This is a genomic window from Rhizobium sp. TAL182, assembly GCF_002117725.1.
Classification (GTDB): domain Bacteria; phylum Pseudomonadota; class Alphaproteobacteria; order Rhizobiales; family Rhizobiaceae; genus Rhizobium; species Rhizobium esperanzae.
The window spans coordinates 57,078-114,748 of the sequence record NZ_CP021027.1 but is presented as its reverse complement, the minus strand read 5'-3'; the positions used below and the strand labels follow the sequence as shown (position 1 = coordinate 114,748).

The window sequence follows — 57,671 nt, the reverse complement described above, 5'->3', positions numbered from 1 at the left end:
AAGGTAGAGGCCATGCTTGATGTTTGATGACTGCAAGCACTGATAAAACGGCAAGGGTTTGTGCTGAAGCAGCGCCTCCCACTGTGAACCGGTCCCGCGTATGACGATAGTGCACTTGTCGTCGTCGTATTCGGCCTCTTCCACCTTTAGCAACGTACCGTCCTCGAAATGAAGCGCTACACTGCGGGTAGGGAAATCGCATTTTAATATACCGTTAAGATAACGAGTTTCGCGCTTGAACTCGAAATCCTCCCGCACGAATTCTATGAATTTCTTGAGATCTATCGCCATTTTAGGCTCCTCCCTTGTTGATAAGCGCTGAGAACTCCGCGCATGTTGTACATGCCCCCTCACGGGACAGCACATTCTCAAATGCCCATTTCGGTGAATACTTCCTGGGCATGCCTGAAACTGTCGATGCCTGCTGGCACACCAACGTAGATAGCCACCTGAAGGAAGATCTCCTGGATCTCCTGTTTCGTAACACCGTTGTTGATGGCGCCGCGGATGTGGCCTCTGAGCTCGTGCGGTCGGTTTAAAACCGCTATCATTCCAAGGTTGAGGATCGATCGAGCGCGACGGTCGAGGCCAGGTCGGTTCCAGATATTGTCCCAACAATACTCGGTGACGAGTTCCTGCATCGGCCAGGTGAAGTCGGTCGCCTTTCCGAGGGCCGCATCAACGTAAGCGTCCCCCATCACCTGCCGACGAGTAGCAAGTCCGCGCTTGAACTGCTCCGATGGAGCTGTTCGCTCGCCGGCCTTAGACCCCTTATCTTTCCTGTCCAAAGTGGCCATTGGGTTTCGCTCCCTTCATCATATTTGACAGATTATCAGACAATTTTCAACTGTCAGTTTGGCGTAGTTTTTCGCGGTCAGGCCTGATCTTTCACGAACTGCGCAATTTTCGTATGGTCGACATCGGGGCCTAAAGCATGCCGAGCAGCATCCCAGGCATCAGCGGTACCGGCCAATGTCGGCAGCTGGAGATTGAGCGCCTTCGACAAGTCCGCTGCAATCCTAATGTCTTTCGCCATAAGCCCCAAAGCAAAACCAGAGCCAAAAGTCTCCGAGAGGATGAACTGCTTCATCTTCACTTCTGTTGCGTTGTTCTTGCCAGACGACGAGTTGAGAATATCGACGATCGTTCTAGGATCGAGACCAAACGTTCGGCCAAGAAGAACGCCTTCGATAGCTGCCAGAACCCCGGCTCCCGATACGAAATTGTTGATGGCTTTCATGGCGTGCCCTGAGCCGATCGGGCCTGTCCTAAAAATCTGGCCGCCCATGGCGCACAGGATGGGATCAGCTTGATCGATATCGTCAGAAGCACCGCCTGCCATGATAGTAAGAGAGCCTTCGACGGCTCGCTTCACTCCGCCTGACACGGGAGCATCGACCAGCCGCAAGCCCTTCTGATGCAAGCGCTCTGCGAGCTCACGAGTATCATTGGGCGCCGATGAGCTCATGTCGATGACAAGCGCGTCAGCACTCAGGGATTGCCAGGCCCCATCCTTGAAGAGCGCGTCTTGAACAATCTTGCCGTTGGGAAGCATGGTAACCGCAACATCGGCGCCATTGAATGCTTCCGCTACCGTCTCTGCCGGAACGCCGCCGACGGCCGCGAACCTTTCCCTAGCCTCGGCCGATAGATCAAAGCCAGTGACTTCGAATTGAGCCGACAACAGATGTTGTGCCATCGGCCCGCCCATTGCGCCGAGACCAATAAAGGCGACGCGCAGATTTTTTCGTGGTGACAACGTCCCGCTCCCGAATGTGAGGCAAGCACAATCAGCTACCTCCGTTAGTGAGGAGTAGTTAACGACCTATCAGACAATCTGTCAATCGGAAAATTCATGCTTGGGCCGGCCCTCCCTCGCTACGACGCCAATTTTGCCGTCGCTTCTTCAATCACCTCACTTAAAATGACCGTGCAAGCAGCACCCATCTTATCGTCCGATGGACACCAGAGAGGTTGTTGCGTTGTCAAAAGCACCGTGCCCTGAAGGATTTAATTACACCCGGCCACCTCCAGCATCAGACAATCTGTCAATTTTCGGAAAATCTTATGGCATCAGCCTGAGGTGTTGTTGCGCAGGTACTCGAGTGCGACTTTCGCAGCCATATCAATGTGGTGCTTACAAGCGGCCGCAGCCCTGGGTCCGTTGCGATTTTGGATCGCTTCGGCAATCTCTTTGATTTCTGCAATGCTATGTTTGAGGCGCCCCGGTTGTGTCATCGAAGTCATGCGCAGAAGATTGATCCGGTTGTGCAGCGATGTTAGCATTTGCCTGACGAAGACGTTTTTGCTGCCATCCATCAAGCAGTCATAGAAGGCGTTTTTGGCAGCGATGAGCCTGTGTCCCACGCCGCTTTCCGCCGACGCTTCGAATTCTCTAACGGCATCTTGCAAAGTGGCAATATCTTCCGCCGTTCCATTTTCGGCGAACTGCTGACCAGCAAACCCCTCGAGCAGCGCGCGGACGGTGTAGAGCTGAGCGGCCTCCTCATAGGTTATGATACTGACAACTGGACCCTTGTGGGGGAAGCTTGTGATCAATCCCTCTGCCTCAAGCTGCCGAAGCGCTTCACGGACGGACGTGCGACCCACGCCGATCATTTCGCAAAGCTCGCGCTCGACGAGCCTTTGCCCCGGCTTGAACTTGCCCGTCGCAATAGCCTGTCTGAGCCTTTCTTCGACTTGCACTCGAAGAGAGGCATTTTGCCGAGCGACCTGCAGCTCCACATCTACCATGATCAATGTCCTACGTAGCACTAATGAATTTGAGCTAAATATATGGCTGCTTCGCGGGGAACTTTCAATCAGATTGTCTGATGAGCGGTCATTAGCAACTATTCTAGAGGATTGAGCCCGCTGTGTAGAGGTCGGCTTCCCGATCCATGAGGAACCGATCGGTTGGCGCGCCATAAGTGGAAATTCTAGTCCAAATGGCCTAGTTCAATTGGTGTCCTGATGGCCGACAATGTCCGCCCGCCGATTTCTCAAAACCAGCCACGGTTGCGACCCTGATCGACGAGGTGTCCACGGTCACCGACACCACCGCATCTTCCAGGAGCACCCGTTCGACTAAGGGCCGGGTGCAGCTTGGCAATCGGCAAAAGCCGCATCAGCAGACGATAGTGGTTCCGATCGCGCTTCCAGTCCGGAGGCGGCATCGATCTTGAGCACCTCAAGATCCGCCATCTTTCTTCGCCTGCCAGCCTGGCTCGTACTTGCGCTATCGCTCCCGCGATTCCCATTCTAACCACTTTTCTCTCTGACCATCTCTCTTGAAAAATTGTAACCTTCGTGCTACATATCTAGTGCAATCTGTAGTGCGAAGGTGACAAATTCCGACACCTCACAACGCTCCGGCCGCTGTGTGGCGCGCGCTGCGCAAACTGGGCGCAGACATCCACGACGCACGTCGACGTCGCCGCCTGCCTATGGCGGTAGTAGCCGAACGTGCCTTCACCTCACGCTCAACGCTTCAAAAGATCGAGGCCGGCGACACCAATGTCAGCATCGGCATCTATGCAGGCGTCCTCCAGGCACTCGGCCTGCTAGATGGGCTGAGCCAAGTCGCCGACATCCGTAACGACAGCGTCGGCCAGTCTCTGGCCAATGCAGAGTTGCCCAAGCACGCTCACCCAAGGCGATCACCGGGATCGTCACGCGATGGCTGATTTCGAAGTTCATCTCGACCTTCACGGCCGCACACGTCCCATCTGGCCCGGAGCAATCGCGCCCGTGGTGCCGAAACAATCGTGTTTGAGTATGATCGTGCCTGGCTCGAGGACCCCGGCCGCTTCTCGCTGCAGCCCGCTCTAGCTCTGAGCTGGGGAGAAAAATCACGGCTTTCTGTGGCTCAATAAAGCCAGCTGGTCGTTGTCCCCTGCCTATGACCTCAATCCAGTGCCTACGGATGTCAAGGCGCGCGCGCTGACGACAAACATTGATCTTGATGAAGGCACCTGCTCCCTTGACCTGCTGGAAGAAGCTGCAGGGCTCTACGCCCTAACGCTCGCCGAGGCTCGCGCGATCATTAAGGAAGTCGCGACACCGCAAGGTGGCGCGAGACCGCCAAGGCGGTCGGTGCGCGGTCAGCCGAGATCAACCGTATGGCCAGTGCGTTCGATCACGATGATTTGCAGCGAGCGCCAGCCCTATGACGAGAGCCTTCCTCCACAGTTTCAATCCGCCCTCTGCCGGCCCGATCACTGAACCGGATTACGGCATCGTTGCGTTGTAAAGGACGGATGTCCAATGGCAATTTTCCGATCTGCGGTCCTGGCTGAATTTGCGATGGAATTGTTTCAAGCGCCTCCGTGACCAACGAGCGAAAACCAATAATTATGTGATTCGGTGAGATCGAGACGCTACTCTACGAACAAACTATGTCACTGCCAGCGGATCCTCAATCACATCGACGATCGATGGCTGGCCAAGCACGTCCGCGAAGCGCTGTAGCATGGCAACAGTACTCGATGACATCTCCGCCCTGGAGCCCGGGATATAGCAAGCGGCTGCATAAGCGAGTTGCCGTTGCCTCGGTTCCGTTAGCAACAGCGGCAGCGTCTCCATTGCTTGCTCCGGCTCAAAGGTGACGATAGCCGTCTGCACGCGAGTGATTTCGGCCAAATGATCAGCGCTTAGTGAGCGGAAGGGCTCGTCCTCGGTCAGCACCCGTGACCAGCGCGCCAGGCGGTCGCGTCGGATCCCGCCACGATCGCTCACCAGGAGTACGACCATACGGATGATGGCATCGGCGAGTCCGCCGATCGCGATCCTCCTGAGCGCATTGGCGATGTCCGGCTGCCATCTCATATCGTCAAGTGTCGTCCCTTTGCGGTATGCTTCGTGGGGATTGTCAAAATATCGCTGCCAAGGGTTGTTCCAGATCATGTGAAACGCGAGCTCATAACCCATGTCGCGCCAGTCGCGCATGACCACGATCGCCTGTTCGACAGCCTTGAAATAGAGCGCTTCCGCAGCCAGGAAAGGATTTTCCGCTGCTGCGTTCGCCCGGGAGTTCCGTACCTGCTCTGAAATTGACTTATAGCCAACCATGATCGGATTCTGAGAAGACAGCAGCGATCGCTCCAGCCGCTTTGGATGGAACATTCGGCTGGCGTCTGCTGAGATGTCTGTGACCGCGGCCTGCACAAAGGGGCGGGCAACTGTGTGATAGATCTGCGCTTGCAGTTCAGAGACGCGGGCGACGGCAGCGAAGGGACCTCCATCGTCATGGCCATCGTTAAACTCACGGATATTCTCGAAGGTGCGCTCGATCAGTTCAACACTATAGCTCTTGTGTCCAGCATCTTCTTGAATGTCCGTGATGCGCATCTCGTAAAGGCCAGGCAACAACGCCTCAATTGCCTCGAGCGTGCTTGCAACCTCATTGTATTCTTTGTTGATTACTCTCGAGGAAACGAATGTACCGAGGTGACCGACGTCGTTGTGTACCATATAAATAATGTGCTGGCCGAGAAGGCGGATTTCCTCCTCGTTGTCATAGATTTCGGGGATCCAATTCAGCGCCTGCTGCGGCGGCGTGACATTGTCGCCATGACTGGCAAATATGATAATAGGCGCCCTGATCTTCTTAAGGTCGAAATGCCGCCGGTCCGGCTCCCCATACGCCTTGTTGTGCGCCAGTCGATTACCAACAAAGAGGTGCTCAACTATCCAGCGGATCTCGTCTCCCCGCATCAGGCAGAAGCCGCCCCACCACTTCTCAGCCTTAAGGAAGGCTTCGCTCGCCGCATCCACATCTCGGAACAGTTCGACATACTTCATGAATAACTGGCGCTCGGGATTGAGCGTTTCGAAATTCTGTACGAGATGGGCGCCGTCGAAGATGCCTCCGCCCAGATCTGACAAAAACATGGTTATCCAAGCTCCCCCGAAGAGGCCCGCCATGTAGCGGAGGGTATTTTCACCGATATTTCCCGAGGTAGGTGTCACCGGCGATCCGTTGAGGATGATCGGGCCAGCTAAGTCGAGATTTGTCGCAACCATCAGAAGGGTAGCCCAGCCAGCTTGGCAGTTGCCGACTACGACTGGAAGGCGGGCAAGCGGATGCAGGCGCATGACCTCACGAACAAAGGCCGCTTCCGCATACGTGACATTAGAGAGATACTGCCCCCCCTCTGGCTCTCGGCGGAAGGACACCAAATAAACCGGGTGACCTTCCCGGAACGCTACGCCGACCTGGCTGTCTTCTTTGTGGCCACCGACGCCGGGACTATGTCCGGCGCGCGGGCAAATGATTATGAAGGGGCGCTTCGTGTCATCGACGTTAACACCTTGGGGCGGGATCATTCGAAGTAACACGTAATTGGATTTCAAGGGCAGATCGTTTCCATCCATAACTGTCTCGTAGTCGCAGAAGAAAACCGGCGGACAGCCTGCCGCTTCATGTTCGAGGAAGATGTCGCCGCGCTGTCGGAGAAGATCCATGCACAATATGGCGCGCTCACTAGCGTCGCGCAGGTATTCCGCCCAAGCGTAGCCCAAATTCCCATTGCCGTGCACCTCGCGTAGACTCTCGGCAAGACGTTCGGCCTCAGTAAAGAGCTTTCCCTGGCGGGTAGAGTGGCTGTCGCACATGACTTGCACGCGGCGCAATAAGGCAACCTGCAGAATTTTAGCGGTTTCAGCGCCCGCTTCCGCCAAGCGTTGGAACATCGGGAATAGACTTTGGGTCACTTGGCTCTCCAGTTCCGTGGATGGCGCTTCAATCCACCGGAGCGGGTTTAGAGATGTAAGAATATCCGCCATCGTTTCAACTCCTCTATGGTTATGATCCCGTACGCATACATACGTGCCAGATCGATCGTGCTTCCGTCTGGCGAGGTGCTCGGTAGGCAATGCCGACGCCTAGGAAAGCAGTTTGACGACTTCCGACCCCAACGAGTTACCGCCGCATTCATCCCCTGCAATGTCTATGCCAAGCACTGGGTCAGCCAGCTACGCCGGGAGAGGGGCAGCAAGCTCGTCGCCAGGGAATGCCACACAAAGTCTTCATTCAGCCTGGATCAGCAGTTTCTCCCAGCTCGTTGGAGACTATCGGAGGACAGGAGGTGATGGATTCGCCTGCGGTGTGGGATCCCACCAACTAGGATGTTTCAGCGGCCGTCCGCGTGGCTTTGGTTGGGGCTAAGGCTGGTGGTGGCATGGTTTATAGACGATGCCTTCTGTCTGACGCTCACCGATGACGGCAGTCTTCATCCGGTCGCAAAGCACTCCCGCGGAGCGCCGCCGAGAGCCTCGAAGGCCGCGATGTGGAAACGCAGGCCGGTCATCTCATGCATGACGAAGCGTGCCCAGATGGGACGGCTATGACCCGGCACTATCGTGAACTGCCAGATGATCCTCGGCGCCAGTTAAAGTGCCGACCGCGTGACACCGCCATTTTCGCTGGCGTTAGTGTTGGTCAGGTTTACAGCAGATCACCGATAACAGTGGACAGGTTAAACGGAACGATTCCGATCTCACCACGCGGCATCCTGTCGAGCAAGTCGACCGTGCGGGCAAAGGTTTCGACTTGCTGAAAGGCGTAATCAGGGTCGAGCCGGTCCAAGCCTCCGCCCGGCAAGACCTGGCAAAGATAGTCCGGTATCGGACAGCTTGATATCGTCGGAATTCCTGATGCGTATAATGGCTGTCCTTCGCCCAACATCACCTGCGCCGCCGCTGGGGCGACTATCAGCGCGCGTACCTTTTTGCGCCCGCGTGCGGCAGCGATGTACACGCCACTCATCGACTTATTACTGGTATAGATCAAATCGAGTTCCGGCTTCCCGGTGGGCGCGGGGTGCCCTTTTGCAAAGTCATCTCGCCACTCGGTACATCCAAGATGCTCAATCGTAGCTCCTGCAACGGCTTTAGCATGGCCGGGTTTGCCGTCCCACAATTCTGGATGCATTTCGAGCCAGGTCGCCGTCGCCTGATTCCCGTGGCGGCCGAACTGGGCAAGCTGGAAATGACCCGTGACGAGTACGAAGACGAGGCTTCGGTTGCGGGCAGATTTCGGTAGCGAGGAGAAATAATGCGCCAGAGCGAGTACCCCAGCACCGCCGTTCTCTTCGCACGCATTAGGTCCATCGGTGTGGGTGTTGATGATGATTGTCTCAAGCAGGTTGCAGCCCGGCAAAACCGCATAAATCGTATCGGTCGCAACGTCTTCCAACGTGCCATCCAAGGTCAGGCGACCGCTCAAACCGTGCTTGATCGCGGCTTTGATCCGCTCTCCTTCAGATTGCGCCACCCATATTGCAGGTAAGCCCCAATACGGTGTGGTGAATGGCAGCACCTGCCCCTTCAACTGCACTTCCGAGACGCCTTCGAAAATGCAAACGACGGCTAAAACCCCTGCTTCACGCGCCTTGTCGATCGGTACGCCAAGCAAACCGGTGATAAGCGGCGTGGTTACGGCTTTGGGAAAGTCTATGCCTTCCGGCAGGCTGCCGCGTCGATTGGTCACCAGTTCGAGGAATGCCGCCAGATCCCGACGCTTTACCGTCACCACCGCAATTTTGCCGCGGGCTTTCTCAAACGCCTGAACCCGACCGTTGAAAAGAACCATCTTACCCGAGATACCGCCGGGAGGTGTAAGCCCGGAATACGGGAACGGCGCCGCTACCTCAATTACTTCACCATTTGACAGTTTGAACGCGGTGGTTCGTGGCATCCACCGGCGCATCGTGAGTTGATCGCGCTTCACCTCAAGGCCCATCCCTCTCAACTCACCAGCAAGATAATCGATTGCCCGTGCTTGCGCCGGGCTGCCGGTCAATCGGGGGCCGAAACTGTTGAGCCTTTTGATCCAACTCCAAAGTTTCCGCTGATCAGGGAGTGCGGGGATGGACGGCTTTCGCTGCTCACTGAATCCGGTGCTGGGAAAAGCCGGGAATACGATCCCGGCGAGAAGAGCAGTGAGCCCAACAGTCGAAAAATCTCTTCGTTTCAAGACTAACCTCCGCGCCTCTCTATCACGAATGGAAGCGATACCTATGGCCGCACGCCGCCCGTGTCCTTGCAAATCCAGTGCCATTAAAAGCACACGTCTAATCTTCAGTTTTGAATTGAACGCGCAGTCTGAATCGGTTTTGGACCGCGTGCGAAGTCAATGCAGCTTTCGGACAGACTCCGCGCAAGCATCTGAAGTGGTTGAAGAGTCACTTTACTGATCTAGGAACGCGTCGTTGGTTCAATGCCTTTAAGAGCGACTTTATCTTGAGCCTAGTCTCGGGTCGGCCAAAAACCTTTGCCTGCTTGCAGACGACCATCAGTCGCCGAATGCAGCGGCAAGACTGTAAACTGTTGACCACGATAGGCGCTGCGCGTTGGACCTTTGTCACAACAACCTATCAAAACCCTCTATTTTATCCGGCGGACTTTCATTGCCGCCAAGGTTCTGGAGCTAGCGGCAAATCAGCCCCGACTGCCAATCTATTCGATGCTTGCGTCGCTGATAGTGATGCTGGCGCCCGAACCGCCGCCTGTTTGAGGCTCCAGCCGGATAATGACGGTCTGTGGCTGACGGCAAGACGGGTCATCGGGCAAGGGAAACCCAAATCGTTGAGGCTTTGCCCCGTCCAATACCGAAAACGCCTTGTTCGGAAAAATACCAAACCTACCAATTTCGCGAACGTTACTGCCGCAGTCAAGCGAAACGACCGTCGTCACTGGTCCTGAAGTCGACGGTTCATAACCAGTGACAGTAAGGACGACCCGCGCACTGGTATCAGCCGATGAGTGGACTGCTCTGCTCGATATGGTTATCGTCGCGGGCTTACTGGTCGTTGCCCGCATGTCGCTCTCGTTAGCTTGAACCGGGCTGACGATGCGCAGCATCGATAATGCCGCCGCACGAATAGCGATAAGCACCCAACGATGATAGCGCATCGATGTCTCCACAACCCAGCCAGTCCGGATGTTAGGCGGACACTATGGCTATTTCTAGCTTTGCGGGCTCTACGGCGCCGGGTTTGCCCGCTCCCGATCCGACAGGAATGAGCTGCAGGTCGATGGCCTCGCCATCCGTCTGCCCCCTTCCGCCGTAAACCCGCTGGATCGCGTCCGTCAGATCGAGGACGAAGGATGGTTTGCGATGATGGTCGCCGTCATGACCGAGAACGGCGAAAGAACCGACGTAATGGGGATCGGTGACGGGCGTATCGGCCTTAAGGTCGTTCTTGCCGAGAAACACCCGAACGCTGGTCGTGCTGGCACTGGTGATCTCGACATCGCGCAGGAATGCCAGCACACGAGGAGCGGAGGCCGCCTGCTCCTGTGCCGCGCCGAAATCCATTGTATCCATGCCGGATGGCAGAGGCGGTTGGCGGACGATCTCCTGCAATGCGCCCGCCGGGATCTTGATCGGCAGCGAAAGCGGCACGTTTTCCGTTGCCGCCTTGCTGTTGTCCGTGGAGGTGGTCGTCACGCCGGCGACTGCAGCATCGGTCGCCGTCGCCGCGATCACGGACGTGAGTTTATCGTTCAGGGCCAGCGTTTTGGCGCTCGCCGCCGCGACCTTGAAGTAGGTCCGGAAACCATAATTGTATCCGAGTTCCTCTGGAACATAAAGGTCAGAGACCTTCGGGGACCAGAAGTTGCCGTCGACATCGTAAAAATTGTCGGTGAACGGCATGTCGGCCCAGAGCCGATCCGTGCTGTTGGCGTTGCGCAAATTCCACGTCGCCCAGATGCGGTCGATGTTGCAATGATGCATGAAGAAGATCGGATCGCGGGGCGACGACATTTCCGGCATCCAGCCACCGATATTGTTGTGCACCTGATTGTGCGGTGTGTATTCCAGCGTCCCCTGCGTGCCGCTGCTGGTGGTGACCCAGGAAGGATCGAGTGAGTTCTGTCCCTGGGGGCGGGTGGTGCCGAAGACCTCGTATGGCTTCGCCGTTAGGATGGTGTTGAGAACCTGTGGCCCAACTATATTGTCCGGCATCGGCTGCGTGATTGGCCAGGTGCGCGACGAAACATAAAGTGGATTGTCCTTGCCGTCGGGCGTCTTTTGCATTGTGAACACTTCGGGCAGGTACGGATTGTCGGTCCAGTCCCAGAACGGCATAGCGAAATCGTTGTTCTTGGTCACGTGCCGAACGATGCGCTCGTACATAGCCGTATAGGCCCTGTGCCACGGCAGGAAATACCAGTTGCCATGCGGGCAGTATTTGACGACGTCACCGCTGCCGTGAATTTTCGAGAGGTTGACCCAGTTGAATTTGTCGCTGGCGGGAAGGGCGTTGAGAAGGCGCACTGCGTCGCGATAGGTCTCGATGATCGGGTCGTTCCAGGCCAAGCCCTGCAGTGAGCGCCGCCAAGGGATTGACGGTATCTGCGCGAAGGCTTTTGTCCCCGGTAGGCCGCTGGCGAGCAGGCCTGCTGCAATGACGCCACCCTGAACGATGACATGTCTGCGTGTGATGCTCATCTTACTCTCCCTTGGATTTGAATTGTCCTTCGCCAAGATTAATGCCGCTTTTAGGACGGTTCCGCGCCGTCTGGGCGCGGGAGCAGTGGGCAATTCGCACCACCATAGAGCTTGCGTTGGCTCTTTCTGAGTTTCGGTGAATCGGCGGCACGAGAAATGAAGCAAGCGACGTGCCACTCGAAAATGCAGCGTAAAATGCGAGCTAAAAACGCTACTACCGATCGTCTTCCTGCATTCCAGTTGGAATCCAGATTCCGGAAAACTTAGTATCGCATTCCATGATCGTTCGAGCGACGGCTTGCCGACCAGCCACGGCAAGCACGTTCGGTTGCGAAAACCTCAAATGATCAAGCTGAAACAGTTGTTCAGACCGGTGAGAGGGCCCAAGATGCTGAAAACGCCCTGTGCGACGATAGAGAAGCACGCATCTCGAACAGGCTTTCGCTATCGGACCCCCAGCAATGACGGAGCCGTAGCCCGCTCGCTCTCAAATTCAAAACTGCGAAGCAGGCACCACTCCGTGGCTTGACGGGTGCGTAGAGCAGAGCGGGACAAACCGATTGTCGTGATCTCGACAAATGCGACAAAGGGCGGCGGCTGTCCGACATTTGCGAGAATAGCGGCGGGATCTCCGCGCGGGAACAACGGGCTCACCAAGTGATCCCACTTTCAGTCCCATTGTGCCCACTCATTCGGGCTTACTGTCGGACCCTATCGAGACCTCGCCGCAGCTGCGAAGCCCCACTCATATCCGTTTGAATTTGGCATCAAGGCTTGACGCTTGCCGTCCACACGGGGCAATTCGGGCAGTGTATTAGCCTGCTGTCCCGCTCGTTTCCTGACCCGACATCACAGCGGGGCAGGCCGATTTGGGGATCATCGCTCATTTGGGCCATGGTCTCAAGCGTCATATACCTGGCGCGTTGAACGGCCCATTCGTCATTCTGTTCGAGCAGCAATGCACCGACGAGACGGACGATGGCTTCGTCGTTCGGAAAGATGCCGACGACCTCGGTGCGTCGCTTGATTTCGCCGTTGAGACGCTCAATTGGATTCGTCGAGTGCAGCTTTGCCCGGTACTCTTTCGGGAAGGTCATGTAGGCGAGCACGTCCTCTTCAGCGTCGTCCATGATGGTGGCAAGCTTCGGCACTTTCGGCCTGATTTGATCGGCGACACTGCGCCATTGTGCGGCTTGCTGCCTCCGGGGTCTCCTGGGCAAAGGCCGTCGCGATGAAGGCGGATACGACCCGCCTGCCGCTCTTTCCAGCATGCGCGAGCACGTTCCTCATGAAGTGAACCCGGCACCTTTGCCAAGTGGCATTGAGAACCTTGGAAACGGCAGCCTTGATGCCCTCATGTGCATCAGAGACAACAAGGTTCACACCACGTAATCCTCGACGTGTCAGCCTGCGCAGGAATTCCGTCCAGATCGGTTCGGCCTCCGAGGTGCCAACTTCCATACCCAGGACCTCGCGCCGACCGTCGTTATTGACGCCGACCGCGATAATGACGGCGACTGAGACGATGCGGCCGCCACGCCGGACCTTGAGATAGGTCGCGTCCACCACAGGTCGTCGACAGAACGAGTCGAGATTCCCTGGATATACGCTTCCTGGATAACGGCCGTCAGAGCTTTCTCTGCCATGCGGCGCGGTTCAAGGAAGCTCGGAAAGTAGCTGCCCTTGCGCAGCTTCGGAATGCGAAGCTCGACGGTGCCAGCCCGCGTCTCCCAATCGCGGTCACGGTAGCCATTGCGTTGAGTGAGCCGCATCGGGTTCTTCACACCGAAGTCAGCACCCGTGGCCGAGCCGACCTCCAACTCCATCAGCCGCTCGGCAGCAAGACCGATCATCTCACGCAACAAATCTGCATCGGCACTCTTCTCAACAAGCGAACGCACGTTCATCATGTCATTGGTCATCGGTGATCTTTCCGTCAGGTTGGTCTTGAACAACCCGACCCTAGCGGAAAACACTGATGGCCGCCCGCAAAGCCGATCACCCGCTACAGCGCAACGAGAAGCGCGCGGGCGCTCGGCTTTACTCCCTACCGTCAGCTACACCAGGTGCTGGGACACGATCCGCGTTGCCGGTTGCTCACACCGCGCCACTTGGCGTATCAAAACCGCCGAGGCTCTAATCGCCGCTGGATGAAAGTTCAGTGGCAGGTCACGCAGGCTCAAGACCCTCAAGGGCCTCACACTACGAGTTCGTCTGCAAGACATAGACTTCGCAGCCTGAACGTTTCACCCTCGATCCGCTCCATGAAAATGCCGGGACTGAACAACGACGGCTGAGTGCAGGCATCAAGACTTAAGTCTGTCGTAAAGCAGACAAAGCGAATACAAACGTGGTGCGAACTGTCGGCTATTGGCTGACACGAAGATGCAGAACCCTCGACGTGCTGGAGGTGCCCCAGGCACCTGCTATCATCGCAGGTTGGGGCCAAGGCTGGCCTGCTCTGATCCCCGGTAGTGGGCGGGGTACACCCTGCCGATTTCAATGAAGCTACGCCTTTTTTCCCGGCTGATCTCGTCCACCGTTCAAAGGCCCAACCGCCACGTCAGCAGCGTTTAGGCGAATATACGCTCCAGCATCTCTCTTAACTGCAGCGCTTCGCCGCCATCTGAGGTTTCGCGACCGCACGCGCTTGCCATGGCAGGTCCCGCAATCCGTCGCCCAAAGCCGTTATGGATGCAATACGAAATTTCCCGGCAATCTGGACATCTGCCGCGTGAGACCTGGAATGCAATATTCGAGTTCTGGTGCCTATTCAGCTCGCATTCGTGCTGCATGTCCGAGTGGCACGTCCCTTGCTTCACTTCATGCTACTGATTCACCGCAGAGAGCGAGGATGAACTGACGTAAACTCTATTTCTATCGCCCCAGTCGCTTTGTCGGAGATGGGTCACGAGCCGCATCGACGGGGCAGGAAGGCCTCAGATCGGGATTTAGCCCCAACGAAGCTGAAACCAGGGAGGCGCTCGCGCCGTGCTGGCCTTCGCGCCAAGGGCCGGCGAATTCTCCTGCGATATCGTGGCGCGGATGCACTCTGAGCCTCGAGAGGTAAGTGCTACCCTGCTCGTCAACGAGACGCCAATGAGCGTGCGGCGTCACGGAAACATATGGCACGGATTTTTTCCACGGTAAACGTCCGTACTTTCGAAAGCTGGCAATGGTGAATCCTTCAACATACTCTGCGCAACTCGCCGACGGCACTATCTCGGTTCACGTGGATCGAAGCCTTGTACCCCCCATCGAGATGTTCGGCTTCGGGCAGCGAATCAACCCGAACCGCTCGTTTCTGTTTGTTTCCAAGGTTCTTGGTCGATTCCTGCCGATCCGCCCTTCGGTCATGGGAAATGCATTCGACCTCCTTGCACGTCAGATTCCTGCCGATATTCCTGGTCCGGTTTTGTTCATCGGAATAGCCGAAGCGGGCATTGGCCTTGGTGCGGGTGTCCATCGGCGGTTCCGCGAACTCACTGGTCGCGGCGATGCAATATATATCTGCTCCACTCGCCATGATCTTAAACTGCCGCTGCTGTGCGAATTTGAGGAAGAGCATAGCCATGCCCCGCGGCACCTCCTGCACGAACCATGCGAGGCAAGGCTCCGCGACTTGGTTCATGGTGCGACCGGCTTGGTACTCGTTGACGATGAGGCTTCGACAGGTAAGACATTTGCCAACATCTTCGCTGCCCTTCCCGCAAAAATTCGTTTGAAGCTGAAGCACACAGTCCTACTTACGCTTACCGACTGGTCAGAAGGCGCTGCCCGCGCGGAGATCACGGGAACAGTCAGTGAGGCTACTATCGTTTCCGGACGGTACAGTTGGACTCCGCGTGGGGATTTCACGGCAGCTACTCCGCAGGTCCCTTCCTGTGACCGTCCTAAGCGGCCCGAGGTCTGTCCCGACGTCGCTCGAGACTGGGCGCGTCTCGGCGTCGTCGATCACTTGCAGGGTCTCAATGCAAACGCTGCCGATGACGGGATTACCCTCGTACTCGGAACGGGCGAACACGTGTGGCAGCCCTTCCTGCTTGCGGAGCGCTTGGAAAAGGAGGGCGCTGAGGTTTTCTATTCATCGGTGACGCGTTCTCCCCTGTCGAAAGGCCACGCGATCGGTTCAGTACTTTCGTTCTCCGACAACTACGGCGGAACAGTTCCACATTACCTCTACAACGTCGATCCAGCGCTGTACTCGAAAATTATACTCTGCTCGGAGACAGGCCCGGAAAATGTCTGTGCCAGCCTGATGTCCGCACTGGGCGATCCCATTGTCCTTTCAGACGTAGAAGGTGAATGAAGCCGCCTTAGGCCATGCGGTCTGCCGCTTCGAAATCGGCTCACTCGATCGGACATTTCCGCCAGTCCACGGCGACACAACACTGCTGTCGCGTTATCTAAGGACATCACTCCCATGGGGGATACCTATGACAGCATCGCCTCCCCTGCCACACTAGGCTCCTACGCCGAATACGACGTGACGCTCCTTCTCAAGAGAGTGGATATTCAGCCTACTGACACGGCCACGAGGGAAGAGGCCATCCAATCCGGGCGGCGGCATTACTCGGAAATGATTTCCGCCGAGATGGCCCCGACCCGCGAATACATGGAGCTGTTTGCTAAGGCCATGGCCACTGGTGGCCCGCGCATGGGCGCCGAGACGGCACGCCTCGCCCTCGCGATCGTGCAGTCGGTCGAGGGTCCTATTACCCTTGTCAGTTTGGTCCGCGCCGGCGTGCCCTTCGGCATCCTTCTCAAGAGGGCCATCGCCTTACTCGGCCGGGACGTCGGACACTACGGGTTGTCGATCATTCGCGACAAGGGCGTTGACGACGAGGCTATGCGCCACATTCTTGCCAGGCGTCCTGTCGAGAGCATCGTCTTCGTAGATAGCTGGACGGGCAAAGGAGCAATTGCGAACCAACTCGAAAAGAGCTTCAAGGACTACTCAGACCGGCCTGCGCGGCTAGTTGTATTGGCCGACCCCTGCGGCTGCGCATGGCTCGCCGCATCGGGCGACGACTGGCTTATTCCCTCCGGAATGCTAGGATGCACCGTATCCGGGCTTATCAGCCGCTCGATCCTCAACGCTGCCCTCGTCGGTCCCGGTGACTTCCACGCCTGCGTCCAGTGGGATAATCTCGCGGAACACGATATTTCCCGATCATTCGTGGATGGTATGTGGAATGATGTCTCCACTGTGATTGCAACCGAAATCCCGAGCGTCTGGAGTATCGAGACCCGCCGGGCGCATCGCGATGCCGCCGCCGCTGCCGTCGCCTGGGTGATGGGGGAGGACGCCGTAACGAACATCAACCGAGTAAAGCCGGGCATTGCGGAGGCGACCAGGGCCATCCTGCGACGTGTGCCGGAAAAGGTGTACGTCTCGTCGCCAACCGATCCAGAACTCGCGGCCCTCATGTACCTGATCGACAACAAAGGCGTCCCGTATGTCGTCTCCCCTAGAAAGATCGCCCCCTACCGCGCCGTCACGCTGATCCGGCACGTCTCCTAATCTCCACGTATGTCTACTTACGAGCTCGGCGCGCAGGTCAAGGAAACTGAGATGTGACAAATTCCGTATCGTAAAATTCATTGCCAATGGAGAATCCGCGAAAGCTCACATCTGGCAATCGATCAAATATTTAACCAGTCGCATTTTGGAGTACGCATATGAAGCCCATTGCTCTGGTGGACCTCGACGACACCTTGTTTCAAACCAAGAAAAAGATACCGGAGATTGCGGAAGCCGATCTGGTATTGGCGTCCAAATCCATTAATGGAAGCAACTCCTATATGACGAAGATTCAAGCTGCCTTTGTCGAGTGGCTGCTCGTCTCCACGGAGGCCATCCCGGTTACGGCGCGCGGCTCTGAGGCTCTTTCGCGCGTTACGATCGCGTTTGAAAGCTACTCAATCGTATCGAACGGTGCCGTCATCCTCAAAAAGGACGGCAAGCCTGACGCCGAATGGCATGAGGTCGTCGCAAGGGAGCTCCGGCCGCTTGCCGGCTTTTTCGATAAGCTCCTCGATGAGGGCAGGACCAAGGCGAGGGAACTTGGCGTCCACATCCGGTGCTGGTCGGTGATGGAAGCTGATCTCGCGACATATGTTGTCTTCAAAGAGATTGACGGAGACGGCTCACGCCTTGAAGAGATTGTGCCGATCATTCGAGAAAAACGGGGTTGGGTTCGACACCACAACGGCAATAACCTTGCGCTAGTTCCGCCTGCGATCTCAAAACGGGTGGCCTCACAATTTCTGCTCAAAAAGCTTCGGACGGAGCATCCAGGTCGCCCAGTGATCGGCTACGGTGACAGTGTGAGCGACTTCTCCTACCTGTCCCTCTGCGACTGGTGGGGCGCTCCGGGTAACTCTCAAATGACAGACCTTGTCGTTTCCGCTGTTGCGCGTGAGAGATAGGTGACACGCGTACTGCGAACGTGGTGATATGTGAGGAGGGTGCAGGAATGATCCTGCACCTCCAGTCTTTTAGTAGAAACTTCCTATAGGTAAAACGCCGCGCCATATCGCGGTAAGAACCATGGCAAGCGCGGCGAGGATCGCGAGATTCCCGTCGGCTTTTACCACGAGTACGTAGAGCTTGTATTTCAGCATGATATGACCTTTCGATGAGCTCATTAGGAACTGCCGTCTCGACGGTTCGTGCCTTACTTGCGCAGAGCGAAATTTCGCGCCCATGATCCTCTCGGCGTCGATCCGCCGGAAATGGTCGACGATGGGTTGATCGTCATAGACCATGGCCGCGCTCTTGACGCAGCCGAACATCATGGCCTTCAAAGACGCGACCGGGCCCTCGCCCGCAGCCGGCGCTGGAGATAGGAAAACTTGGTTGCTTGCCAAACGCGTCCTGTCGATCTTATAAAAACGCAACGTTAGCCGAAGCGGGATCCATTTGGGATCCACGGCAACCAGCCGCCGGTCTCCCGCTCGAAACAGCAGCACATCGGCGCGCATGTCCGGCGTGAACCGTTTGCCGAACCAGCCAAGATCTTCGAGCACACCATCGAACGATGCCCCGTCGATTGGCGACTGTCTATCCATTCAAGCGGCCAGTGCGGCTGCTCGGCGTCACGCTTTCAACGCTGACGACCTCCGATCGGCAATGCACGACCCCAGTCCCAACTTGATCTCGGGCTCTGACGGCCCATCGCCCCGAAATAGAAAAGCCTGCCGCGGGAGGAGGTGCGGCAGGCTTTCCTAAAAGAACCGAACGGCGACCTGGGAGGAGGAGTGCCGCTGTTCCCACAGACGTCCCTTTGGGAGGAGGAGTGGGCCGTCTAAACTTCGAAGCGTTGCGGGAGGAAGCATCGCTTCGATGAAAATAGCAATACTCGGGCCAGCGCCATGAAGCCAGCGTCTATGTTGCACTGCAGCTATGCACCCGCCGCAACAATCGGCAGGACATCGAGCATTCCTACCCCTGATTTTGTCGGCGGCTCTGCCGCTGTTACAGAGTGGAACCGCTACAACGTCAATTTCGATATCGAAAGCCCCAAAGAAGGCCGTGACAGTTCGCGGCGGCCCTGCCGTCATGGAAAGTAGCGCCGCTGGAGACGGTGGCCGGCAGCTAAGCTGGATCGGTGCGGTTCGCGACAGTCATTAGGGGACACCCGGTGACAGACAGTATGAAGTGGCAGTCGCTCCCAGAAGCGCAAGATGTTCTGCGGGTATGTTTTCACCGTTAAGACCCGGCTGTACAATCCCGATCCGGTACTCGATGAACTTGCGTCGGGCAGCCTTTCGAAGCGTGGCCAAGTCATTCAGGCTGCCTCGAATGAAACGGGCCCGGCCCTTAAGATGTGATGTTTCTCTCACGGTCAGGTGGTTGATGAGGTTCTTCAAGCTCCATGTCCCCTTCACCCCCTTCTGTGCTTGACCGCAAACGAGGTAAAGATCGTCCGCCCGGCGCCCCATTACTGCCTGCGAGTATTTCAGATGCCAGAGAAGTACGGTGACGGTATCGTCCGTCTCCCCGATCGCCACGACGTCCGCGCTCTCCCAGGTGTCATCGTCATCTCTTCCGGGAGAGTGGGCAGACAATCCTCGCAATGGGCGTTCCGCTGATCGCACCTCCTTTGGTTTTCTGACCACTTTACCGCCCGAAGCGTGACCTCTCGCTTTTGCGGCAAGTGTCCGAGCGTAAAGCGAAGCTATTGAATCTTGTAAAGAATTCGGTTGCGCAGCGGGCGGATTCCCGCTATCTTTTTCGATAGGGCAGTACGCGCTGCCCTGGGGTGTGGAAACCCCTACACGTGGTTGATGCCGGCCGTAACGGCATCACACTCCTTGACCTTCGGTCGAGGAGCCTGTGGCGTATGTCCAGGTTCCTCGGAACTAAAGGCCACAGGACCGTCTAGCACGGTGTTCCAACTCCCCGATCAGTGGGTTTAGCGAGTTTTCAGCGGGGGCGCACCGCGTGAAACTCTCCATCGGGGTGTCCACCATGAAGCGCTATGCAGCAGCACAGGTCCGGACTTCGAGGCCTGCGCAAGCCGAACAGTCGAATTTAGCGCGCGAGTTGGTGCATCCAGTTGATCGGCATGTCGGACAGCAAATCCGTATCCGCCGAATGCAGTCGAATGTATCCCTAGGGGATCTCGGCGCCGGCATCGGGGTCAGCTTGCAGCAGGTACAAAAATATGAAAGCGGTAAGAACCGCGTCAGCGCTTCGATGCTCTACGAGCTTGCCAATTGCCTCAAGATCCCTGTTTCGAGGTTTTTCGAAGGCCTTCCAGATCCCGAAACCACTCATGGCCAGCAAATCATAACAGAGATCGATGAGAAGATTGCCTATATTTCCACGGCGGAGGGACGGCGTCTGATAGACGACGTTTTGCTCCTTTCTCCGCGTGTGCGCAGCCGGGTCGTTGCCCTCGTCAGCTCGATTGTCGATGAAGAGATGGAAGAACAGAAGCCGGTTGGTTCATCTGCTGGTTCTTAGCTCCCTACCGGTCGATTTTCTCCGCTGCTTCAAGCGAAAATTCGACGCGCAATACCGCCTTCTGTGCTCGCGAAAAATCGGCGGCGACGTGTTCTGCCCGCTCTTGCGCGGCGCGCCGGGCGGCTTTGTGTTGCGCAAGCGATAGGCCGGCATCGGCTTCATGGCTGCGCAATACGGATTGTCGCATCAGCGCGTCCTGAAGCTCGGCGGCGGCGATGACACCACTCTTGCGTAATACGTCGACGACAGGATTGCCGGCGGCCCGGCTTGCCGCGATGTCGAGCGCTTCGGAGGCTTTCGTTTCCCGCTCCCGCGCGCTTTCGGCATCCGCCCGCGCCTCGGAGAGGCTGCGGGAAATATTGTCCGCCCGCAGGCTGCGGATCTGCAGCAACTGCCTGAGAGATTTCAACGCCTTCATATCAGCCGCTCAGGCACCGTTGTTCGTCGTCAGGATTTCCAGCTGGCCGCCCTTGATGACCTTGATGCTGTCGGCTTGCTGCCGGCTCAGCACGTCTTCGACGGCCTTGGTGAAGACGGCGGGCCCGCGCACCAGCACCAAGCCGCTGGCGGGATCTTCACGCAGCGCATCGTCCGGCAGCAGCGGGAACAGCGCGCGAATGGCGTTTTGCTCGGTCTTCCAGCTGCGGCCGCCGCGATCGAGGACAACGGTGGAGACCTCCTGCTTCGGCGCGATGATGATGCGGCTGCCGTCATAGGCGACGAAGAGATTGCTGGCATCGCCAAGCTTGACAAAGGCCTTGGCTCCGCTTTCCCGGACGGACCAATGCTCGACCTTGCCGCTCAGCGTCCCGACTGTCGTGACCGGGATGCCGGACATGAAGGACAGCGTCTGGACGACATCGCCAAGCGGCAGGGAGACGACATCCAGGCGCACCTCCCGCTCGCTGGCGCCGGCCGGTGGAGGAAAGGAGGCCAGCAGTCCGATAGCGGCCATGTAAACAAAACGCGCAAACATCTGAGTTTACCTCACGATCCGGATATCGCCCGACAACTAATGAACGAATGAAGGCAGGGGCTGCGAAATCCAATCTATTAATAATTATCTGATCTACTGTTGCAGATCATCGGTCCGCTGGGAACAGGACGGATATCCATTTCGCGCATTTGTTGTACATATCGCGAATTAATAACTTTTTAACATAAGCTATTGAATTCGATCTTGAATTCTGCAAGGCTCTGGCCGCCAAAACCATGCAAGGAGTTCAAGACATGGCTAGTACTTCGACACTTGATGCGGGCATCGGCTCGGCGATTTCCGCCTTCAAGTCGGCCCAGAACGAAGCGACCGAGCAGAGCCTGAAGGTTGCAACCGAAATCACCAAGATCAACGGCGTCGCAAACGCCATCAAGAAGATCGGCCCAGGCTGATTGAAACAATGGCGAGACGGGTTCGCCCGTCTCGCTTCCCCGCTTTCGAAGACAATAAAAGCCGCTCGACGGACGGTTCGGGAACAAGATGGTTATGGATCTAGATTCCTCTTCGCCGACATTCAGAGGTAACGCCGGCAACGCTGCGTCAGGCAGCGGCGGACCGGTCTTGCGCATCACGCGCGCCGGGCGCAGCTCCAATCTGCCGCTGACGACAGAGCGGCAGGTGGTCGGCGGCAGCGCCGATTGTGACCTGATCGTCCTAGGCGCCAAACCGGAACCCGCCTTTGCCATCAGTCTGCAGCGCTCCCGCGGCTCCGACACGGTGTCGTTGACCGCGTTGCGGGATGACGTCGTGATCGACGGTCGTTCCATCCCGCGCGATCGGACAATGACCCTTACGAAGAGACAGACCATCTCCTTCGACGGCACGATCTGTGAGCTCGAAGGTCTCGGCGCCGGGCGCGTGCGGTTCGCGCCGCGCCGGATTGCGGCTGCCGGCCTTCTCGGGCTGGCGGCGTTGCTTTTGCTGGCCGGCCTTTACAACAGCGATGCGCCGGCTCACGAAGCCCCGCTCGTCAGGGTTTCCGCCGCACCCGAACCGGCGCCGGCGGCGGCGGCGATCGCGGCCGAAATCCGCCAGGCCATTCGTATGGCGCAGCTTCCCCAAGATCTGAGCATCGTCGCCACCGCCGACGAAATTCGCATCGGCGAAGGATCGCGGCCTCTCGGCCTGCCCGACAAGACCAAGCTGCGCAGCATCATCGCCTCGATGAGCCGGCGCGGTTCCGTTTCCATCGTCGATCTCACCGCCCTCTCTTCCGGTCTCGACGGCTTCGTTGCCGCCGCCGGCTATACGCCCGTCAGGTTCATCATCGGCTCCGACGGCCGCCGCTACGAGGAAGGCGATGTCGTTTCGAGCGGCTGGCGCATCAAGGAGATCGGCAAAGACCAGATGATCGTTTCCCGTGACAGTGAGGACGATACGGTCAATTTCGCCTCTGCCGGCAATGCCGAGCCGAAGCTCGCCGAAATTTCCAGCAGCGAACAAGAATAGGCGATGGCGTCGGAAGCCGGATCATGAAGGTAAGGTCATCCGCCTTCGCCATGCTTGCGCAGCGCACCGATATGCTGCTTGCGGTTTTTTTCGCCTCCGTCGTGACGATGCTGGTGCTGCCGCTTCCGACAATCGTTCTGGACGTGCTGATCGCTTTCAATCTCTCCTTCGCTTTCGTGGTGCTGATCACCACGACCTATCTGAAGAGCGTGCTTGAAATCTCGACCTTTCCCGCGGTCATTCTGATCGGCACGCTGTTCCGCCTGGCCTTGACGATTTCCTCGACCCGGCTCGTGCTGGCGGACGCCGATGCCGGCGAGATCATCATGGCCTTCGGCGATTTCGTCGTTGCGGGAAATGTCGTCGTCGGGCTGATCATTTTCCTGATCGTGGCGCTGGTGCAGTTCATCGTGGTGACGAAGGGCGCCGAGCGCATCGCCGAGGTCGGCGCCCGTTTCACGCTCGACGCCATGCCGGGCAAGCAGCTCGCCATCGACAGCGACCTGCGCAACGGCCATATCAGCACGGAAGCCGCGCAGAAGCGCCGGTCGCGTCTCGAACAGGAGAGCCAGTTCTTCGGCGCGATGGACGGCGCCATGCGCTTCGTCAAGGGCGATGCGGTCGCAGGATTGGTGATCGTCGCCGTCAATCTCATCGGCGGCCTGGCGATCGGTATCTTCCAGAAGGGCCTGAGCTTCGCCGAGGCCGCCCATCTCTATACGCTGCTGTCGATCGGCGACGGTCTGGTGTCGCAGATTCCGTCCATTCTGATGGCAGTCTCGGCCGGTATCGTCGTGACCCGCGTGTCCGATGACGGCAACGGCAGTCTCGGCAGCGATATCGGCCGCGAACTCTTCCGGGAGCCCCGTGCATTGGCGATTGCGGCGGCGCTGACGATCTGCGCGGGCTTCGTGCCGGGATTTCCCACAGGCGTGCTCGGCGCGATCGGCCTGTGTCTGGCGGGCCTTGCCTTCATGGTGCATCGCCGGCGCGCCGGCCCAGCCGCGGCCGCATCGGCGAATGCCGTGGAAAGCGCCAATTCCTATCCGCTCGACAGGACGAAATATGGCGATCCCGTCATCGCCACCGTCGCGGTGGAAACGCTGGCGCGGCTTGAGGCGATGCGACTCGGCGAAATGCTGGACGGGCGGATCCGCATGGCGGCGCGCGCCGTCGGCGTCTCCGTGACGGTGCCGACGTTCAACGCCGATCCCCGCATGGCCGAGGATCTGATCCACCTTCAGGTCGAAAACGTGCCCGCCGGTCTCGTCAGCTGCGGTCCCGAACGGACGGCCGAACAGATTGCCGACGGCATCGTGCGCATCGTCCGCCGCCATATCGGCGCCCTGTTCAGCGTCGACGACGCGGCACAATGGCTGGGCAGCCTCGAACCGCGTCTCGGCAAACTGGCGATCGACGTCGCCACCCAGGTGCCGCTGATGCTGACGGTCGCGGTCGTCAGACGCCTGCTGGATTCCGGCGTGACGCTTTCCCAGCCGCGCGGACTGCTGGAAGTGATGCTGCACGCCGGCACCGATCACGCGCCGGATGCCCTGGCCGAAATGGCGCGCGCCGCGCTGGTCAAGCAGATCGCCTTCGGGCTTCTCGACCGGCGCGGATTGCTGCCGGCGCTGGTGCTTCCCACCGAATGGGACCACTTCATCCGCTCCTATGACGCCGCTGGAGCGACCGAGAAGATCGAGATAGCCGAAAGGCTGCGCCTGCTGGCCGAGAAAGCCAGGCAGGCTCTCGAGGACGCCAACGAGCGGGGATACGATCCCATCATCATCGTGCCGGGCGAGTGGCGCCTGCTCACCCAGACGCTGATGATCCACCACAACTGCCGCATTCCGGTGCTGGCGGCGGAGGAGATCGACAGGGATATAACGATCGAAACCATCGGAGAGATCGGGCAAATCCGGAACGCTGCCGGCTCCAAACAAAGGCCGGGCTGATAGAGCAAGTGAAGTAGACGAGACCAACTGGGGATGAATGCAATGTGTGGCGTAGATGGACAAAGGCCCATAGACTTCGACAGAACCTCCCGTTTCGACCTTGAGTCCGATTGCCTTGGCGGCAGCAATAGGGCCGACACGGATTTCACCACCATCCGAACCCGCAAGGTCTCGCCCTTCGAAGATTTCTCCGGCAACCCGCCGACACTGACCTCCTATGTGCCGAATTCGCGGGAAACGTCGGAAAACGGCATGGATTCCGACCCCAAGGATCTGCTGCGCAAGCACATCAACTGGCAATCCGACTCCAAGAAGGTGGATCCATCCGACGAGAAACAGGCCACGACTTTGCAGACCACGACGGAAAAACCCGACCTCTCGAAAGAGGGCAGCGTCATCGTCGTCAACGAGCCGATCGTCGTGGATGGCGGCGTGTTCGACGGCAAGGGCGCGACCTATACGGCCTCGTCCAAGCTCGGCGATGGCGGCCAGTCCGAAACCCAATCGCCGCTGTTCATTCTCAAGAACGGCGCGACGCTCAAGAATGTCGATCTCGGCGAGAATGGCGCCGACGGAATCCACGTCTATGACGGCGCGACGCTCGAAAACGTCAATTGGCAGAATGTCGGCGAGGATGCGCTGACGGTAAAAAGCGCCGGCGACATCACTATTATCGGTGGCTCCGCCAAGGGCGCGACCGACAAGATCTTCCAGATCAATGCCGACACGAGGTTCTATCTGAAGGATTTCGTCGCTGACGGCTTTACCACGCTCGTGCGCACCAACGGCGGCAAGCAGATCGACGCCGACGTCACCATCGATGGCGGGGCGTTCTCCCACGGCAGCAACGTCTTCCGCACCGACAGCTCACTTGCCAGCGTGACGTTCCTCTCCGATATCACGCTGGACGATGTGAAGAACTGGACGCGTGTAGGTGACAACCAATCGGGCGTCTGAGACGCCCGACCACCGGAACCGCAAAGCGAAGATCAAGCGGGCGGCTTAGGCTCCCGCTTTTCATTGCCGGCCTGATCCTTGCCTGCGCAGCGGGCTGCTGCGCATTTCCGCGCCGATTTGCCGGCGCGCCGATTTCAGCTTCGGGTCGCCCTGGGTATCCTTGTATTCGCGCCGCGCCTCGGTCTTGGTCATGCGGTGTTCGTGCCTGAACAACGCGCGCGAAATGCGGATATCGAAAAACGCCGCCGCCACCATGATGCCGGCGGCAATGACGAGGATCGAGCCGAGGAGATGGGCTGTCGTGGAGAGCGTGCATGCTTCTCCGCAAAGAGGCGACCAGAAGATGCTGTTGAGGAAATAGAGGATCGCACCGCCGCCGGCGGTTGCGAGCAGGACAAACTTGACGAGCCCCTTGACGAACTCGGCGATGCTCGCGAGCGAAAAAAGCCTCTTGATGCCCTCGAACGGATTGAGCCGGGTGAAATCGAAGCTCATATGTTTGAACGATACGGGAAACCCCTGCCCGTCGAGGATCGACACCAGGATGGTCGCGGCAAGACCCATGGCAAGCGGCAGCCAGATGAGATCGAGCAGCGCCACGCCGGTTTCGCTCAAGCCGACAGTGACGGCGTCGGAGACGTCGGCTCGCGCGGCGGACTGAAGGCCGGCATCGAAACTGCGGGTGAAATCCTCGAGGATATCAGGCAAGCCCCAGGTGACGTAGACGGCGATGGCAAGGACGGAGATCGCAACCGGGATTTCCTTCGAGCGGGGAACCTGGCCCTCGCGGCGGAGCCGATCGAGCTTCACCCGGCTCGGCGGCAGGGTTTTTTCCTCGGTATCGTCATTTTTGGCCATGGGTCACCTCCAGCATGGCTTTCACCTCGTTGAATCCGTCGATCCAGAGATCGTGGAAATAGCTGGAGATAAAGGCCGTGTAGATGACGAGAATGACCACGACCGCGAAGTTCTTGATGGCCGGCAGGCTATCGTTCAGCGGGAATTGTTTCGACGAGCGGCCAACGAAGGCCAGCGACAATTCGAGCGCGCAGGTGACGATCATGAACGGGGCGGCAAGCAATCCGGCCGCTTTGAACAGCCGGCCGAATACACCGAGGATCATGTCGAGCGGATCGTCGGGCATGGCGGGCATGAGCTTGAAGAGCGGCCAGAACTCGAACGACTTGTAGAAAATCGCGACCAGATCGATGATGCCGCCGGCGCTGACGAAAATCACCAGGGCGATCGACATCATCAGCGAGCCGAGCGGCGCGGTTTCCAGCGCGTTGATCTGGTCGAAGAGATTGGCGGCATTGGCCCCGCGATAGACATCGGTCATATCACCCGCCGCCTGGGCCGCCCAGAAGGGAATGCCGAGCCCCATGCCGATGAGCGCCCCGAAGCAAAGTTCCTTCATCGAAAGGGCGGCCAGATCGAACCAGGACGTATCTCCGATAGCCAGCACCGAATAGGCGAAGGCGACGGAGGGCGCCGAAAGGCCGATTGCCAGGCCGAAACGCAGAATGCCGACGATGCTGAACAGCGAGAAGATCGGGAAGATCAGCAGGATCCCGAGCGCGCGGGCGGCGCCGAGCATGGCTGCGGCCGGTGCCGCGACCTCGATGCCGACGAGCGGAAGATGATCCGGCCCCATCCGCCCCGCCTCACTGAACCATGGTCGGGAAGTCGTTCAGGATATGAACGGAATGTTCGATCAGCGGCGTTGCCAGCACCCGGCCGAACAGCAGCAGGGTGATGGAGATCACGAAAATCTTGACGATCTGCGCGATGGTCTGTTCCTGGATTTGCGTTGCAGCCTGGAAAATGGCGATGATCAGCCCGAGAAGCGCGGCCAGGCCCAGAATGGGGCCGGCCAAGGCGAAGGTCGCCATGACGGACATGCCGATTTCAGCTGCGACCTGGTCTTCACCCATGGTGGCAGGCCTTTCGCGTGGGCGCGGCAGGCGCTCGAACCGGGGCTTTCGTCAAGGCGCGATGCTCACTGCGCATAGGACAGCACCAGACCTTCCAGCAATCGCCGCCAGCCGTCGATCGAGACGAACAGCAGCAGCTTCAGCGGTGTCGACACCACGGTCGGGGACATCATCTGCATGCCGAGCGCCACCAGAATGGCGGAGACGGCGAAGTCGATCATCAGGAAGGGCAGATAAATCAGAAATCCGATTTCAAAGGCCCGCGTCAGTTCCGAAACGAGGAAGCTTGGCGTCAGCACGGTGATATCGTCGGAGGCAATGGGGGTTGCCGGCGCGTTTGCCCAGATCTTCTGCGACGCCTGCACGAAAAAGTCGCGCACCTCGGCGTCGGAAAATTTCAGCATGAAATCCTTCAGCGGCGCTGCCACTTTGATCATGCCGTCCGCCATGCCACTGACCGTGCCGAAATCGCCGCTATGGGCGAGCAGCAATTGCCAGCTGTTTTGCAGCACCGGGTTCATCACGAAGGCCGAGAGCACGATGGCAATCGCAAAGACCAGGAGATTCGGCGGCGTCTGCTGGATGCCGATCGCATTGCGCACGATCAGCAGGACGACTGAAATCTTGGTGAAGGAGGTTGCGATCACGGCAATGACCGGCAGCATCGAGATCGCCGCCATTGCCGCGAGGCTCTGGGCAAGAGGAAAGCTCTGTTCCATCAGTCGTGCAGCGCCGTGACGCGAACGGCGCTCAACCCATCCACGGAAATGATTTCGCCCCGTCCGATAATGCGGCCCTGGGCGATGATATCGACGGCGTCCGACAATGGCCTGTCGAGGTTGAACACATAGCCCTCGCCGATCGTCTCGAGTGTGCGCAGCGGCAACTCCAGCCGTCCGGCATCGAAGACCAGCTTGATCGGGATGCTGTCGACAGGCGACGGACGCGGCTCGCCCTGCAATTCCTGATCGACGGTGTCATTCGTCATGAAATGCCTCATTGGTCCGGTTGGCGTCGACAGGAGCGGCTCGGTGAGGACCGCGCCTTTGTCCGAGCGCATGCAGGTTGCAAGGTAACGTTCACCCGTGATCGCGACCACGGTCTCCGGTGCCCCCCCATCGATGACGATGCCGTCCCCCAATCGCAGGGATTTGATCTGACCGACCGACAGCACGGCATAACCGCGCCGGATGTTGACCGCCGTCGTCAGGGCATTGAGCGTGCGGCGCGGTAGGCGGCTTGCCCAGCCGACGAGGCCGGCAAGGAAGGTTTCATCGAAACGGCCGCTCAAGGGCAGGCTCATGCCGCTCCAGCCGATTTCGAAGCCGAAATTGCCGCTAAAATCCGGCTCCGGCTGCGCGCCGATCTCCAGCAGCGAAAGGCCGATGCCGATCTTGTTCTCGATTGCCTCGAAGGCCTCGGCGAACTGATGTTCCACCACCGCCGCCTTTTCATGCGGTGACAGTTTTTCCCAGAGCAGCAGCGGTTCCAGCCTTTCGGCCAGCAGCCGCAATGCTCCGGCCGAAGCAATCAGCATCTGATCCTGCTCGCCGACGCGGCAGAGAATGCCGACAGGATCGGCGATCCGCGTGGCCGCGATATCGGGGGACAGCGGGCGAACGGAAAGCGTCTGCTCCCGGACCGGAATTTGCCAGGCGGCGCGCATCGTCGTGCCGGAACGGGAAAAGAAGCTCCCGGCCATCGATGAGTCGGGCCATGCGGGCGCGGCGATATTCATCGGACAAGCTCCTCGAGCGCTTCGACGATCGCGCCGAACGGCTGCGGCTTGCCCTGGCCGTCAAACAGGAAGCGCTGGATGAGCCCGTGTTTGGCGACGGCCTCGTCGACGGCGGCATCGCGCCCCTGGCGATATTCGCCGACGCGGATCAGCAGTTCCACCTCGTCATAGAGGGCCAGCAGGGCGCGCAGCCTGTCGGCTGCCTGGCGATGGCTCTCGCTCACCACCGCGCTCATCGTCCGGCTTCGGCTGGCCAGCACATCGATCGCCGGAAAATTGCCCGCCCTGGCAATCTTGTCAGAGAGCACGATATGGCCGTCCAGCAGCGACCTGGTTTCTTCGGCGATCGGATCGTCCTGCTCTTCGCCTTCGACGAGGACCGTATAGAAAGCCGTCATCGTGCCGTTTGCGCTGTTGCCGGCGCGCTCGAAGATCTGCGGCAAGACGGCGAATACGGAAGGCGGAAAGCCGCGCCGCACCGGCGGTTCGCCGGCAGCAAGCCCGACTTCGCGCAAGGCGCGGGCCATGCGGGTGACGCTGTCGATGACGAGCAGCACATGTTTTCCCTGCTCGCGAAAATATTCGGCGATCGCCGTTGCCGTCATCACCGCCTTGAACCGCTCCAGCGCCGGGCGATCCGATGTCGCCAGAACCAGCGCCACATTCGAGGCAACGCCTTCCGGCATGTTGTCGGCAACGAATTCGCCGACCTCGCGTCCGCGTTCCCCCACCAGCGCGCAGACGATCACATCGGCCTTGTTGTTGGCGACGATCTGGGACACCAACGTCGACTTGCCGGCGCCGGGCGCGCCGAAAATACCGATGCGCTGGCCCTGCCCGCAGGTCAGCAATCCGTCCAGGGCGGCAATCCCCGAGGTGAACGGCTGGCGGATGGGACGGCGCGACAAGGGGTTGACCGGCTGGCCGTAGAGCGGCTGCAGGAAACGCGCGTCATCGCCGGCCGGATTGGCGGAGGGACGCAGGACGTTGCCGTGCGCATCGACGACCGCGCCGAGCAGGAAGTTGCCGACAGAGATCGCCGGCTCCCGGCCGGTCGGGACGATTTCCGTGCGCTGGGAGATGCCGCGGGTTTCGCCGTGAAGCGAGAGAAGTGCCGTCTCGCCGTCGATACCGACGACATCGGCGAGGCCGATGCGGCCCCTGCCCGGCTCATGCAGTTCGCAGAGCTCGCCGATCCGAACCGAGGGGATGAGCGCCCGCACCAGCAGGCCCGAAACACTCGTCACGCGGCCGCTCTGCCGCCGCACGTCCGTCTGTTCGAGCGTCCGCTCCATGCGAAGCAATGCGTCAGCCATGGACGAGGGCCTCGATCACGGTGGCGAGCTGGTCTTTCAAGCCGATCTGGCTTCGTCCCGCCGATGTCTCCAGGACGATCTCGCCGGCAGACATCAGCGGATCCGTTTCGATAGTGATGCGATGATCGATATCCGCAATTGCCTGGGCGATCATGGCGGCATCCTCGGGGGCGACATGGAGGGCGATCTCCTGGGCCTCTGCGGTCTGGGATATGGCGTGGCGGACCAATCGCCTGGTGCGTTCGTCGGCCTCCATCGATCCGAGGATCAATCCGACCGATTTCAGAACCGCCGCCTCGACCCAGCTGTCGAGATTGGCAATCTCCTGTTCGGCTTTTCCGAGCGAGGCGGCAAGCCGTGCGGCGGCATCACGAACGCCCTGTTCGAACCCGTCGCGATAGCCGTATTGGGCGGCCTGCTCGCTGGCGGCTGCAAGTGTGGCCTGGGATTGGGCGGCGTCCTGGCGGGCAGCCGCCAGAATTTGCGCCGCCTCCCTGATCTGGCCGAAGTTTTCCGCCGGAATGATGCGGTCGTGGCGTGCAAATCCCGAGCTCATCGTCCGGCGCCTTCCTGTGTGGAGGCGACCTCGTCGACGGCGGCCGTCGCCAGAACGAGCGCCGGGCTCTTCAACAGGGAAGCCGAGCCGTTTTCGGCCATGTCGCGCCAGCCCGCCCACCGCCATGCCGCAGAGATCCGATATTCGTCTGCCAGAAGCGTCAGCATCGACCAGCCATCGGCCTCGACGACATGCCTTGCCTGCTCGCTCAACAGATCAAGCGGCGGCGTTGCCGTGGAAAGATTGATGTGGCCGAGGGCGAATGCGACCGCTTCCTCGCCGTAGGCGGCCCTGAGCCTCGCAAGGGTCGGGCGATCGACCGCGGGGCAGAAGGCTGCGAGATGATAGGCGAAGCCCGCCCGGAACGCGGCCTTTGAGAGTCCGTCCGCGTCCATGGAAATCAGGCGGCGGGCGCCGTCGGTAAATGTGGCGGGGTCGCCATGGGCTTCTGCGATCTCCGTGAAAAGCCGCCGGTGCAGCCGCCGCGACAGGGTAGACCCATCGGCAAGGAGCGGCGCGGTCCCATCCCATCGGGCGGCCGTCAGCATATCCGCGGAAAGCAGCGCTGCCCTGCGGATCCTCGCCGCATCCGAGATCGCCTCGCCGTCCGAACGCGGCGTGCGCATGCTCAGCGCTCCTTCCGCTGCGGCAACAGCAGCAGCAGGCATGCCCCGATGGCGAGGATAATTGCGCCGATCACGGCCAGATTGGGGGCCTTGAAAGCCGAGAGAGCGCTTTGCACCATCGAGAATGGCGCTGCGGCGGGTGCCGGCGTCACGGTTGCCGCCGGGGCCGATGCTGCCGTTGCCGGCGGGGCCGCCGGCGCGCCGACCTCCGACCAGGGGCTGACCACCACCGAGACATCTTCGTAAGAGAGATCACGGATGCTGTTGACCAGAACGGACCGGCTTTTCATGTCGATCTCGTTGAGATTGGCGCCGGGGCGATATTGCAACACGGCCGCCGCCCTCGCCTTTTCCTTGATGAGCCCGCGGCCGTTTTCCTCCGGCAGCACCACATGGACGCGCGCCGTCGCCACGCCGTCAAGCCCCGAAAGCGTTTCGGCAAGCTGCTGCTCGATGGCGTAGCTCATCCGGGCTTTTTGTTCGTAAGGCGTCACAAGGAAGCCGTTGCCGGGAAAGAGTTCGGCGACATTTCCGAACGACTGACGCGGCAGACCGGCGCCCGCCAGCAACTCGATCGCCCGGGCATGATCGGCTGATTCAGCGGCGATCGCATAGGTCCCGCCCTTTTCGCTCCTCATGGTGACGGAGATGCCGGCGCGTTCGAGCAGGACCTGAGCATCCAGCGCATCGCGCTGATCGAGTCCCGTCAGCACGTCCTGGCTGCAGGCGGCGAGGAACAGGCAGAAAGCGAGCATGGCGGCCTTCGGAAGGACTTTGCGCGCGGGCGAAGTGATCGGTGATCTCGCAAGGGCCGATGTGATCATGATATTCACTGGCCCTGCGTCAGCCGTTTGGACGACGACATCACCGACTGGGTGAGTGACGACAGCAGCGTCGTGCCGGTCGCGAATTGCTGTGATTTCTCCAGCCGGTCGATCGATGTCGTGATGTCTTCGATCTTCGGGCCGCTGTGATCCTTGTCCGCGGCAAATCGCACCAGCGGCGTCTCCGGCTGGCCGTTCCCGGCCACCGGCATGAAGAATGCCGACAGCCGGTCGAGAATGCTGGAGGGCCTGGTATTGCCTTCCGGTGAATAGGAGGGCGGGACGGCGTCGGACTCAGGCGCGATCTTGCGGCCCTGGATGTTGGGAATGGAGGTGAGTTCGGTTGGCCGAAGGCCGGCGAAATCCGCCGGCTGCAGCCCGATCCGCTCCGCCACGATCTCCGAGGTCTTCAGCACATTGCCTGTCGATACGCCATCAACGGGCGGCGTAAAGGCGCGGCCGGTAAGTTCTTCTCCGCTCATTGCAATTCCTCAACTCGGTACACGTCAACTGCAAACGATGAACGGGAACGCTACTCGTCGCTGCCTTCGTCGATCGCCTCCTTGGCGAAATTGAAAAGCGAATTGTTCAGCATCAGGGTGTTGGAAATCATGCCTGGCAGAAACGCGTCCACGGCAGCGGAGAGTATCTCGCTCTCGCTGTTCGGATCGACCTTTTTCGTCGTGCTGCCGGTGGTGTCCTTGGAATCTGTCTTATCAGTCGTCAGCTCCACCGAGACAGGGTTTGCAGGCGCCAGGTTCAGGTCGGAATTCACTGCATCTACGGCCATATGAGCACTTCCATCAAGGAGTTATCAAAATGAATGCATGATTTGATATGGATAAAAAAACGGCCGGTCAATTGTTTAAACTTAACCGATGGTTAATTTTCGGAAATTACAATCGCTTTGACAACTTTCTCGACCTTTATATTAAAATTGAACGTTTTTATCCATAAAGCGCAGCAGATATCCAGATTGCGCATGAAATTCATACTTAAATTTATTGCTATCAAATATTCACAGGCCCGACCGCCTCTACGCCAACCGGGCCTGTGAGTACCCAGATATTTGGTGTTGCGAAAGCGTCCCGGATCAGCCCACCGCCGTACCGCGGCGCTTCTCGATATCGGCGATGATCGCGTCCCAGTTCTCAGGGGTCAGCTCGCGCTGTTCCGGGTCGCGGGGCGCGGGGGCGACGCCGCCCTTGGCGCCGACGCGCTGACCTGTTTTGGCGTAGATGCCGACCGTGTCGTTGACAGTGCGCTTAAGCATGTCGTTCATCATGTCGGTCTGCTTGTGGAAGGCTTTTTCCTGCTTGATGCTCTGGTAGATGGCAAAGCCCGCCCAGGCCGCCCAGGACACCGCGCCGGCGATTGCGAAGGCGAGCGAGAAGCCGCCGGAGACGAGCGCTACCGTTGCGCCCGTGCGCCCGAGGAAGGTGGAATTCACCAGCATATTGGCAACGCCTGCGATGCCCTCGATCGCGCCGACCGTGTCCGCCGCGGTTCCGATACCCATGAAGATGAGATCGACCGGATCGCCCTTGCCACTGGTGAGCCCCTGCAGGAACTGGTAATATTCCACCGGCAGCCAAGCGACGCCGGCAACGGCGCCAACCGTCGTCCCGGTATTCTTGAAAAAGGCGGAGAGCACGCTGCGCTGCGCCCGCGCCAGCTCGTCGGAAACGCCGACGAGTGAACTGATCCCATCCAGCAGCGAAAAATTCGAGGCTTTGATCGCCGAGCCGAGCGCACTGCCCATGTGCGCGAGAGCGCCAAGGGCGTGCAGAACCACGATGCCGATGCTGTCCCAGGTCGGGCTCGTCATGTTGAGGCCGGCATAGATGGAGCGGGATGCGGTAAGCACCGACATCACGCCGGAAGAGAGCGCCGCCTTGTATTTGACAGGATCGACCCCTGCCGGCGCCGCCGTCGCGGTCTTGTCGATCAGCTTGGCAAGGTCGGCCTTGATCGTTTCGACGCTGCCGCCCGGTCGCATCGTCGCCCAAAGCGCGGTGAAGATCGTCGTGAAATTGGTCTTGTATTGCGCCATGGCATCGGCATTGCCCTTGAACAGGGTTTCCGCCAGCGCGTCGAGGCTCGGGGCGATGATCCTCTTGATCGCCTCTTCGGCGGTCTTGCCGTCGACGATGATTGGATCGATCACATCCGTGCCGGGCATCAGCGTCTTCATCAGGCCTGACATGGAAAGTCCCATGTCCTTGAGGCTCGATGTCAGATATTCGCTGTCGATATAGGGCAGATCGAGACTTTGGATGGTCTTGCTCCAGCCATTGTCCTTGGTGGCGAACATGCGCTCGGCGATCCAGGCGTCGCCCCCGCTGCCGGCGAAGAAGCGCCCGCCGTCTGAGCCGTTGGCGGCAATGCCCTTGCCGGCCAGCCCGGTGCCGATCATGATTGCCGCCATGACGTCGTTGAACGAATAGCTGGCGAGATTGCTGGAGGGCAGCGGCGAGACGCTCTTGTCCCACTCGGCATTGGCCGGCAACTTCGAGACCAGGCTGGCGCCCATGACGAGCCCTTCCAGCGCGGTCTGCACCGCATGGCGGTAGCCCAAGACCTCCTTGCCGCCGGGTGCGCTCAGGCGCGACGTCAGGCGCTCCAGATTGCCGGCGAGATCGCCGATGCCGATTTCTCCGGCGCCTACCTTGTCGAGCAGCGGACCGAGAAGCGCCTTGACGTCGGCCTTGAACTGATCGCGCACCTCGGGGCTGTCTGACCCGTAAAACTGGTTGGCCATCGCCTGGATGGTCGGGTTGAACAGGTGGGTGATATTGTTGGGAACGGTGCTGCCGAATTCGGAAGCGGCAACCTTTTTCAAACCGTCGAGGTCGATCTTGAGATCGGGGAACAGGCTCCCGCCGAGCCCGAGCGACTGGTCGAAATCCACAACCGGCAGGATGGAGCCGAGCCCCTTCAGTTCCCGCTCGGTCTTGTTGCCGGCCAGTCCCATGCGGATCAGGCCATCGAGCGCCGTCGTCGGATCGGAGATCGTCGGCAGCACGTTCTTGTCGAAGAATTCGGCATAGGTCTTGTCGGCAATCGCCGAGCGCTGCTTTACGAAATCGTCGGGAAGCACCATGGAATAGAAGCCGAGGGCGGCATTATATTCCTTGAGAATGGTGGTGACGTCCTTGCCGGATTTGAGACCGTCATTCAGCAGGCCGCCATTGACGATGTCGCGCTCAAAGGCATCCTCGACCTTCGTACGCAGGTCCTTCATCTTCTCGTCACGCGTTATCGTGTCGTTGATGATCTCGGAAGCGTCCTTGTTCGTATCGGCCGGCGCCACGCGATAACCGGAGAAGATCAGCTTGAAGGCCTTCAGCGCCTTCTCCGTCATCAGCGAGTTGACGTCGGGGTCCGAGCCCAGGATGGCGATCGACTTGTCGAGATCCTTCAGGATCTCCTGGTCGTTGTAGATGCCGCGCTGGTTGTCGCCGAGGCTGTCCTTGTATTGGCCGAAGGTCGCCTTGGTCTGAAGCAGATCGAGATACATGATCAGTTTCTGCTCGGCAGTGTAATTGTGAGGGTTTTTGACGACGTCGATGCTCTCGAAGGATTTGTCCTTGTCCTTCAGCCCTTCCATGAAGCCCTGATTGATCTCGCTCATGAAATCGGAATTGAACAGGAGATCGATGACCGGCTGGATCGGCGCGGTAGGGCGGGACGTGCCATTCGACGTGGCGGCCAGCGAAACGAACTTCGGACTGCTCGTCTGCGCCGATATAGAGGAGAAAATCGTCAGGGCTGCCGTCGTGGTCCCGTCAGAGGCAAAAGGCGATGCCTTCTTGACCGTGGTGCTCGTGGTTTTGCCCTGGCTCGTGGAATTTTCGGACTTTGGATCGGAATTGGCGTTTAGCCGGAGAAATGAAACCGTATCGATATCCGAAGATGCTGGTGCGATCGATGACATGCGTTCCCTTTGATTTTCTTTTTCCGCTTTTCGCGGATGACGTCGTTTACCTTACGTTAGGCATAAGATCGACCTTTGCGTGATAATTCAAGCCCGATCGGACATCGCGGTTGCATAAAATGCAGCGGCCTCGCGCCTGGAGATCAAAAATCACATTTTTACCGAGGGGTCGCAGGGTATTTCCCAGGCTGTGGCGGTCATCGTTGCCGCCCCTCTGCCTCTACCAGATGAATGACGGGTCTGGCCCAAATTCGAGATGCACGGACTCGCCGGTGTAGCGTTCAAGCTTCTCGTTCAGCTGCTTTTCCATTTTGTCGAGCTTCTTCACGCCATTGGCCATATCCCACAGACCAAGCGCCAGCCCGACGGCCGAGGCAACGAGGCCGGTGACCAGTCCGGCCGCGGCAAGGCCGGTTTTGGCGGCGCTGCTGAAGATGGTCACGACTTCCGGCGCCACCGTTCCGAGTCCGGAAAAGGCACGGGACATGGCATTGGTCAGATAAAGCATCGCCTCGGAGAAACCGATCAGCGCGTTGCCGGTACCGGCAATGCCGCCGATTATTTCGAGCGCGCCCTTGGCGCGGTCGCCGGCCTTCATCGACCGCGACGCCGAATAGAAGCCGAGGCCGGCCATGGCGAGGCCGCCGGCCGCGCCGAGGATCTTGCCTGCCGCTTCCATCGTCTTCGGCGAGAAGTTCATCGAGATCCCCTTGCCCCAGCTGCCAGGCTGATTGCCGAAGGCGCTGAACGGTTTGCCGGCAACGTCGAGGTTCTTGCCGAGCCCCTCCATCGTCATGCCGACGATCTGTGTCGCCGAGCCGACCGCAGCGGCGATATCGGCCGGCGTCCACTTGCCGCCGACACCGAGGCCGTGCGCCACCAGCACGCTCGACATCGTCAGCATCTGCACGGCGTGCATCAGACCGGCCTTGTACACTTCGGCATCGATGCCGGCAGGTGTACGGGTCTGGCGCGGCAGGTCGAGCGAATCCTTGAAGGAGGCAAGCGCGTCGTCGAGCTTCATACCGCCGCGCACCATGCGCAGAACGCCGTCGACGTCGCGCGCTATATCCTGCGCCAGGTTCTGCTTCAGCGTCTCGCCGCCATCTGCCGGGCCGTTTTTGCTGATGAAATCCTCGGCGAAGGTGTTTGCCAACTGGCTGATGGCGTCATTCGTTGCGCCGGGCACAAATGTGTCATCCGGACCCGACAGCAGCGGCTCGAGATCGACACCCTGGCCGTCGCCGATATAATGTTCCTTGACGATGTTCGAGAAGGTGACGTTCGCGGCGTCGAGATGCGCGTCGATATAATCCTGGGGCAGGAGATCGACGAGCGTGTTGAGTTCGGAATAATAATCCTTCAGGGCATCTTCGAAGCTCTTGCCGGCGCTCAGCGCCCGGTCGATCGCCTTGCCGCCGCCGATATCGATCAGATAGGCGTCTTCGATGTTGGTGAGCAGATCGGAATTCTCCGGGCTTTGCAGATATTCCTTCATGCCGCTCGCGAAGATATCCGAGAGATGCTGCTGCGTCGCCGGATCGGCCGTCAGCTTTTCGATCCGCGCATCGAGGTCCTTGCCGACGCGCTCGCCATCGGGCACGCTGTCGCCATACTGGTTCATATAGCCATTGAACTGCTGTTTGATCTCGATGAGATCGTAGAGCACCGTCGCCTTCTGTTCCGGCGTCAGCTGGTCGAGGTGGTCCATGTTGTCGGGCGCGACGAAATTCCGGTTCACGTCCTTCACGGCGTCGCCGAGAATGCCGTATTTGAGTTCGTCGAGCTTCTTCAGCGTCGGCTCATAGGCGGTCGACGGAGCGTAGCCGCGCAGCACCTTGCTTTCCAGGATGTCGTTCTCGTCGATCGGGCGCTCCACGACCGGCTCGATGGCATCCGAGCCCGACATGACAAGGTCCATCTTCTTGAGGCTCGATGTCAGATAGTCGCTGTCGATATAGGGCAGATCGAGATTTTGGACGGTCTTGCTCCAGCCATTGTCCGTGGTGGCGAACATACGCTCGGCGATCCAGGCGTCACCGCCGCTGCCGGCGAAGAAGCGCCCGCGATCTGAGCCGTTGGCCGCAATGCCCTTGCCGGCCAGCCCGGTGCCGATCATGATTGCCGCCATGACGTCGTTGAACGAATAGCTGGCGAGATTGCTGGAGGGTAGCGGCGAGACGCTCTTGTCCCACTCGGCATTGGCCGGGAGCTTCGAGACCAGGCTGGCGCCCATGACGAGCCCTTCGAGCGCGGTCTGTACCGCGTGGCGGTAACCCCAGACTTCCTTGCCGCCGGGAGCGCTCAGACGCGAGGTCAGGCGCTCCAGAAGGCCGCCAAGATCAGCCTGACTGACCTCTCCGGCGCCTACCTTGTCGAGCAGCGGACCGAGAAGCGCCTTGACGTCGGCCTTGAACTGATCGCGCACCGCGGGGCTGTCTCCCCCGTAAAACTGCTTGGCCATCGCCTGGATGGTCGGGTTGAACAGGTGGGTGATGTTGTTGGGAACGGTGCTGCCGAATTCGGAAGCGGCAACCTTTTTCAAACCGTCCAGGTCGATCTTGAGATCGTTGCCCGGGTCGGTTTCGGGCGTGCTCACCTTTGCATCGACCAGGATCGCGGTGGCGCCGCTTTTGCTCTGGGTAAACCCGACGAAGCCCCGCGCAGCGGAGATGTCGAGTGCCTGCCCGTTGCCGCTCGGCGCGATCTTGCGTATTTCGCCGGCGTCGATGGTTTTTGTCGATGCAGAACGGCCAGTCACGTCTTTCTGGTCGAGGTCCACGACCAGGGTTTCGACCTCTTTCGATCCGCTGCCAACACGTTCCAACATGATTTCGTCACTCCTGATCGACGGCCGCACCCTGAACGGAGGCCCGGAAAGCCTCGTTAGGTCAGAAGTTTTTCAGTGATATGACAAATGGGTGCTATCGGAGCGGCAAAATTGAACCATTGACCCCCACATAGCGCTTCCAAATTATACCGCAGTACAAATGCTGGTGACACCGCAGTCGCCAAGGTGCGGCGCAATAGAGCACGCTACCGTAGGGAATGCGCTCACGAGACAGATCAAAGTCGGTCCTCGGGCTCGGTTTTCAGACTGCATTGTCCGGCAAATCGGTATAAGCCGTCCTCTCGAACAAATCAGGGGACAACATGGAAACCGTGGAAATCAGCAGCCGCAGCGACTTCGGCCTTTGGGCAATTGAGCGGGCGCGGGAAATCGTAACGTCCGAGGGAACTGCTTTTGCGATGGCCGCTCGCGATATGGACGACGAGGCGCTTGCAAACGCTGCAGCCGCGCTAGGCAAGGCCATCAGCGATGCGATGGTGGAAGTGTTTGACGGCCTGATAGATGAATCGTGATTGTGAAGAGACAGCGGGTCACTGACCGATAAAAATTGGTCAGCACCGTCCGGGCTCGCCGTCTTCCCCTCTCATTGCAAACTGTCAGAAACTTGCATATAATTCTGACAAGAGAAATGCCATGCAAAAGCTGACATAGCAAATCATGGGACATGCTGAACGACTGCCGGAAGGACCGCGCTTTCGGCAAAGAGTTTTTTGCATCTCGGAAATCGAGCCGCCCTGGATCAGGCTCTGTCGCGCCTGGCCGAGCGTGGCGAGCTCGTCCGGGCGGGCCGTGGTATCTATATGCGGCCCGTCAAAAGTCGCTTTGGCAGTCGGCCGCCGACGGTCGAACAGGCCGTAGAGGCGGTGGCGCAGCAGCGCGGTGAGGTCATCGTCTCGATGGCGCCGCCGCGGCAAATGCCCTGGGCCTGACCTCCCAGGTCCCGGTCCGCTCCGTCTACCTGACATCCGGCCGTAGCCGGACGATGACCCTTGGACAGCAGACGGTCGAGCTCAAGCACGTGCCGCGCTGGCAATTGGCCTTGGCCGATCGACCTGCTGGCGTGGCGGTCCGCGCACTTGCATGGCTTGGGCCGGAAAGGGCCGATGAAGCACTGTCGCGGATCAAGCGAAAGCTGCCGCCAAACGCGTTCGGCGAGCTGGTGGCGGCGGCTCCGCAGTTTCCGACCTGGCTTGCAAGAAGCGTAGGAAAGGCTGCGCATCGCTGATCTGTTTCTGACCTTGTCAAAGGATAACCGACGCGAAGCCTTGGCGGTGGCGGCCGACCGCACCGGACGGCCCATTCATCTCCTCGAAAAGGATGTCTGGGTCGTCTGGACGCTGCAGACGCTCTTTTCGTCCAAGCTCGGTGAGCATCTCGTCTTCAAGGGCGGCACCTCGCTTTCGAAAGCCTACGGTGTCATCAAAAGGTTCTCCGAGGATGTCGACCTGACCTACGATATCCGCGCCCTGGCGCCGGACTTGGTTGGCGACAATGACGAAGCACTGCCGAAAACCCGCAGCGAGGAGAAACACTGGACCAGCGAGGTGCGAAAGCGGCTTCCGGTCTGGGTGGCGGGCTCGGTGGAGCCGGTTATGGCGCGTTGCGCGTTCAATCTCTTCCGGCGGCAATCCGCCTCGAGGACGATACGCTCTACCTCGACTATGAAGCGGTGAGCAGCGGATCCGGCTATGTCGCCCCGAGCGTCATGCTCGAATTCGGAGCGCGGTCGACCGGCGAGCCGGCCAGTATCCGTCGACTGTGACGCGTCGGGCCAGGTTGATGGTGTCGAATTTCCGAAAGCGAGTCCCCGCGTCATGCACGCGGAGCGGACGTTGTGGGAGAAAGCGACCGCCATCCATGTCTTCTGCCTGCAGGAGCGCCTTCGCGGCGATCGTTTTGCCCGCCACTGGCATGATGTCGTCCGGCTGGACGATGCTGGTTTCGCCGACAAAGCATCCGCGGATCGGCAACTCGCCAATGCCGTGGCGAAACACAAATCCATGTTTTTTGCGGAAAAGGCGGCCGACCGCTCGCCCATCGACTACGCCGCAGCCGTCAACGGCAATCTGGTTCTGACGCCATCCGGAGAAGGTCTGCGTGCGCTCGGCGAGGATTACGCGCGCATGGTCGACGACGGCCTGCTGCTCGGCGATTCCGAGCCGTTCGAGCACCTGATCGAGCGATGCACGCAAATTCAGGCGCATGCCAACAAAAGCGACGCGTCAAAATAAGCAATTGCCGGCCCACAGCCGCACCCTGCCCATTACTGTGAGTGCCCTGTCACCGACGCGGTTTGGCTTCGCGCCAATTATAAGGCGTTTGCTCGTGGCAGGCACCCTTGATGTGATGAGAGTGAAGCTCGGACCCGGTTATTCCGGCTCCGGCCTCGGCGAGGATGTGGCCAAATACCGCACGGGTGCGGGTTCGTTTGAGGAAAGTTGCGCCACGTAAAATGAAGATCCGGTGTGTTTGCAGTGAAGGCATTCAAATTCCCAATTTCAATCTCGCCGGAAGCCCGAGCAAGCTCAAAATCGCTGACGCGAGAATCGACACGGATGTTCCACTTGCCGCAACGGCACGTTCTCGCGCCAAGTGCCGTCCTCCCACTGGCGCGCCGCACGCTTGATTGGCTCTATTCCCGCAGGGGGGGTCGACAAGACGAAGGTCACTTCTTGGCGTCCAGCGGATCGACGTCGCCTTTCATCAGGAAGGCCGCAATCTCGACAGGGCCAGCGCGCGCGGGCGTGACGATGATTTTTGCCATCGCCTTGTCTGAATGAAGATGCGTCGAAGCCGGCTGTGCTGCCGCAGCGATAGGCGCGCGGTGGCGGCGTGAATCGCCAAGTTGCCGCAACGGCCAGCACGAGGAACTCGACCAACGTCTCGGCGGCGAAATAGCGGAAGGTGCATTCCGGTAAACCACGGCGATCGAAACTTAAATCCGTCGCAATCTTCTCGACACTCACGTAGCATGAGCCTCGCGAACAAACGCCGCCACGCCACTATGGCAATTTCACTTCTCCTCCTCGGGATGAAATGGGACCATTCCTGAGGCGCTCTATTCCATCTCGAATACGGAGGATCCGGCATGCCTACGGTGTTGTTCAGACACGACCTCGCTTAACGATGTACTGAAGATTGCAGTCTACACGAAGCACGTTGCAGGCAGTGCTATGAAGTGTTCGCGGAAGATGGTTCGAGGTCTCGTCGGACGCTCTGTCGCGGCGAGCGCGGGACGTGTCTGATGCCCTCGATTTCAGTGAAGAACCATATTTCACGTGTTGCCCACCTGCCGACAACTTCCACCATCGCAAAAATGCACGTCCGCCTACCGAAGCTGAACGCTAACGATCCCCAAATGAGCTCAAAGATCACCTGTCGGCGGCGGCGGCGGAATTGGACTGATGAGGTGAGGGCACAGATTCTTGCCCACAACGTTCTTCAACTCGGCCCAATCCGGCGATATGTTCCCTCATCCTGGTTTCAGGCATGCCTTCAAGGCCCTGTCGGCTCGACACTTGGATTTTACAGGCGCCTGGCTGCTGGCCGACTGCCGCGCCCATTCCGTGATGATAAAAGTATTGTGCCGTGTTGGGTTCTTCACAAATATGTCCAGCACCCGACGTAGTTCTCTGCTCGGAAGCGGTTGAGGTCTGCGCCTTGACGCCGAAGATGGCCCTCTACAAGTTGGGTGACAATGTCCCGAGAGTTCTGCTCGCATTGGTTAGACGGGCAGGCTGGCTCTTTTATGCGTAGCGGCGATCTCGATGAGATTCAGCGTCAATCAGGATGAGACTCGCGCCGGGGTGTGACGGAGTGAGGGCGTAGCCCGATCGTAGTCATACCCCGGCGTGGCGCAGATTTTCGGCGTCTCATGATCGCGGTCGGTCCGGTACATTTGCGGTTTTCTGGATTGGAGAACCAGTTTGTGCCGGGTCGCCATTTAACCGATCATCAGATGAGACTCTTCATGAAGTACCGACAAACGCATTCCGTAGAGGTCGCCGCGTCAAAAGCGTCGATCAGCCGAGCCACGGCATACCGCCTCGACAAGGAGGTACAACTGCCTTCTCAGAGCAAAGCGCCGCGCGGACGCCGCCGCCCTGATCCCTTAGAGCTGATATTCGAGACCGAAGTCGTCCCGCTCCTGAAGGCCGCACCCGGTATCCGTGCCGTCGCTGTCTACAACGAGATGCTGCGCCGACATCCAGAACTCTCTGAAGGTATCCGCCGCACGCTTGAACGACGCATTCGGTCGTGGCGTGCTGTCCATGGCGAAGCGCAGGGGGTCATCTTCCGCCAAACGCACGAGCCAGGCCGGTTGGGCCTTTCGGATTTTACCGACGCCAGCGGTCTTGGTGTGACCATCGCCGGCCAGCCGCTTGATCACCTGTTCTATCACTTCCGGCTTGTCTGGTCGGGCTTCGAACATGCCCATGTCATTCTCGGCGGCGAAAGCTTTGTCGCGCTGGCTGAAGGGCTTCAAAATGCCCTGTGGTCCGTGGGAGGTACGCCGCTTTATCATCGAAGCGACAGCCTGTCGGCGGCATTCCGCAACCTCGACGCCGATGCCAAGGTCGATCTCACCCACCGATACGATCAGCTTTGCTCCCATTATCGAATGACGCCGACGCGCAACAACAAAGGCGTCGCGCATGAGAACGGCTCTATCGAAAGCTCCCATGGCCATCTCAAGAACTCTGTTCATGACGCCCTGCTGATGCGGGGGGCCAAGGAATTCGACGACCTCAGTTCTTACCGCGCCTTTGTCGATGACATCGTCAGCCGTCGCAACGCTGCCCATGGCAAGCGCATTGATGCTGAGCGATCCCATCTGCAGGCGCCGCCCGAGCGCCGGACCACGGACTTCGAAGAGATTGTCGTTACGGTGTCCCGGACGGGCGGCTTCACCTTGCGCAAGGTCTTCTACACCGTGCCATCCCGCCTGATCGGCCACAGGTTAAGAGTTCGCCTGTTCGACGATCGGCTGGATGTCTTTGTCGGCGGTACGCATCTGATGACGTTGCGCCGAGGACGCGGCCATCCCGACGGCCGACACGACCAGGTCGTCAACTACCACCACGTCATCCATTCCCTGCGCAAAAAGCCGATGGCGCTCCGCGGCCTCGTTTATCGCGACAAGCTCTTCCCGCGTCAGGAATATCGCAAGGCCTTCGAAGCCCTCATCGAGCATCTTCCCGACAAGCAGGCTTGCAAGATCACCGTCGAACTCCTGGCGCTCGCGCATGACCGTGGTTGCGAACGCGAACTTGCCGAAGAATTGGCCAGGATACTCGATGCTGGTGACTTACCCAATCTGGCTACCATGCGAGCGCTCTTCGGTCCGGATCCAGCCAAGCTGCCGACCGTTCATGTGCAACTCGCATCGCTCAACGGTTATGAGGCCCTGATCGGGACGGGAGAAGCGGCATGAAGAACGCCCACGTTATCGATGAAGCACGCCTCGGCATCATGCTCAACGAGCTCCGGCTGCCGACGATCAAAATGCTGTGGCCACGATTTGCCGAAGAGGCGGACCGGGAAGGATGGCCGGCAGCTCGCTTCCTGTCGGCTATTGCCGAGCACGAGCTGGCAGAGCGTGCCAATCGCAGGATTGAACGGCATCTCGCCGAAGCGCACCTGCCGCCCGGAAAGACCTTAGACAGCTTCGCCTTTGACGCTGTACCCATGATCTCGAAGGCGCAGGTCATGGCAATCACCGCCGGCGACAGCTGGCTTGCCAAGGGAGCTAACATCCTCATGTTCGGTCCGCCCGGCGGAGGAAAGAGCCATCTTGCTGCTGCCATCGGCCTTGCGCTGATCGAGAACGGATGGCGGGTCCTGTTCACCCGGACCACCGATCTTGTGCAGAAGCTTCAGGTCGCCCGAAGGGAACTGCAGCTTGAGTCTGCCATCGACAAACTCAACAGGTACGACTTGCTCATCCTCGATGACCTCGCCTACGTCACCAAGGACCAGGCGGAAACAAGCGTGCTATTCGAGCTGATCTCGGCACGATACGAGCACCGGTCGATCCTGATCACCGCCAACCAGCCGTTCGGAGAGTGGAACCGGGTCTTTCCCGACCCTGCCATGACACTCGCAGCAGTCGACCGGCTCGTGCACCATGCCACGATCTTCGAGATGAACGTCGAAAGCTATCGCCGCAGAACTGCGCTTGAGGAAAAACGCCAGCGCGGCCGACCGGCCTCGTTTGCGACAATCAGGACATCAACGCTGTCTGTCGCGGAGCGGCAATCAGAAAACGACGAAGAACTTGTCAGCGGCAATCAGCATGATAATTTGATCCCGACCGCGACCTAAGAATCTCATCCAGATTGTCGCAAGCGTCTCATCCTGATTGCCGCGCTATTAGCTATTTTGCATCGATGGGCAGGCTCAAGGTTCTCTTGGAAGTCAGCATTTAGCTGCCTCACCATGGCGTTGAATAGGCTGAGTCGACCAAAGTGCTGCGCCCATTACCGAAGATTGCGATGAGGCATCAGCGTCCTTCAGCAATCTTGCCAAAGAATGCAGGCTTGCGAGATCGACGTGCGGAACCGCCAGGCTGCGCCAACAACCACTCATTGATCGGTCGAACATCCACGATGGGACCTCAAGAAGTCGACCAGAAGAAGAACCAGAAAGGCTGCAGCGGAAATATGCTTCCCTTTGGACACCGCCTCATGCACGTGAACGGGTTGCCCGGACCAGGGATGCCACGGATACAAAAGCTCGCGAACCTCGGTCCCGTGGGTGTTCTGTCGTCGTGTTGTACAACCATTTCCGGCCGCACTCATCGCTCGGATACCAGACCCCGGCCGAGGCTCTAATTGTGAGCTTTCGGGAGGTTGTCCATTCAAAGCGGATTTAGGAGACTGGAGCTATCACACCTCGAGTCGGAAGGATCGCCGCGAATGAACATTCATAAGAATGCCCGACTGACGCCGTTGCGCCGGGAACAAATGGCGCTTGCTGTTATCGAAGGGCATCTGACCCAGGCTCAGGCAGCACAGGCCTATGGCGTCGCGGCCAAGATCGTCGCCCGTTGGGTCGAGCGTTTCAAGGCCGGTGGTCGAGAGGCGATGCTCGATCGTTCCTCCCGACCTCATGCCATGCCCCGGCAGACCAGTCAGGCGCTGGCGGAGCGCATCATCACGCTTCGCCGCCAGCGCCTGACTGGCAAGCACATCGCGATCGAAACCGGTGTATCTGCAGCGACGGTGAGCCGGGTTCTCAAGCGCGCAGGCCACTCCCGCCTCAAGGATATCGAGCCGGCCGAGCCTGTGCGTCGTTATGAACGCCAGGCTCCCGGCGAGATGATTCATATCGACATCAAGAAGCTCGGCCGGTTTCATGAGGTCGGCCACCGCATCACCGGCGATCGCACTCGCCAGAGTTCGCGCAGAGGCAAGAGTTGGGGCGCCGGTTGGGAATGCGTTCATGTGGCCATCGACGATGCCTCTCGCATCGCTTTCTCACAGATATTGCCGGACGAGACGAAAGAAAGCGCCGTGGCCTTCTTGAAGGCGGCATTGGCCTATTATGCCAGCCTCGGGATCGCGGTCGAGCGCGTCATGACCGACAATGGTCCCTGCTACACATCAAAGCCATTCGGCCAAGCTTGTCGCGACAACGGCCTCAAGCACGTTCGCACCAGACCATATACGCCTAAAACCAACGGAAAGGCCGAACGCTTCATCCAGACCGCCCTCAGAGAGTGGGCCTACGCCGTCGCCTATCCCAACTCGGACATGCGCGCCGCCGAACTGCCACGATGGCTTCATCGCTACAATTGGCACAGGCCTCACGGAAGTCTAAACTCAAAACCACCAATCACTAGGCTCGCTCTTACCCAGGACAACCTGTTGAGGCTCCACATCTAATCGCCGCCGGATGAAAATTCAGTGGCAGGTCACTTCTTCCATCCCTTGGTGTCCACCTATTTTGGTGGACACCTCATGCCAAAGCTCACTCAATTGCAGAAGGTGCGGGGAAAATCGCGCTTACGATCGTTCAGAAAACATTGCCTGTTTTTGGAGGCGCAGGCGGTGTTTCGCCATGCCATTAACCAAGTACCGGTTTTGAAGCATTCTCTCACTCAACTCACCCAGCTTCACCGCCAAAACTGCATACGTTGGAACTCGACCACTGCCCAATGTGGTCATTGATTTGCGGCCCATTCAGAGCGCCAAGACAGCGCCCTTTTGCGTGACAGTTAAACTCAAACGGATGTCGGTGGCCGAGAACCCAGCCATCACTGCAAATTCCCCCGCCTCTATCCGCCAACGCCGCTCGGTCGTGTCGAAGAAGGCAAATGTTCGGGCGTCAAGTATGAAACGCAACCTTCGTTTCTCACCGGGTTCCAGGGCAATTTTCGAGAAGGCTTTCAGCTCTTTAACCGGTCTGGGTATAGATGCTTCAACATCGCCGACATAGATTTGCACCACTGCCGAACCTGGCCGCTCGCTGATGTTGGTCAATTCCAGTGTCACTGTCACCGCGCCGGCAGCGTCTGGTAGCCCTACCGTCAGGTCCGACATCGCAAAGCTTGAATAACCGAGACCATGACCGAACGGGAACAGCGGCTTAATGCCGTGGCGGTCGTAGTGCCGATAACCGACGAACACACCTTCGTCATATCGCACATGGCCGTCCTTACCTGGATAGACGGCGTCATCCTCAGTATGTGTGGGGTTGTCAGCCCAGCGCACGGGGAAGGTCTGTGCCAGTCGGCCCGAGGGCTCGGCCTTGCCGAGGAGCACATCGGCGATCGCGTTGCCAGCCTCCTGTCCGGGATACCAGCATTGCAGTACTGCACGAGCACCGGAAAGCCAGGGCATTTCCACCGGTCCACCGGTTTGTAGTACGACGATCGTGTTCGGATTGGCCGCAATTACCGCCTCAACAAGCTGGTTCTGCAGACCGGGAAGTGCAATACCGCGAAGATCGGAGCCCTCGGTATCCCAGTCGCCCGTTCTGCCCACGAAGACTACCGCATGATCAGCCTTTGCCGCGACGGCTGCTGCCTCGGCAATCTCCGCTTCGGCCGAAAATCTGCCTATTCCTACCCGAATTGCGGCGATATAGAGGTTGACGTGGTCGTGCCGGGCGTACTCGGCGACGACCTCGTATGTACGGCCGGCTTCGAGCGTGATTTCACCCACGACCTCTTCGCAGCCTTCTTCAAAGAATGTGGTACCACGTATCCAGGAAGCCCAAGCGTCCACCACAAGTCTGCCGTCCACATAGACCCGGCCAAGCCCGGCCGAGGTTAGTCCGACGCGATAGACGCCGGCTTCCGAGGCTGTGAAGATGGTGCGCATTCTAGCCGAAAAGCGAAGGGGATCGACAAAGCCCTCGGCCACGGGGGGCAACCATACACCAAGGCTCGACGGTTCCTCGACGACCTTCACCGGTTCGCCAGCTAGCTCCCTTCCTTGGAAAAACTCGAAGGTTGTGGGGTTTTCGATTAGCGGCTGAAACCGATAATTGTTGCAGCCCTGAGCGTAGCACAGATTCTCCTCACCCAGCGCGTCCACCAGCCCCTGCCACGGACTGATGACATAGTGAGGGTTCAACTGCGCCGAGCCGCCTCCCATCACCTGCGCGACCTTGGCATTGGGTCCAATGATGGCGACCATACCTTGCTGAGCCAATGGCAGGATCCCGTCATTCTGTAGCAGAACTGCGCTTTCCGCTCCCGCGCGCCTGATCAATGCCCTATGTTTCGGTTGATCAATGGCGTACTCCTTAAACTCGCGATGATCGTTGATAGCGCCGGTGCGTTCCATCAAAGTCAGGATATTGCGCACACAGGCGCGGATCGTCTCGACACTAACCTCGCCGCCTTCGACCGCAGCCAGTAGCTTGGAGCCGCGATCGCGAGTCGGGCCCGGCATCTCCAGATCCAGCCCGGCATTCACGGTGGGTGCGGTCGAACGCGAGCCGAACCAGTCCGACATCACCACGCCGTTAAAACCCCAGTCACCGCGCAGAACCTCGTTCAACAGCCAATGGCTTTCCGCCGTGTAAGTACCGTTTAGCTTGTTATACGAAGACATCACGGCCCAGACCTTTGCCCGCTTCACCGCCGTCTCAAAGGGTATCAGGTAGACTTCGCGCAGCGTGCGTTCATCGATATCTGAAGAGATGGTTGTACGTTCAATCTCGGACTCGTTGCCGACGAAATGTTTTATCGTGGCACCGACTTTCGTGGACTGCAGACCTTCGATATAGCCGACTGCAAGTTCCGCCGTCAGGATCGGATCCTCAGAGAAGCACTCAAAGTTGCGGCCGTTTGTGACGCTACGCTGGATGTTAACGGTGGGGGCTAACGAGACGTGGGCACCTTTTGAAAGAACCTCGTCACCTAGGGCACTGCCGATTTCCTTGGCTAGATCCGGGTTCCAACTCGCTCCGATGGCGATGCCCACCGGGAAAGCCGCTGCAGTCACACCTCCGACAAAAGACCCCGCCCCGCGGGCGCCGTTGGGGCCGTCGGTCAAGCGCAATCTCCCTATCCCTAGGCGGTCGATGGGCGGTAAAGACCAGAACGTATCGCCGGAAAGTAGCGAGACCTGCTCCGCCAAGGTCATATTATCGAGCAATGCTTTCTTATCAATCATCTTCTCTGCTTCTTGAATCTCAATACTTACCTGTCCCAGATCAACATCTCAAGATGCATATCGGGGAAGCTGGTGATCTCGGCGCCATGGAGCCGTCCATCCATAAAAAGGACGCCCGTTTGTTCATCAAGGCGTCGCGTCCCGCCGTCGCGAGGACGACGACATGTTCGAAGCCTTCACATAGCCGAGATGCGGTCACCGCTTTCCATTGAAAACAAGGAACATCGCGGCAATCGATTTCAGCAGTGAAAGTTGTGCCGGCTGCGGCAGCGCCGGTTCTGTTACGGAGTTATTCCTCCGCAAGTTTGTGAGACAGTTCGAACCTTAGCAAGCTTTATCAGACAATCTGTTGACAGACAACCTCGGTCGCGCAGCTTTCGTGTCGTCATTGATGATTCGATGCTTCCCTCGGAGGCGGATCCCGATTGATGAAGTTTCTTCACCGCCTATGGACAAGGATCGACCACAATGGACAGGCTGTTGTCCCGTTTCCGGCTACAGAGTAATCATTTTCGTACTGTCTTTCATAATCAGCATTTGCGCGGTGGGGTTTTCGGGGCACTACGCCGCGGGTCTCCTACAAGGCCGCCTGGAAACCTCGAGCGAGGTGATGCAGGTGCTCTCGGGTTTCCGTGACGTCTCCGCCTCGTCCGTCTGCATCGCCCTCACGCCGTGCTTGAATCCTCCCTACATATGCAGGCATTCCCGGTTGATATCGATCCAGATTGTCTGAGAGCTACCAGTATTCGTTGATCCTGCCGTTATAGCTTTGCCTGCTCGTCTGCACAAATTTAGATATCGAGAGATCAAAAACGGGCGCCTGGAGGAGAGCCGTGGCAGTACCGCATTCGTACCGGCTGGTCGTGTCAGACAGCCGAAGACTTGCGGATTCTCTACCATCATGGATGGCCTCGGCTCAGAGAGGGATCGGAGGCTGTCACGTATTTTTTTCCGCTTTCGGCATGTTAAAGGATGCCAGGCGATCTTGCTGCCAATTATTTTTCTGGCTGCGAGCGACCGCTTTCTGCCGGCACTCAAATTCCCCTGGTGAAGCAGGGCTATCGCATATGAGCGATGATAGAGATGAGGAACTGATCGTCCCACCCTGCCTTCTTGATCTTTCGACGAATGGAGGCCTTATCTGGATGGGCCCGGATGAGGTTGAGGGCAATCTTTCGTAACAGAGCAATGTTTGCCGGTCCGTGATCCTTACGGTTTCTGGCGGCATCCTCGCGGAACTGGACGTCGAGCACCCAGTGCAGTTTGTTTTCGATCTGCCAATGAGTTCTGGTTACCTCGATCAGGGCGGCAGCCGACATGACGGTGGAGAGCAGGAAGTAGCGGACATGGCTGGTCAGACGGCCATCGGCATGACGGCTTGTGGCCTCGACGGAGCCGATGGCCTGCAGGCCGGGGAAGTCGATGTCATTGACGGCGACGATGCAGGCACGGCGTCTTTCGCAGCGGTCATGGTCATTCTCGGCGGCGGTCTGGACGCCGAGTGGCTCGACGTCGTCCAGACGAGCAATCGTCTGTGCCAGGAGGCCGGGCTGATTGGCCTTCAACGCCAGGGCATAGTCGCCGCCGGCGGAAAGGATGGCATGAGCGGTATCGGCGCGGCAATGCAGGGCATCGGCGGTGACGATGGCACCTTCCAGCGACAAAAGCGCAAGCGCATCGAGCGCCCCTTGGACCTCGTTGCGGCCCGGCGCGGTCTGTTGGCCGATGACCAGGCCGCAACCGGCAGCCCAGACCTTGACGAGGGGCAGCGGCGTCGCCTCGTACCGCCTTGCCGTCGACCGCCACCACGCCTTCCATGCCCCTTGCAAAGGCTTCGGTAAAGCGGCTTCGAAGGCAACCTGATTGAGGCAGCGGAAAACGGTGGAGAAGGTGCCATGGCCGGCGATGCCATAGGGCAGCGGCACGATCGTCTTGAGCCACTTCTTTTTGGAAACGCCGAATCGGCCATGTCGGCGCAGCTTTCGGCGCCGCAAACGATCGCGGCAATGGCAATGAACAGGATCGACATCAGCGGATGACGTGTGTTGCGCCCCGAGGGTCGGGCAGATCTTTAAAACAGGTGGCAAATCGATTCATCCGTACCTCCAAATTATCGGAGAGTTCTTGAGTCGATTTGCCTCAGCAAAACAACTCCTTACCATCCATATGCGATTCTCCTGCCTGGTGAAGCTGTCTCGTCTGGCCGTCACTTCAATCGCCCGCAACCGGCGCCTTAAGGTAGTCGAGAAACGTCCGGAGAGCGGACGGCACCTGTCGATGCGAAACGTAGTATGCATGAAAACCCGGCCCGGTAGAGGTCCAGTCCGGCAGCACGACTTCGAGTGAACCGGCCGCAAGTTTGTCCTCGACCCGGGCCTGCAGGCAATAAAAGAGACCGCCTCCCTCCTCCGCCATGCGGATAGATAGTTCCGAATCTCCGAGCGTGAGAAGTCCCGGAACGTCGAGAGAAACCATGCGATCGCCGTCGCCAAGTTCCCATTTGCAGAGGTGATCCGTACCGGTTCGGATCCGGATGCACTCGTGCGTCAAGAGATCTTCCGGCCGCGCGGGCCGCCCTCGTTCGTTGAGATAGGCCGGAGAACCGACTACGATCCATTCGAGTTCGGATGTCAGACGCGACGCGATCATCCCCTCGGGAACCGTTCCCCCATAACGGATGCCCGCGTCAAAACCTTCGGCGACCATATCGATGAAGCGATCCTCGACGCTGACTTCGACCTCGACATCTGGGTAGCTCTTGCGAAAACTGTGCAGTCGAGGAGCGATCAGCAGCTCGGCGGCGTCACGCAGGGTGGTCACTCTCACTCTGCCCGTAGGCCCGCTCCTGAAACTGTCTAGGAGATCCATCGCAGCTTGAATGCCGAGGAAACGGGGCTCCAGTTCGGCAAGCAGCACTTCGCCGGCGGCGGTGAGACTGATGCTCCTGCTTGTCCGATGAAACAGACGGACGCCCAGACGGGCCTCCAAACCCCTGATCGAGTGGCTGAGGGCAGACCCGGAAACGCCGCGAAGCGCGGCGGCCCTTCGGAACCCCCCCGCACGCGCGATCGCGACGAAAGTTTCAAGGTCGGCCAGATCGGCCCGCGTTGATACCATGAGTTATGGATACTCGCACTTGTACTGAAAAAGATCGCCCTTGCCGGCGCCGACCTTGCTTCAGGCCGGCCGGCACCTTCAATCCTTATTTAACTGGCCCTGTATTTGGTATGTGATGGCCGAGGAAGCAGTCAAAAATTTGACCTAGTGATCCATGTTGGATCCTGCGAAGGACGGCGGAGATGGCCCGGTCGCTGAAAAACGAAAACGTCCGGGATTAGATCGTCATGCAATGAAGATCTTCGTGTCCACAGCCACGAGAGACGGCACCGGTTGGTTCCGCGAGGCGGTCTAACAGTCCCGGAGGTTCTAGTTCTGAGCTCTCGAAAACGCGGGCTACCAGTCCTGCCGGGTTGGATGGACGAAATGTCGTTGATCGTGATCTCCGGGGGCTGGTCTAGTGCATAGACCACGGCTTCAGCCACCGACGACGGCGGAATACCCTGCTTGTTGAGCTCTCCGGCGATCTTTCTGCCCGTCTCGTCATGAACCTTGTCGGCCCAGCCGGTATCGATCACGCCAGGGCTGATCATAGACACTTGGATCCCGCTACCCACGCCCACCTCCTTCCTGAGGCTTTCGGTAATACCGCGTATGAAGAACTTCGTGGCTCCGTAAACCCCTGCCGCCTCGCCGACATGAACGCCGGCGATAGAGCTCATATTCAGGATGCGGCCGGACCGGCGCTCCAACATCGACGGCAGCACCGCGGCGATCGCATGCAGATAGCCACGCAGGTTGGTATCGATCATCTTGTTCCAATCGCCGACGGCGGCATCCTTCCAATAGGAAAAGAGCATGAGGCCGGCATTGTTGACCAATATATCGACCGGGCCGTACGTCGTTGTGGCGAACGCGACGAGGGCCTTGGTACTCTCAAAATCCGTGGCATCAGCAACCTTGTAGCTGGCAATACCTCCCGAACCGGTGATGTCTTCGACGATCTGACTGAGGCGTTCCTCATTGCGGCCGGCAAGGACGACGCGCGCACCTTTTTCCGCCAATCCTCTGGCGGTCGCCGCTCCAATGCCCGAGGAAGCCCCTGTGACGATGGCGACCTTGTTTTTCAGATGTGACATGACGTGCTCCTTCACTGCGGTTGGGTCAATCCGGCTTGCCGCGCGGCTTTGACGGGCTCGGGGGTCGTCCGGTTTTCCAACACCTGCCGCTTGGTTTTCTGATCTCCGCCGACGATATGGTCGATGCCGTTCATGAGGGCCTCGAAGCCCTGCTTGGCGACGAGCGTCTTGTCGTTTTTTTGTTGGCCACCGAGCTTCGTACCGCCCATTCCAGCGTTCGCGTGGAAGTCGCTGTTGGTGGCGCCCGGAAGGAGTGCCGTCACCGTGACCCCGGTCGAGCGCAACTCCTCGCGCAGAGATTCCGCGAACATGTAACCGAATGCCTTCGACGGGCCGTAAACGGTTTCGTATGGCGTGGGCAGGGTCGCCGAAACCGAGGAGGTGATGAGAATCCTGCCGCGGCCGTTCTTGACCATATGTTGGACGACGCGTTTGGCCATATGGACGGTCCCGGTTACATTGATCGCAAGCAGGCGAAGCTCATCCTCGAGATCGTTATCGACAAAGGCGCCGCCAATACCGATACCGACGTTCAGAGCCGCGGCTTCCAAGGGGCGCCCCAGCCCCTGCGTAAAGGTCCAGAACCTCTCGACGCCATCGTACGTCGAGGCATCCGCTTTGAACGGATATGCTTCGGCATCAAGGCTTCGTAGCGCATCGGCGGCCTCGTTCACCTTGTCGCTTGAGCCTGAAATGGCGACATCGAATCCATTCTTGGCGAATTGTTTGGCAAGCTCGAAGCCTATTCCAGATGAGCCGCCCGTGATCATTGCGAGTGGTTTATTCCCTGTCATGATTTCACTCCTTTGGTTTGGTCAGCACCACGATCGTCTCGAGGCGCTGGTGACCAAATGCCCGTGGAGCCGATTGGTTACATGAGCAAAATTGATCGGGGCGGCGAGTGAAAATCATCCACCGATCTGGCAGGGACCAGGAGTGCGTTACCTTTTTGGTCCCGTCCGCGGTCGAACTGGCCAGGCATTCCCTACGTCACGAAGGCCCTTGAGTGAACACGGCTCATCGGTGCGTGCGATCCCGCTCACTTCAAGTAGCCGTCGCGCTACCCTATTCTTATAGTGCGATCGAACGGTCGTTCGCAGCCCGCGGATATGATCCGACGACCCAAGCGCCCGAGTAGCGTTGATGGACTTCTCTGCGCTGGTGCCATCGGCCGGCACGCTTCTCGGAGAAAAATTCCACGGCGACGGCTTGTCCGGCACACCTTCCAGCGGTGACGGTCCAATGACGGGAAAGACAAAAAATGAGCGAGAGAATGAACAGCGTCGTTGCTCCTGGCCGCGTTGCGGTCATCACGGGAGCTGCGAAGGGCATCGGCTTGGCAATCGCGAGGGCTCTCGCGGCCCGCGGCATGAAGCTCGCGCTGCTGGATCTCGACGCCGACGCACTTGAGGATGTTACTTCGACACTCGACACGGACATCCTGATCGTGAGCGGCGACGTATCAGATTTGTCGGCACTGACCAGGTTGCGGGACGAAACGATTTCGCGGTTTGGCGACGTGGCCGTCCTAGTAAACAACGCGGGCATAACGCAAGGAGCCGGCCCTTGGGACAATCCTGCAAAGTGGCGACGCCAGATCGATGTAAACTTCGGAGGTGTTCTGGCCGCGCAACACGTCTTCGTGCCCTACATGATCGAAGCCGGTCGCCAGTCGGCCGTTGTCAACCTCGGCTCCAAGGAAGGTATTACGACTCCTCCAGGTAACGCCGCATATTCGGTGGCAAAGGCAGCTGTCAAAGTCCTGACCGAACAGCTGTCGCACGAGCTTCTGAAGGAGACGGGAGGTCGTGTTTCGGCTCATCTCCTCGTCCCTGGCTACACGTGGACACCCATGAACATCGCACTCAAGCCGCAGGGCATTGCGAAACCCGATGAGGCATGGACCGCAGAGCAACTGGTGGAATACTTCCTGGTCCGTCTGCTCGACGAGAATTTTTACATCATCTGTCCGGATAACGCGGTTACGTCTGCGATCGATGCCAGAAGGATCCGCTGGGCGGCCGACGACATGATCCTGAACCGGCCGGCGCTTTCACGCTGGCACCCCGACTGGATGGATAAATTCGCAGCTTGGTTGAAGTCAGGTCACTGACGGTGGAATGTTTGTAGAGGAGAGTAATCCAATGCCCAGACCCTATGTAATCTGTCACATGATGTCGCCGCTGGATGGCCGATTGATCGTCAATGATTGGGCCGAGGCAACCGGCCATTCGGTCGATGAGCTCGTGAAGATCTATGACGGCCTGCATGAGAAGATCGGTGCCGACGCCTGGCTTTCGGGAAGAGCGACGGGAGAAGAGTTCGCGGACGCCGTCGACCGCCCCTATCAAGCAACCGGCACAGCCGCGCGACCGATCCATATCGCCAACCCGGACGCCGGCGAGTTCGCTGTCATCGTGGATAAGGACGGTCGGCTACGCTGGGACAAGAGCGACATTGAGGGAGCTCACCTTGTGGTCCTGACAGGATCTGACGTGGATGATGCTTACCTGGCGGGCCTCACCCAGGCTGGCGTTTCCTATATCGTCTCGGAGAAAGATGGCGTCGATCTGAAAAACGCGCTTGACCTTCTTGGAACCGAGTTCGGTGTGAAGCGCTTGATGCTGGAAGGCGGGGCGCAAACCAATGGCCATTTCTTGAAGGCGGGTCTTGTTGACGAGGTCAGCCTGGTCATCTTCCCTGCGATCGGAGGCAAGTCGAATACACCGGCCATATTCGAGGGCGGCGAGGATGGGCTTGCCGGCAGGGCGAGGCTCACGTTTATCAGCGCCGAAGCCGCTGGCCTCGGCTCCGTGCATCTGAGATATCGCGTTGGACGTCCATAAGAGACGTCCATAGGAGAAGATTGTGGAAGGGCTCCCTCCTGCCGTCGTCGAAATGATCGTCGAGGAGCAGGGCGCGATACTCCTGAGCAAGCAACCTTGTTTCGAGATCATCGCGCAGCGCAGAGAGCCGGAAGAACTGGCGTAGTCTGCCCGTGGTGTCTCTCCGATTAGGCGGTGTGATGAACGGTATGTGACGCCGACATTAATGCCCGCGGCGGTGACCGCGATATGAGCGTCAAGGCGTTGCTCGAGTGCAGCTCGACAAACAAACAAGGTGAGACGCGTATTGCCGCACGTAACGATGCTCCCCACAAAAATGTCGGGCCTACTACACCTGCTGTCAGGTTTGTCAGGTGCGCGCCATGGTGCTGTTCCGCCCGACTTCCTACCGCGCTCTCGTGGAAGTCCTTGAAGCATAGGCACAAGATT

The 57,671-nt window shown here is 59.0% G+C and carries 45 protein-coding genes and 9 pseudogenes (1 of these 54 only partly in view); 23 read left to right on the top strand and 31 right to left on the bottom strand.

Annotated elements, in window-relative coordinates; translation table 11 throughout:
• The 4 genes from Tal182_RS24970 to Tal182_RS24955 form a co-directional block, all read right to left on the bottom strand.
• Positions 1-291 carry the 5' portion of a hypothetical protein gene (locus Tal182_RS24970; RefSeq protein ID WP_004668622.1) on the bottom strand. Its footprint begins 93 nt before the window's first position, so 291 of the gene's 384 nt are visible here — the first part of the coding sequence; its start codon is at positions 289-291; the stop codon falls past the left edge of the window.
• A gap of 77 nt (positions 292-368) precedes the next feature.
• Positions 369-797: a carboxymuconolactone decarboxylase family protein gene (locus Tal182_RS24965; RefSeq protein WP_004668619.1), complete on the bottom strand. Its 429-nt coding sequence runs from the start codon at positions 795-797 to the stop codon at positions 369-371.
• Positions 798-874: 77 nt separating this feature from the next.
• Positions 875-1,759, bottom strand: coding sequence for an NAD(P)-dependent oxidoreductase (locus Tal182_RS24960; RefSeq protein WP_011053340.1), 885 nt, complete (start codon positions 1,757-1,759; stop codon positions 875-877).
• 314 nt (positions 1,760-2,073) lie between these two features.
• Positions 2,074-2,754: a GntR family transcriptional regulator gene (locus Tal182_RS24955; protein WP_004668612.1), complete on the bottom strand. Its 681-nt coding sequence runs from the start codon at positions 2,752-2,754 to the stop codon at positions 2,074-2,076.
• A gap of 596 nt (positions 2,755-3,350) precedes the next feature.
• On the opposite strand from Tal182_RS24955, the gene Tal182_RS24950 reads away from it, so the two are divergent.
• Both Tal182_RS24950 and Tal182_RS32905 read left to right on the top strand, forming a co-directional pair.
• The gene (locus Tal182_RS24950) at positions 3,351-3,686 is read left to right on the top strand and encodes a helix-turn-helix transcriptional regulator (RefSeq protein WP_085861365.1); all 336 of its coding nucleotides are present in this window, start codon (positions 3,351-3,353) and stop codon (positions 3,684-3,686) included.
• A gap of 160 nt (positions 3,687-3,846) precedes the next feature.
• Positions 3,847-4,172 (top strand): annotated as a pseudogene (locus Tal182_RS32905) (HipA domain-containing protein); the annotation flags it as partial.
• A 223-nt stretch (positions 4,173-4,395) separates the two neighbouring features.
• Here Tal182_RS32905 and Tal182_RS24940 read toward each other — a convergent pair.
• From Tal182_RS24940 to Tal182_RS24920, 6 genes and pseudogenes are all read right to left on the bottom strand, one after another.
• Positions 4,396-6,786: a DUF3141 domain-containing protein gene (locus Tal182_RS24940; protein ID WP_011053336.1), complete on the bottom strand. Its 2,391-nt coding sequence runs from the start codon at positions 6,784-6,786 to the stop codon at positions 4,396-4,398.
• Positions 6,787-7,212: 426 nt separating this feature from the next.
• A pseudogene (locus Tal182_RS31925) lies at positions 7,213-7,382 on the bottom strand (IS21 family transposase); the annotation flags it as partial.
• Positions 7,383-7,447: 65 nt separating this feature from the next.
• Entirely contained in the window at positions 7,448-8,977 is a 1,530-nt protein-coding gene (locus Tal182_RS24935) for a hypothetical protein (RefSeq protein ID WP_004668604.1), read from the bottom strand.
• 482 nt (positions 8,978-9,459) lie between these two features.
• Positions 9,460-9,915, bottom strand: a complete 456-nt coding sequence (locus tag Tal182_RS24930) for a hypothetical protein (protein WP_004668602.1) — start codon at positions 9,913-9,915, stop codon at positions 9,460-9,462.
• A gap of 31 nt (positions 9,916-9,946) precedes the next feature.
• Positions 9,947-11,458 carry a tyrosinase family protein gene (locus Tal182_RS24925; protein WP_004668600.1) on the bottom strand — a complete coding sequence of 504 codons (1,512 nt, stop codon included), beginning with the start codon at positions 11,456-11,458 and terminating at the stop codon, positions 9,947-9,949.
• A gap of 767 nt (positions 11,459-12,225) precedes the next feature.
• Positions 12,226-13,380: pseudogene (locus Tal182_RS24920) on the bottom strand (IS256 family transposase).
• A gap of 247 nt (positions 13,381-13,627) precedes the next feature.
• On the opposite strand from Tal182_RS24920, the pseudogene Tal182_RS32900 reads away from it, so the two are divergent.
• The 4 genes and pseudogenes from Tal182_RS32900 to Tal182_RS24905 form a co-directional block, all read left to right on the top strand.
• A pseudogene (locus Tal182_RS32900) lies at positions 13,628-13,755 on the top strand (IS481 family transposase); the annotation flags it as partial.
• An 878-nt stretch (positions 13,756-14,633) separates the two neighbouring features.
• Positions 14,634-15,767: a phosphoribosyltransferase domain-containing protein gene (locus Tal182_RS32895; RefSeq protein WP_011053330.1), complete on the top strand. Its 1,134-nt coding sequence runs from the start codon at positions 14,634-14,636 to the stop codon at positions 15,765-15,767.
• 114 nt (positions 15,768-15,881) lie between these two features.
• Positions 15,882-16,982 carry a cysteine protease StiP domain-containing protein gene (locus tag Tal182_RS24910; protein ID WP_004675992.1) on the top strand — a complete coding sequence of 367 codons (1,101 nt, stop codon included), beginning with the start codon at positions 15,882-15,884 and terminating at the stop codon, positions 16,980-16,982.
• A 158-nt stretch (positions 16,983-17,140) separates the two neighbouring features.
• Positions 17,141-17,890: a hypothetical protein gene (locus Tal182_RS24905; protein ID WP_004675991.1), complete on the top strand. Its 750-nt coding sequence runs from the start codon at positions 17,141-17,143 to the stop codon at positions 17,888-17,890.
• 270 nt (positions 17,891-18,160) lie between these two features.
• On the opposite strand, the pseudogene Tal182_RS33225 reads toward Tal182_RS24905, so the two are convergent.
• A pseudogene (locus Tal182_RS33225) lies at positions 18,161-18,499 on the bottom strand (DUF4334 domain-containing protein); the annotation flags it as partial.
• Between the two features lie 14 nt (positions 18,500-18,513).
• Here Tal182_RS33225 and Tal182_RS32890 point away from each other — a divergent pair.
• Positions 18,514-18,631: pseudogene (locus Tal182_RS32890) on the top strand (DNA polymerase IV); the annotation flags it as partial.
• Between the two features lie 1,303 nt (positions 18,632-19,934).
• Positions 19,935-20,432: a helix-turn-helix transcriptional regulator gene (locus Tal182_RS24885; protein WP_016737416.1), complete on the top strand. Its 498-nt coding sequence runs from the start codon at positions 19,935-19,937 to the stop codon at positions 20,430-20,432.
• A gap of 4 nt (positions 20,433-20,436) precedes the next feature.
• Here Tal182_RS24885 and Tal182_RS24880 read toward each other — a convergent pair whose 3' ends face one another.
• Together Tal182_RS24880 and Tal182_RS24875 are read right to left on the bottom strand one after the other, a co-directional pair.
• Positions 20,437-20,850, bottom strand: a complete 414-nt coding sequence (locus Tal182_RS24880) for a hypothetical protein (RefSeq protein WP_009995183.1) — start codon at positions 20,848-20,850, stop codon at positions 20,437-20,439.
• A gap of 9 nt (positions 20,851-20,859) precedes the next feature.
• A complete protein-coding gene (locus tag Tal182_RS24875; RefSeq protein ID WP_008534289.1) occupies positions 20,860-21,408 on the bottom strand; it encodes a hypothetical protein in 549 nt (182 codons plus the stop codon).
• 254 nt (positions 21,409-21,662) lie between these two features.
• On the opposite strand from Tal182_RS24875, the gene Tal182_RS32430 reads away from it, so the two are divergent.
• The 4 genes from Tal182_RS32430 to Tal182_RS24860 all read left to right on the top strand — a co-directional run bounded on the left by Tal182_RS32430 (position 21,663) and on the right by Tal182_RS24860 (position 25,790).
• Positions 21,663-21,821, top strand: a complete 159-nt coding sequence (locus Tal182_RS32430) for a hypothetical protein (protein ID WP_004672595.1) — start codon at positions 21,663-21,665, stop codon at positions 21,819-21,821.
• Positions 21,822-21,915: 94 nt separating this feature from the next.
• Positions 21,916-22,878, top strand: a complete 963-nt coding sequence (locus tag Tal182_RS24870) for a hypothetical protein (protein WP_018247141.1) — start codon at positions 21,916-21,918, stop codon at positions 22,876-22,878.
• A gap of 23 nt (positions 22,879-22,901) precedes the next feature.
• Positions 22,902-24,833, top strand: coding sequence for a flagellar biosynthesis protein FlhA (locus Tal182_RS24865; RefSeq protein ID WP_085861364.1), 1,932 nt, complete (start codon positions 22,902-22,904; stop codon positions 24,831-24,833).
• 42 nt (positions 24,834-24,875) lie between these two features.
• The gene (locus Tal182_RS24860; RefSeq protein WP_004672592.1) at positions 24,876-25,790 is read left to right on the top strand and encodes a pectate lyase; all 915 of its coding nucleotides are present in this window, start codon (positions 24,876-24,878) and stop codon (positions 25,788-25,790) included.
• Positions 25,791-25,850: 60 nt separating this feature from the next.
• On the opposite strand, the gene Tal182_RS24855 is transcribed toward Tal182_RS24860, so the two are convergent.
• The 12 genes from Tal182_RS24855 to Tal182_RS24800 all read right to left on the bottom strand — a co-directional run bounded on the left by Tal182_RS24855 (position 25,851) and on the right by Tal182_RS24800 (position 36,418).
• Positions 25,851-26,648 (bottom strand): EscU/YscU/HrcU family type III secretion system export apparatus switch protein, encoded by a 798-nt coding sequence (locus Tal182_RS24855; protein WP_085861363.1) that lies wholly within the window; start codon positions 26,646-26,648, stop codon positions 25,851-25,853.
• On the bottom strand, positions 26,635-27,444 hold the full coding sequence (locus Tal182_RS24850) for a flagellar biosynthetic protein FliR (RefSeq protein WP_004672591.1): 810 nt from the start codon (positions 27,442-27,444) through the stop codon (positions 26,635-26,637). Before Tal182_RS24850 ends, Tal182_RS24855 begins: the two co-directional genes overlap by 14 nt.
• A gap of 10 nt (positions 27,445-27,454) precedes the next feature.
• The gene (locus Tal182_RS24845; protein WP_225881834.1) at positions 27,455-27,682 is read right to left on the bottom strand and encodes a flagellar biosynthetic protein FliQ; all 228 of its coding nucleotides are present in this window, start codon (positions 27,680-27,682) and stop codon (positions 27,455-27,457) included.
• A gap of 107 nt (positions 27,683-27,789) precedes the next feature.
• The gene (sctR, locus tag Tal182_RS24840; RefSeq protein ID WP_008534263.1) at positions 27,790-28,443 is read right to left on the bottom strand and encodes a type III secretion system export apparatus subunit SctR; all 654 of its coding nucleotides are present in this window, start codon (positions 28,441-28,443) and stop codon (positions 27,790-27,792) included.
• Complete coding sequence (locus Tal182_RS24835) at positions 28,443-29,462, bottom strand: FliM/FliN family flagellar motor switch protein (protein WP_011053324.1); 1,020 nt, start codon at positions 29,460-29,462, stop codon at positions 28,443-28,445. Before Tal182_RS24835 ends, sctR begins: the two co-directional genes overlap by 1 nt.
• Positions 29,459-30,778 carry a FliI/YscN family ATPase gene (locus Tal182_RS24830; RefSeq protein ID WP_004672587.1) on the bottom strand — a complete coding sequence of 440 codons (1,320 nt, stop codon included), beginning with the start codon at positions 30,776-30,778 and terminating at the stop codon, positions 29,459-29,461. The genes Tal182_RS24835 and Tal182_RS24830 overlap by 4 nt, the downstream gene beginning before the upstream one ends.
• Positions 30,771-31,334 (bottom strand): type III secretion system stator protein SctL, encoded by a 564-nt coding sequence (sctL, locus tag Tal182_RS24825; RefSeq protein ID WP_085861362.1) that lies wholly within the window; start codon positions 31,332-31,334, stop codon positions 30,771-30,773. Before sctL ends, Tal182_RS24830 begins: the two co-directional genes overlap by 8 nt.
• Positions 31,331-31,960: a hypothetical protein gene (locus tag Tal182_RS24820; protein WP_011053322.1), complete on the bottom strand. Its 630-nt coding sequence runs from the start codon at positions 31,958-31,960 to the stop codon at positions 31,331-31,333. Before Tal182_RS24820 ends, sctL begins: the two co-directional genes overlap by 4 nt.
• 2 nt (positions 31,961-31,962) lie before the next feature.
• A complete protein-coding gene (gene sctJ / locus Tal182_RS24815; protein WP_042120090.1) occupies positions 31,963-32,793 on the bottom strand; it encodes a type III secretion inner membrane ring lipoprotein SctJ in 831 nt (276 codons plus the stop codon).
• Complete coding sequence (locus tag Tal182_RS24810) at positions 32,790-33,266, bottom strand: hypothetical protein (RefSeq protein WP_004672583.1); 477 nt, start codon at positions 33,264-33,266, stop codon at positions 32,790-32,792. Before Tal182_RS24810 ends, sctJ begins: the two co-directional genes overlap by 4 nt.
• A 50-nt stretch (positions 33,267-33,316) precedes the next feature.
• Positions 33,317-33,574: a hypothetical protein gene (locus Tal182_RS24805; protein WP_004672582.1), complete on the bottom strand. Its 258-nt coding sequence runs from the start codon at positions 33,572-33,574 to the stop codon at positions 33,317-33,319.
• A gap of 303 nt (positions 33,575-33,877) precedes the next feature.
• Entirely contained in the window at positions 33,878-36,418 is a 2,541-nt protein-coding gene (locus tag Tal182_RS24800; protein ID WP_004672581.1) for a hypothetical protein, read from the bottom strand.
• 25 nt (positions 36,419-36,443) lie between these two features.
• On the opposite strand from Tal182_RS24800, the gene Tal182_RS32885 reads away from it, so the two are divergent.
• Positions 36,444-36,734, top strand: coding sequence for a hypothetical protein (locus tag Tal182_RS32885; RefSeq protein ID WP_004672580.1), 291 nt, complete (start codon positions 36,444-36,446; stop codon positions 36,732-36,734).
• Positions 36,735-36,941: 207 nt separating this feature from the next.
• On the opposite strand, the gene Tal182_RS24795 is transcribed toward Tal182_RS32885, so the two are convergent.
• Positions 36,942-39,551, bottom strand: coding sequence for a hypothetical protein (locus tag Tal182_RS24795; RefSeq protein WP_011053319.1), 2,610 nt, complete (start codon positions 39,549-39,551; stop codon positions 36,942-36,944).
• A gap of 323 nt (positions 39,552-39,874) precedes the next feature.
• Between Tal182_RS24795 and Tal182_RS24790 the strand changes: the two genes are divergently transcribed.
• From Tal182_RS24790 to Tal182_RS24745, 7 genes and pseudogenes are all read left to right on the top strand, one after another.
• Complete coding sequence (locus tag Tal182_RS24790; protein ID WP_004672578.1) at positions 39,875-40,084, top strand: hypothetical protein; 210 nt, start codon at positions 39,875-39,877, stop codon at positions 40,082-40,084.
• A gap of 145 nt (positions 40,085-40,229) precedes the next feature.
• A pseudogene (locus Tal182_RS24785) lies at positions 40,230-40,797 on the top strand (DUF6088 family protein).
• Positions 40,790-41,803: pseudogene (locus Tal182_RS32425) on the top strand (nucleotidyl transferase AbiEii/AbiGii toxin family protein). Before Tal182_RS24785 ends, Tal182_RS32425 begins: the two co-directional pseudogenes overlap by 8 nt.
• A gap of 94 nt (positions 41,804-41,897) precedes the next feature.
• Positions 41,898-42,023 (top strand): hypothetical protein, encoded by a 126-nt coding sequence (locus tag Tal182_RS33145; protein ID WP_257784634.1) that lies wholly within the window; start codon positions 41,898-41,900, stop codon positions 42,021-42,023.
• A 1,507-nt stretch (positions 42,024-43,530) separates the two neighbouring features.
• Complete coding sequence (gene istA / locus Tal182_RS24760) at positions 43,531-45,006, top strand: IS21-like element ISRel5 family transposase (RefSeq protein WP_080771780.1); 1,476 nt, start codon at positions 43,531-43,533, stop codon at positions 45,004-45,006.
• The gene (gene istB, locus Tal182_RS24755; RefSeq protein WP_004672573.1) at positions 45,003-45,896 is read left to right on the top strand and encodes an IS21-like element ISRel5 family helper ATPase IstB; all 894 of its coding nucleotides are present in this window, start codon (positions 45,003-45,005) and stop codon (positions 45,894-45,896) included. Before istA ends, istB begins: the two co-directional genes overlap by 4 nt.
• Before the next feature lie 593 nt (positions 45,897-46,489).
• Positions 46,490-47,458 carry an IS481-like element ISRel2 family transposase gene (locus Tal182_RS24745; protein WP_004673777.1) on the top strand — a complete coding sequence of 323 codons (969 nt, stop codon included), beginning with the start codon at positions 46,490-46,492 and terminating at the stop codon, positions 47,456-47,458.
• Between the two features lie 297 nt (positions 47,459-47,755).
• Here the strand turns inward: Tal182_RS24745 and Tal182_RS24740 are convergent, their stop codons facing one another.
• From Tal182_RS24740 to Tal182_RS24710, 5 genes and pseudogenes are all read right to left on the bottom strand, one after another.
• The gene (locus Tal182_RS24740) at positions 47,756-50,200 is read right to left on the bottom strand and encodes a glycoside hydrolase family 3 C-terminal domain-containing protein (RefSeq protein ID WP_004674391.1); all 2,445 of its coding nucleotides are present in this window, start codon (positions 50,198-50,200) and stop codon (positions 47,756-47,758) included.
• A gap of 1,058 nt (positions 50,201-51,258) precedes the next feature.
• Complete coding sequence (locus Tal182_RS24725; protein WP_237358368.1) at positions 51,259-52,125, bottom strand: ISAs1 family transposase; 867 nt, start codon at positions 52,123-52,125, stop codon at positions 51,259-51,261.
• Between the two features lie 286 nt (positions 52,126-52,411).
• Complete coding sequence (locus Tal182_RS24720) at positions 52,412-53,317, bottom strand: LysR family transcriptional regulator (protein ID WP_040111704.1); 906 nt, start codon at positions 53,315-53,317, stop codon at positions 52,412-52,414.
• A 336-nt stretch (positions 53,318-53,653) separates the two neighbouring features.
• Positions 53,654-54,396: pseudogene (locus tag Tal182_RS24715) on the bottom strand (SDR family oxidoreductase).
• A gap of 11 nt (positions 54,397-54,407) precedes the next feature.
• Positions 54,408-55,190 (bottom strand): SDR family NAD(P)-dependent oxidoreductase, encoded by a 783-nt coding sequence (locus Tal182_RS24710; RefSeq protein WP_206426549.1) that lies wholly within the window; start codon positions 55,188-55,190, stop codon positions 54,408-54,410.
• Positions 55,191-55,657: 467 nt separating this feature from the next.
• On the opposite strand from Tal182_RS24710, the gene Tal182_RS24705 reads away from it, so the two are divergent.
• Genes Tal182_RS24705 through Tal182_RS33140 form a run of 3 tightly spaced genes read left to right on the top strand, consistent with a single transcriptional unit; the run spans position 55,658 to position 57,387 of the window.
• Positions 55,658-56,509 (top strand): SDR family NAD(P)-dependent oxidoreductase, encoded by an 852-nt coding sequence (locus Tal182_RS24705; protein WP_009991591.1) that lies wholly within the window; start codon positions 55,658-55,660, stop codon positions 56,507-56,509.
• 31 nt (positions 56,510-56,540) lie between these two features.
• Positions 56,541-57,242, top strand: a complete 702-nt coding sequence (locus tag Tal182_RS24700; RefSeq protein ID WP_004674381.1) for a RibD family protein — start codon at positions 56,541-56,543, stop codon at positions 57,240-57,242.
• A gap of 22 nt (positions 57,243-57,264) precedes the next feature.
• Positions 57,265-57,387 carry a hypothetical protein gene (locus Tal182_RS33140; protein ID WP_009982859.1) on the top strand — a complete coding sequence of 41 codons (123 nt, stop codon included), beginning with the start codon at positions 57,265-57,267 and terminating at the stop codon, positions 57,385-57,387.
• The last annotated feature ends 284 nt before the right edge of the window (positions 57,388-57,671 follow it).

Excerpts from the sequence above, each read along its gene's own strand:
- Tal182_RS24965 (WP_004668619.1), bottom strand. The coding sequence starts at position 797 with ATGGCCACTTTGGACAGGAAAGATAAGGGGTCTAAGGCCGGCGAGCGA.
- Tal182_RS24955 (WP_004668612.1), bottom strand. The coding sequence starts at position 2,754 with ATGGTAGATGTGGAGCTGCAGGTCGCTCGGCAAAATGCCTCTCTTCGA.
- Tal182_RS24940 (WP_011053336.1), bottom strand. The coding sequence starts at position 6,786 with ATGGCGGATATTCTTACATCTCTAAACCCGCTCCGGTGGATTGAAGCG.
- Tal182_RS24930 (WP_004668602.1), bottom strand. The coding sequence starts at position 9,915 with ATGCGCTATCATCGTTGGGTGCTTATCGCTATTCGTGCGGCGGCATTA.
- Tal182_RS24925 (WP_004668600.1), bottom strand. The coding sequence starts at position 11,458 with ATGAGCATCACACGCAGACATGTCATCGTTCAGGGTGGCGTCATTGCA.
- Tal182_RS32895 (WP_011053330.1), top strand. The coding sequence starts at position 14,634 with ATGGTGAATCCTTCAACATACTCTGCGCAACTCGCCGACGGCACTATC.
- Tal182_RS24910 (WP_004675992.1), top strand. The coding sequence starts at position 15,882 with ATGGGGGATACCTATGACAGCATCGCCTCCCCTGCCACACTAGGCTCC.
- Tal182_RS24905 (WP_004675991.1), top strand. The coding sequence starts at position 17,141 with ATGAAGCCCATTGCTCTGGTGGACCTCGACGACACCTTGTTTCAAACC.
- Tal182_RS24885 (WP_016737416.1), top strand. The coding sequence starts at position 19,935 with ATGAAGCGCTATGCAGCAGCACAGGTCCGGACTTCGAGGCCTGCGCAA.
- Tal182_RS24880 (WP_009995183.1), bottom strand. The coding sequence starts at position 20,850 with ATGAAGGCGTTGAAATCTCTCAGGCAGTTGCTGCAGATCCGCAGCCTG.
- Tal182_RS24875 (WP_008534289.1), bottom strand. The coding sequence starts at position 21,408 with ATGTTTGCGCGTTTTGTTTACATGGCCGCTATCGGACTGCTGGCCTCC.
- Tal182_RS32430 (WP_004672595.1), top strand. The coding sequence starts at position 21,663 with ATGGCTAGTACTTCGACACTTGATGCGGGCATCGGCTCGGCGATTTCC.
- Tal182_RS24870 (WP_018247141.1), top strand. The coding sequence starts at position 21,916 with ATGGATCTAGATTCCTCTTCGCCGACATTCAGAGGTAACGCCGGCAAC.
- Tal182_RS24865 (WP_085861364.1), top strand. The coding sequence starts at position 22,902 with ATGAAGGTAAGGTCATCCGCCTTCGCCATGCTTGCGCAGCGCACCGAT.
- Tal182_RS24860 (WP_004672592.1), top strand. The coding sequence starts at position 24,876 with ATGTGTGGCGTAGATGGACAAAGGCCCATAGACTTCGACAGAACCTCC.
- Tal182_RS24855 (WP_085861363.1), bottom strand. The coding sequence starts at position 26,648 with ATGGCCAAAAATGACGATACCGAGGAAAAAACCCTGCCGCCGAGCCGG.
- Tal182_RS24850 (WP_004672591.1), bottom strand. The coding sequence starts at position 27,444 with ATGGGGCCGGATCATCTTCCGCTCGTCGGCATCGAGGTCGCGGCACCG.
- Tal182_RS24845 (WP_225881834.1), bottom strand. The coding sequence starts at position 27,682 with ATGGCGACCTTCGCCTTGGCCGGCCCCATTCTGGGCCTGGCCGCGCTT.
- sctR (WP_008534263.1), bottom strand. The coding sequence starts at position 28,443 with ATGGAACAGAGCTTTCCTCTTGCCCAGAGCCTCGCGGCAATGGCGGCG.
- Tal182_RS24835 (WP_011053324.1), bottom strand. The coding sequence starts at position 29,462 with ATGAATATCGCCGCGCCCGCATGGCCCGACTCATCGATGGCCGGGAGC.
- Tal182_RS24830 (WP_004672587.1), bottom strand. The coding sequence starts at position 30,778 with ATGGCTGACGCATTGCTTCGCATGGAGCGGACGCTCGAACAGACGGAC.
- sctL (WP_085861362.1), bottom strand. The coding sequence starts at position 31,334 with ATGAGCTCGGGATTTGCACGCCACGACCGCATCATTCCGGCGGAAAAC.
- Tal182_RS24820 (WP_011053322.1), bottom strand. The coding sequence starts at position 31,960 with ATGCGCACGCCGCGTTCGGACGGCGAGGCGATCTCGGATGCGGCGAGG.
- Tal182_RS24810 (WP_004672583.1), bottom strand. The coding sequence starts at position 33,266 with ATGAGCGGAGAAGAACTTACCGGCCGCGCCTTTACGCCGCCCGTTGAT.
- Tal182_RS24805 (WP_004672582.1), bottom strand. The coding sequence starts at position 33,574 with ATGGCCGTAGATGCAGTGAATTCCGACCTGAACCTGGCGCCTGCAAAC.
- Tal182_RS24800 (WP_004672581.1), bottom strand. The coding sequence starts at position 36,418 with ATGAGCGAGATCAATCAGGGCTTCATGGAAGGGCTGAAGGACAAGGAC.
- Tal182_RS32885 (WP_004672580.1), top strand. The coding sequence starts at position 36,444 with ATGACCGGCTGGATCGGCGCGGTAGGGCGGGACGTGCCATTCGACGTG.
- Tal182_RS24795 (WP_011053319.1), bottom strand. The coding sequence starts at position 39,551 with ATGTTGGAACGTGTTGGCAGCGGATCGAAAGAGGTCGAAACCCTGGTC.
- Tal182_RS24790 (WP_004672578.1), top strand. The coding sequence starts at position 39,875 with ATGGAAACCGTGGAAATCAGCAGCCGCAGCGACTTCGGCCTTTGGGCA.
- istA (WP_080771780.1), top strand. The coding sequence starts at position 43,531 with ATGAGACTCTTCATGAAGTACCGACAAACGCATTCCGTAGAGGTCGCC.
- istB (WP_004672573.1), top strand. The coding sequence starts at position 45,003 with ATGAAGAACGCCCACGTTATCGATGAAGCACGCCTCGGCATCATGCTC.
- Tal182_RS24745 (WP_004673777.1), top strand. The coding sequence starts at position 46,490 with ATGAACATTCATAAGAATGCCCGACTGACGCCGTTGCGCCGGGAACAA.
- Tal182_RS24740 (WP_004674391.1), bottom strand. The coding sequence starts at position 50,200 with ATGATTGATAAGAAAGCATTGCTCGATAATATGACCTTGGCGGAGCAG.
- Tal182_RS24720 (WP_040111704.1), bottom strand. The coding sequence starts at position 53,317 with ATGGTATCAACGCGGGCCGATCTGGCCGACCTTGAAACTTTCGTCGCG.
- Tal182_RS24710 (WP_206426549.1), bottom strand. The coding sequence starts at position 55,190 with ATGACAGGGAATAAACCACTCGCAATGATCACGGGCGGCTCATCTGGA.
- Tal182_RS24705 (WP_009991591.1), top strand. The coding sequence starts at position 55,658 with ATGAGCGAGAGAATGAACAGCGTCGTTGCTCCTGGCCGCGTTGCGGTC.
- Tal182_RS24700 (WP_004674381.1), top strand. The coding sequence starts at position 56,541 with ATGCCCAGACCCTATGTAATCTGTCACATGATGTCGCCGCTGGATGGC.